A 57,671-nucleotide genomic window follows, 5' to 3' on the forward strand; every position below is an offset into this window, starting at 1 on the left:
AATATTATCTTCTTGTGCAAAACAACCAGAAGCATCAATTACTATACATCCAGACTGTGCAACTAAACGAGCATATTGTTGAGAAACAGACTGATTAACGGCAAAAAATGCAATATGATATTGTGACCAGTCAACTGTGTTAATATTTTCAATCGTGAGATTTTTACCTGATACACGAACGGTTTCACCTTCACTATTATCACTGCCAATTAATCCAATATTATCAATCGATAAGTTGCTAAATTGTAACAAATCAACTAAGGCTTTTCCTACCTGACCACTCGCACCAACTACGGCAATATTCCATGATGACATAATTTACTAACCTATTAATAATTTAATCAATTTCGGCTGATTATACTGACTATTGTAACTAAGATACAGTGGTAATCCATTATTAAATAATGATACATAAAATTCCTAACGGTTATAGGATTACTTAAAAAGTCTTATACAACAATTTGAATCTAATTCATTAAAGAAAATAACTAAAAATATCATTAAGATCATACTATTTACAGTTGATTATCGGTTTTATTTAAAATATGGAATTACCCTCATATTCAATGAATTACGCTATTAAATTTATCCAACTTAATAGCGTTAATTTAATTTGAATTATCAGTATATTACAGCGAAATTTTACCATTGTTTCTATCAAGTATCGATTGACCAATTCCTGATACTTCTTTAAGTTGTTCTATTGTAACAAAGGGGCCGAACTTATCCCGATATTCAATAATTTTTTTTGCTTTATTTAAACCAATGCCATTTAGTCCTTTTACTAATTCTTCTGCTGAAGCAGTATTAATATTTACCGTTGCCATTTGCGCAATTTGATTAGGGGGATTATTTTCTGATGTTTGTTGTTCAGCCATAGCTGTAGGAGATAAGTTAATAGTTAATAATAATAAAATAATAACATTAAAATACACTTTAAATTTTTTCATAGTTTTTTCCTGAATTAGTAATAATTGGTAAAAAGACTATGCCATGAATAAATATTTAATAAGACAATCAGTGATAGTATTTCCTAATAGTTTGAAAACCATTTTGTTATTTTTCTTATCATTCTTAATATTTGTGATTTAACTAGCAATATAATATGTGGTTTTCCATCTTGTATATCTGCTATACCTAATGATAAGTTTAGATATTTAATCAAAAATGACATTACAAAAAAACCAGCTTTTATGCTGGTTTTTTAAATAGGTTTTTGATTAATTTAATCTTCCTAAGTTGGAAAGATCATTCTTTGATTTTTTAGTTGTCCGTTTAATTGACGTTTTAGCAACCTTCACTGGTTCACTTCCGAATGGATTATTAAGCAGTGCGATAGTCAATACCTCATCAATCCATTTCACAGGATGAATATCCAATGCAGCTTTAACGTTATCCGGGATATCTTCTAAATCTTTAACATTGTCTATTGGAATAATTGCCGTTTTTATTCCTCCACGATGAGCAGCTAAAAGTTTTTCTTTTAAGCCTCCGATTGGTAAAACTTGTCCTCTTAGTGTAATTTCTCCAGTCATGGCAACATTGGCTTTAACTGGATTACCCGTTAAAGTAGAAATCAGAGAAGTACACATCGCAATACCAGCACTTGGACCATCTTTTGGCGTTGCGCCATCAGGTACGTGAACATGAATATCACGTTTTTCATAAAAATCGGTATTAATACCTAACTTTTCTGCGCGAGATCGTACAACTGTTAATGCTGTCTGAATCGATTCTTGCATTACCTCACCTAACGATCCTGTATAAGTCAATTTACCTTTACCTGGCACACTTACCGATTCGATTGTTAATAAATCACCACCTACTTCAGTCCATGCTAAACCATTCACTTGCCCTATACGGTTTTCACTATCAATTTTGCCATAGTCAAAACGCTGTACTCCCAAAAATGCTTTTAAATTGTTTTGATTTACAACTACTTTCTTCTGTTTTTTATCTAACGATAATTGCTTAACCACTTTGCGGCAAATTTTCGCGATTTCACGTTCTAAACTTCGAACGCCTGCTTCACGGGTATAGTATCGAATAATACCGATAATTGCTGAATCTTCGATAATAATCTCACTAGGTTTAAGACCATTATTCTCAATTTGTTTATAAATAAGATGCTGCTTAGCAATGTTTAGTTTTTCATCCTCGGTATAACCTGATAAACGAATCACTTCCATTCGATCTAACAATGGTCCTGGAATATTCATTGAGTTTGCGGTTGCCACAAACATCACATCCGATAAATCATAATCAACTTCTAAATAGTGGTCACTAAAAGCATTATTTTGCTCAGGATCAAGAACCTCAAGCAACGCTGAAGCAGGATCGCCACGCATATCGGAAGCCATTTTATCGATTTCATCCAACAAGAAAAGCGGATTTTTAACACCAACTTTTGCCATTCTCTGCAACAATTTACCAGGCATTGAGCCAATATAAGTTCTTCGGTGCCCACGAATTTCAGCTTCATCACGCACACCACCTAATGCCATACGGACATATTCACGTCCTGTGGCTTTGGCAATAGATTGCCCCAATGAAGTTTTACCAACCCCCGGTGGTCCAACTAAACATAAAATTGGACCTTTCACTTTATTTACCCGGCTTTGTACAGCTAAATATTCTAATATTCGGTCTTTTACACGTTCTAAGCCATAATGATCACGATCAAGAACTTTTAAAGCCTCTTTTATACTTTTCTTAACTTTGCTTTTTTTATGCCACGGTAACTGTAACATCCAATCGATGTAACCTCTAACAACAGTGGCTTCTGCAGACATAGTTGGCATCATTTTTAATTTGTTAAGCTCAGCCATAACCTTTTCAGTGGCTTCTTTTGGCATTTTAGCTTTTTCAATTTTCTTTTTTAGCTCTTCATATTCATCAGGTTTATTTTCAAGATCACCCAATTCTTTATGAATCGCTTTAATTTGCTCATTAAGATAGTATTCTTTTTGCGCTTTTTCCATTTGCTCTTTAACGCGCTGGCGAATATTTTTTTCAACTTCTAATAAATCAATTTCAGATTCCATTAACGAAGCCAAAAGTTCAAAACGTTTCTCTAAATCCAGCGTTGCTAAAATTTCTTGTTTTTGATCAACTTTAATAAATAACGTTGCGGCAATAGAATCGGCTAATTGATCAGGTTCCTGAATATGATGAATAGAATCTACAACTTCGTGAGTGATTTTTTTATTTAATTTGGAATATTCTTCAAAATTCGATAATACTACACGTATCAATGCTTCATTTTCAATACTTTTAGTGGCTATTTCAGGTTCGATACGTCCAATAAAAAATTCTTCTTTATCTTGATCAACGATTTCAATAAGTTTAGCTCTTTGTGTCCCTTCAACTAAAACTTTAATCGTACCATCAGGTAACTTTAAGAGTTGTAAAATTTCAGCGATTGTCCCTACTGTATAAAGATCACTTTCTTGTGGATCTTCTTGCGTTGCATCTTTTTGAGTTACTAAAAAGACTTTTTTATCCATTTCCATTGCTTTTTCTAAACAACGAATTGATTTTTCTCTTCCCACAAACAGAGGCATAACCATATGTGGAAAAACGACCACATCTCTTAATGGCAATATTGGTATCATCTGTTTTGATTGTTTTGTTCTCATATAACTCTCTCTAGTAGCGTTACTTAATATTAAGCTTATATTGGGGTCAATAATGAATATTCAAGTCTATTTATTGAATCTCATATTATTCTTGTTAAAATTCAACATATAGAATTAATATTGCTCATTGAAGGAGGCAAAATCTGTTATAAGTTATTATTAAATGTATATAATAACGTTTCATTTTAACACTAATAACTAAGAATAAAAGAAAAATGGTAAGATGCAGATCTCTGATAAATAAAGAATAATCAACACACCTGAAATTTCAAGTGTGTTGGGATAGGATTAAATATGATATATAATTTCTGGTGTGGTCGAATTTTTGATTGTTTCTTGATTTATAACCACTTTTTTCACATTTTTCAACGATGGTAAGTCATACATTGTTTCAAGTAACACTCCTTCAACAATCGATCTTAAACCTCTTGCACCTGTTTTACGTTGCATCGATTTTTCAGCGATCGCATCAAGTGCTTCATCCGTAAATTCTAATTCAACATTTTCTAAATCAAATAATACTTTATACTGTTTAGTTAGTGCATTCTTCGGTTCAGTTAAAATTTTAATCAATGCGATTTTATCTAACTCAGCAAGAGCGGCAATAACAGGCAATCGGCCAATGAACTCAGGAATAAGACCAAATTTAATTAAATCTTCAGGCTCAATTTTAGCAAATAACTGAGATTCGGATTCTTTTTGTTTTTGGCTCTTAACTTCAGCACCAAATCCAATACCTCTGTTTACCGAGACTCTTCTTTCAATTACTTTATCAAGTCCGGCAAACGCACCACCACAAATAAATAAAATTTTTGAAGTATCAACTTGCAAAAATTCTTGTTGCGGATGCTTGCGACCACCTTTAGGTGGTACCGAGGAAACCGTACCTTCAATAATCTTTAATAATGCTTGTTGTACACCTTCACCTGATACATCACGCGTAATAGATGGATTATCAGATTTTCGGGAAATTTTATCTATTTCGTCAACGTAAATTATTCCTCGTTGCGCTTTTTCAACATCATAATCACAATTTTGTAATAATTTTTGAATAATATTTTCAACATCTTCTCCAACATACCCCGCTTCCGTTAGCGTTGTCGCATCAGCTATAGCAAATGGAACATCCAAAAAGCGCGCTAAAGTTTCTGCAAGTAAGGTTTTACCACTTCCCGTTGGTCCGATAAGAAGAATATTACTTTTCCCTAATTCAACGCCACTTTCATTTTTCGGCGCTCTGATTCGTTTATAATGGTTATAAACAGCAACAGATAATACTTTTTTTGCCTGATCCTGACCAATGACATATTCATCTAAGTGAGCGCGGATTTCATGTGGAGTTGGTAAAGCCTTTTCGGTTGAAGTATCGTCAACAAAAAGGGTGTTTGTCTCTTCTTGTAAGATATCATTACATAATGCAATACATTCATTACAAATATAAATTGATGATGGCCCTGCAATTAGCTTTTTTACTTCATGTTGGCTTTTCCCACAAAAGGTACAATAAAGTAATTTACCGGAATTCTCTTTATTCACTACATCCACCTATCGATTACAAATAAATTGATTTACTCATTTTGAATCATCATATCTAACTCTTAATTTAAGAGTTAACCACTTAAATAACGTTTCTTTATGTTATTTATTCCTATTTCTAAAAGAATAAACATAAATTAACGAGTTAAAAATTCAATTAACCAAAATGAACTAATGGTTAATGATATCATAAACTAGCTAATGTGATCTTAAATAGTCATATTTAGACCAAAAGTTCACTTTGTATGCCAGTTTATCCTTACAAAAAGTTCTGATTGAAAAACATTAATTATATTTCTCAAAAACCAAGCTATTGAGCACGTTTATTAAAAATAGCATCAACTAACCCATACTCTACGGCTTGCTCTGCTGACATAAAATTATCGCGGTCAGTGTCTTTTTCTATTACTTCAATTTTCTGTCCAGTATGGTAAGCCATCAATTCATTCATTCTATTTTTAATTTTCAAAACTTCTTGTGCATGAATTTGAATATCCGAAGCTTGCCCTTGAAAACCCCCTAACGGTTGATGAATCATCACTCGTGCATTGGGTAAACAATAACGTTTACCTTTAGTTCCCGCTGTTAATAAAAATGCGCCCATGGAACAAGCTTGACCTAAACAGATTGTACTTACATCCGGCTTAATAAATTGCATCGTATCATAGATAGACATGCCGGCAGTAATGACACCTCCTGGTGAATTGATATAAAGATAGATATCTTTTTCTGGATCTTCTGCCTCTAAAAATAACATTTGCGCAACAATTAAATTAGCCATATTATCTTCAACTTGACCAGTTAAAAATATAATACGTTCTTTTAAAAGACGAGAATAAATGTCATAAGCTCTTTCACCACGTGAATTTTGCTCGACAACCATTGGGATCACTGCCATTCTTTCTTCAATAGAAGTGTTGTTAAAAGACATTTTTTCTCCTTAACTAACAAAACAGCCCAAAAAAGAGTATTCTCATTTTGGGCTATAATTTTAAAAAAATCAAAAACTAACTTTATTAAGCCGGTTTTTGGTTCATTAACTCAGAAAATGAATATGTTTTTTCAGTTACTTTTGCTTTTTCAAGTAATAAGTCAATTACTTGATCTTCTAAAGCAACTGCTTTTAAATTTTCTGATGCTTTCTTATCTTCATTATAATAAGCTATGACTTCTTGAGGATCTTCATAAGCGGTAGCAATTTCCTCAATCAATGTTTTCACGCGCTCTTCGTTTGCTTCCAGTTTATTAGTTTCAATAATTTCGTTGAATAATAAACCAACCACTACACGATGTTTCGCTTCATCGGCAAATAACTCACGTGGTAAATCAACCGGTTGTTTTGTATTAGCGCCAAAACGTGCCATTGCTTGTTTTCTTAATACATCAACTTCACGATCTATTAATGCGGTTGGAACGTCAATATTATTATGTTTTACTAACTCTTTAATCACTGCAGCTTTTGTTTTGTTACGGATAGTTGCCGTCAATTCGCGTTGCATATTTTTTTGTACTTCTGCTTTCAAAGCTTCTAGCGTACCATCAGCAATACCGAAACGTTTAATGACTTCCTCAGTTAAATCGGGTAATTCCAACTCTTCAACTTTTTTCAATGTAGAAGCAAATTTAGCCGCTTTACCTTTTAAGTTTTCCGCATGATAATCTTCTGGGAAAGTTACATTGATATCAAACTGTTCACCTGCTTTATGGCCTAGGATTGCATCTTCAAAACCAGGAATCATACGACCTTGCCCTAATACTAAAGTAAAGTCTGTCGCTTTACCACCTTCAAACTCTTCACCATCAACAGTGCCTAAGAAATCTAAAACAACACGTGATTGTTCTTTCGCTTCGGTTGCCACTTCTTTCCAGGTACCTTGTTGTTTACGCAATGTCTCAATCATTGTTTCAACATCAGCATCACCAATATTAGCTACTGGTTTTTCAACTTCCATTTTATCAAGATCTTTAATTTCAACTTGCGGATAAACTTCAAATTCAACTGTAAAGTGATAATCTTCACCATCTTTATATTCTGTAGGATTATAAGTAGGCGAACCAGCTGGATTAATCTTTTCTTGAATAATCGCTTCAATAAAATTACGTTGCATTAATTCACTTAAAGCATCCTGAAGAATAGAAGCGCCAAAACGTTGCTCAACAATTTTTAAAGGTACTTTACCTTTTCGGAAACCATCAATACGGACTTTCTTTGCCGTATTTACAACTTCTTTTTGTACCGCTTTTTTTATCTCTTCTGATGGAATAGTAATCGCCAAACGTCTACCTAATCCCTGTGTTGTTTCCACCGAAACTTGCATCTTTTTATACCTCAGAATCTTAATTTAATATGTTTATTACATAACTAACAACAATAAATGCAACAAACACCAAGAGTTTACAAAATAGGCATGCATTATACAGCCCGATATCTATTACGTCGAGAATATTTATACTGCCAATTGTAACAGTTTTTTCTCGAGTGATTTTAACCGTTTATTCATCTCATCAATATGTAGCACTAGTGAAGCTGTTTTACGCCAGATTTTATTATCTTGCAAAGGAATACCAGAAGAATAAACACCAGGTTTAGAAATCGGACGCATAACCATCCCCATTCCTGTAATAGTCACTTTGTCGCAAATTTCCATATGCCCATTGATAACACTTGCACCACCGATTAAGCAATATTTGCCTATTTTTAAACTACCCGCCATGATAACACCGCCAGCCACAGCTGTATGTTCACCAATTTGGTCATTATGTGCAATTTGGCATTGATTATCAATAATGACACCATTATGAATAATGGTGTCATCTAAAGCCCCTCGATCGATTGTAGTTGAAGCACCAATTTCAACATTATTACCAATAATAACTCGCCCAAGTTGCGGTATTTTAATCCACTGGCCACGGTCATTAGCATAACCAAAACCGTCTGAACCAATAACTGTTCCCGACTGTATCAAACAGTTTTCACCAATTTGGACATTATGATATACGGAAACATTAGCCCACAATTTGGTATTCTTACCAATGATTGTGTCTTTCCCTATAAAGCATCCCGCACCAATTATGACATTATCACCTAAACAGACACCACTTTCGATGACCGCATTAGCACCGATTGCAACATCTTTTCCTAACTTAGCCTGTGATGAAATTACAGCTGAAGGTGCAATATCATTAGCTGGTAATGGTGTAGTATCCAATAATTGAGCTAACTTAGCATAAGTTAAGTATGGGTTTGCAACAATTAATGCTGCTCCATTCCAATGCTCAAGACTTTCTTCCGTTAACACGACAATACTTGCTTGGCAATTTTGCAATTGTGTTTGATACTTTTTATCAGCCAAAAAAGTTATTTGTCCTGGCTTAGCATTAGCCATTGATGCTATAGCATCAATGGTTATATTTTCATCACCACGAAAGGTAGCATTTAATTCATCAGCTAACGCTTTTAGGGTATATGAAGTCATTATTTAACAACCTTTGCTAAAACTTTATCGGTGACATCAACTTTGTCATTTAAATATAGGACTGTTTCTGTATTTAAGATCAAGTCATATTTATCGGCTTCAGCTACAGCTCGTACTGCTTTTTCAATTTGAACAAATAATTTTGCAAACTCTTCTTTTTTACGTTGCTCATAATTGTAATTGAATTCTCCAAGATTTTTTCGGAACTCAACAAAAACATTCTCTAATTTATTTCTTTCAGAGGCAGATAATGTTATACGATCTTTTTCCAATTTGCGCGCAGCTTCTTTGGCTTTCACCTCTTCTGCTTGTAGTGCTTTTTGGCGTGCTTCAAATTCTTTATTTAACTGTTCAATAATCTTCTTCGATTCCGGCATCTTATCCAAAACAGTAAGAACGTCGACAATCGCAACTTTCATTTCTGCTTGTACTAACCCCGTAAATAACAATGCTACACTTAACGTTATAATTGATAACAATTTTTTCATAATATTTACCTTTTTTTAATTTATTCGTTTTACCATGTTGAACCAATATTAAACTGGAATTGTTGCGATGAATCACCATCATATTTTTTAATTGGTTGGGCATATGAAAATACCAAAGGTCCTAACGGGGACATCCATTGCACAGCCAAACCTGCAGACAGGCGAATATCGGTTGCTGAACCGTAATCAGGAATATCACGACTCTTGAGATCCCATTCAGTATCCCATACTGTACCAGCATCCACGAAAAAGGATGTTCGAATACTATTTGCATATTTTTCACTGGTAAAAGGGGTTGGAACTATCAGCTCCAGACTAGCAAAAGCAAGTGCATTTCCTCCCACAGCATCCGAAGAAGCTCGACATCCAGAAGTATTACTCAAATCACATGTTGACGATCCAGAGAAATTATATTTTACTGCTTTTGGACCAACCGTATTTGATTTAAAGCCACGTAATACCGTTGAACCACCTGCGTAAAAGTTTTCATAGAATGGTAACTCTTTACCGCCAAAACCTTTGCCTATACCAAATCGACCACGAGCTAAAGCAACCCAGGTATGATCATAATCAATTGGATAATAATAAGACCCATCAACGACAAATTTAACAAAACGGTTATCAAATACTGGTGCCGTCACTTTAGCATTCGCCGTTAATCTTAAACCATCAGTTGGAAAAAAACCTCTATCTAATGAGTTATAACCCCAATAAGCATTCAATAATAGATCATTCGTACTAAATGAAATATTTGATCGGTTAATATCTTTACCCATCGACTTAAAATAACGCCACATGCCATACTGAGCATTCATATCATCAAGTTTGTGATTAGCAAATTCAGTACCAAAACGGACAAAATTCTTCTCACTAATTGGGAAACCTAAATTAGCGGTGCCTCCCCATGTTTTACTAGAATATTCAGATACATCACCGCTCTCTTTATCGGCTTCATAAGTATTGTAATAAATACTTCCCCCTAAACTAACACCATCAATAGTAAAATATGGATTAGTTACCGAAATAGAAGCTGTTTTATCAGAATCAGTTGTATTGACATCAAAAGCGACACTATTACCTGTTCCTAACCAGTTTTCTTGAGAAATACCTGCATTGAAACTTAATCCACTATCGGTCCCAATACCGATACCAAACTTAATACTCCCTGTATTACGTTCAGTCACCTTATAAGTAATATCGACCTGATCATTAGTACCAGAGACTTTTTCAGTTTCAGTTTCAACATTATCAAAGAACCCTAGTCGATTAAGTCGTGTTTTCCCTAATTCAACTAAATCATTACTCAACCAAGCCCCTTCCATTTGCCGTAGCTCACGACGAATGACTTTTTCACTTGTAACATTATTACCAACAATATTAATATTTCGGACATAATAACGTGGACCAACATCAACAAAGATAATTAATTTAGCAGTGTGTTCAGTATCATTTAATTCAGGATGGGTAAGAACTCGTGGATAAGCATAACCATAGTTAGCTAACATCTTCTTAATTTTATCTTCGATTTGGGTAATTTTTTTGCCATTATAAAGCTGACCCGGTTTAAGTTCGGACGATGCAATCTCTTGCACTTTTTCTTTATAGTTAGCAAAATCCCCTTTTAATTCAATGTTAGATAAATTATATTGTTCACCTTCGTGCAAATTAATTGTGACATAGATGCCTTTTTTATCTGGTGTCAAACTAACTTGGGTAGAATTAATACTGAAACGAGCATAACCATGATCAAGATAAAAACTTTGCAACTCATCTAAATCTGCTGCTAATTTTTGTTTTTGGTATTTACGATCGCCTAACATGTTCCACCACGGAACTTCATCACGAAGAGAAAAACGAGAGATTAATTCTTCAGACGAATAAGCTTTAGCGCCAACAATATTTATTTGCTCAATCAGCGCTGAAACACCTTCGGCAATCTCTAACTTCAAATCGACACGATTACGAGCCAACGGCGTCACCACCGCTTTAACTTTGGCATTATATTTACCAATACTATAATAAAAATCTTCTAAACCTTTTTCAATGGCTGATAACGTGGTACGATCCAATGCTTCACCAACTCGTACACCAGAACCATCAAGATTGGTCTTTAACATATCATCTTTCACAGACTTATTGCCTGAAAAGGTGATATTAGCAATAGTTGGGCGCTCTTTAACTTTGATAACTAGATTATCGCCATTGCGAACAATATTGATATCTTCAAAATTACCACTTGCGTACAGAGACCTAACAATATCACCTAACTCCGACTCGTTTACATAATCACCAACTTGTACTGGCATTTTCAATAACGCGGCGCCAACGGTTACCCGCTGTAACCCTTCAAATTGAATATCTTTAACTACAAAATCTTTAGCACCTAATGCTATTGGTACATAAGTAGCAGAACTTAACAATAAGGATGCTATGAGCAATTTATTAAATTTCATTTGCGCGGCTCACCTATAATTATATAACCCCATTTCATCACTACAATAACCTTATAAAATCATTAAAAAAAGCAATACCCATTGTTGTTATTACTAATATAAAACCAATCCGATAAAATATTACTTGTTTAGCCTCAGATAAAGGGGTACCTTTTAATTTTTCAATCGTTAAAAATAAAATATGACCACCATCTAACATCGGTAACGGTATTAAATTCATAACACCTAGACTAATGCTAATACATGCTAAAAAGAATAAATATGGCACAACTCCATTCGATGCTGATTGTCCAGCACTTTGAGCTATTCCCACTGGACCAGATAAATTTTTTAAACTCAATTCACCTGTTAATAATTGGTAAAAAGATTGTACAACTAATTTTACCATTGAGGTCGTTTGCTCAAATCCTTTTACAAACGCGCCTACTATACCATACTGTTTAACAATTGTGTTATTACTTGGAAAAATTCCTGCAATTCCAACAAGTTGTCCTTTTGCATTTAATTCACGTTTCGGCTCAAGATTTACCGATATAAACTGATCTCCACGCTTTACGCCTAAAGTAATTGATTGTGCTGTTCTTACAAGCGCTGAAAAGTTTTCCCAATTATCAAATTTGCTAGCGTTATAAGACACAATTTCATCACCTTCTTTTAGACCAGCTGCTTCAGCTGCTGAATTAGGTTTGATTTGTCTTATTATGGGATAAACTATAACTTTAGCGGGCACTAAACCAAATGCTTTTACGGCTGACTCTTTTTCAATATCAAAACGCCAATTTTTAATATTTACTGTTTGGTCATAAATATCTTTCTTATCGGTTTGATATCTGATATCGACAAAATCTTTCCCTATTTGACTTATTAATATCATGTTAACATCTTGCCAAGTCTCAATTTGTTTACCATTAATCGCTTTTATTTCCGATTGTAGGGGAATATTGACACTAGCAGCAGGTGTATTCGGCAAAATTTGCTCAATCACTATTGGATAACGAATTACTCCAATTTGGAAAATAATCCAAAATAGAACAAAAGCTAAAATAAAATTAGCAAGCGGTCCAGCTAAAATAATCGCAAAACGCTTTAATATCGATTTATGGTCAAAGGCAAATGAGATATCTTGTTGAGATATGTCACTATTATTGTGTCCATTCAACATTTTGACATAACCGCCCAATGGAATCATCGAAATAGCGTATTCTGTGCCAGATTTCGATACATGTGACCATAATTTTTTACCAAAACCGATAGAGAAACACTCTACTCGTACGCCACACAATCGGGCAACAATAAAATGCCCAAACTCATGGAAAGTAACAAGAATACTAATCGTGATTAAAAAAGAAATTGTCGAGTTAATCACACAAAAGATCCTAAACAATATACAAAAACAATGCGGCAAAAACTGGCATTGCTGCAGTCAAGCTATCAATTCGATCAAGAATCCCACCATGACCAGGTATTAGATGACCACTATCCTTTATGTGTGCTTCACGTTTAAACATGCTTTCGGTTAAATCACCTAAAACCGAAACCATGATAGCGAAGAATGAACTTACCATTAAACGATAAAAAGAAATCGTAAAGAAATGACAATAATAAACTAAAATAGTAATAGTTAATGATAATGCAACACCACCGATAAGTCCTTCTATGGTTTTTCCTGGTGATACCGCCGGTGCTAACTTATGTTTTCCCCATATTCGCCCAGCAAAATAAGCACCTGAATCCGTTGCCCACACCAGAACTAAAACATATAGCAACCATAAAGCTCCCTCAAAGTTGTCATAAAAGTAACTATTTTGCCTCAATTGAATCATGGCAATGAAAAAAGGAACTAAGGTAAAAAAGGCAAACATTAATTTGATGATTAATGAATTCTTCCACCACTGTGCTGATTTAGGATAAAAGAATACCAATATTAAAGCGAATAACCACCATACTAACGATAGAAGTAATATTACTTCATACAAATAGGTCGATACTGTTGTATATAAAGGCAAATAATAAATAATCGCCGTCATAACTGTAAAGATTATAGTAAAGACCAACTTGCTTAGTTTAGTATTGAAATGTAAGAACTGCGTCCATTCCCAAGCTGATAAAGCAAAAACAACTAACATGGCTATAACAAAACCAGTCGTAGATAAAAAGAATAAACCGATTATGACAAGTGGAATCAATACCAATGCCGCAAGTAAACGTGGAATTAACATTATTTTTCCCTAATATTATTTTTCAAGCGCCGGATATTTGACCAAAGCGTCGCTCTCTTTTAATAAATTCTGATATGGCGTCATCCAAAGTTTCTTTATTAAAATCAGGCCATAATACATCTGTAAAATACAATTCAGAATAGGCAATTTGCCATAAAAGAAAATTACTTATTCTGTACTCTCCCCCCGTTCTAATAACTAGATCTACAGCAGGTAAGCCATATAATGCAATCTCTTTATTAATCGCTTCTTCGTCAATCATATCTAGTGTGATACTTTGTCGTTCATATTGATTGATGAGTTTTTTAACGCTGTTAACGATATCCCAACGGCCACCATAATTTGCAGCAATATTTAAAATTAAACCAGTATTGTTCTTCGTTTTTGCCTGTGCTAGTTTAATCATTTTTTGTATTTGTGCTGGAAAGCGCGTAATATCACCAATAATATTTAATTGTATATTATTGCGATGAAGAATCTTCACTTCCTTGTTCAAGGCGTAAATAAATAAAGCCATTAATGCCGATACTTCTTGCTCTGGTCTATTCCAATTTTCGCTGCTAAAGGCATAGAGTGTCAAAACTTTGACACCAAGTTCATTAGCTCGTTCTACAGTTCGGCGAACAGCTCTCAAGCCAGCTCTATGGCCGACAATTCTCAATAGATTGCGATTTTTTGCCCATCGCCCATTTCCATCCATAATAATGCCAATATGTTTTGGAATGAGTGTTTGTTGTATCATGCCAATCCTAAGTTATAAAATTTATTGTTTGCCATGTTAACATAAGCGCATCTAACCAAAAAATTAATTTTTTTTATATCATTAGTTTATTGAATTTTATTCGCTAAATAATCGTTATTCATTCAAACTTATCTATAACGAATTTATTTATCTTACTAACGCGTACCATATACGACAATTGTTTTGCCGTGTGCAGAAATAAGATGTTGTTCTTCCAACATTTTTAATATCCTACCTACCGTCTCACGAGAGCAACCAACAATTTGACCAATTTCTTGACGAGTAATTTTAATTTGCATGCCATCTGGATGTGTCATTGCATCAGGTTGTTTTGCTAAATTAAGTAAAGTTTGAGCAATTCTTCCTGCAACATCAAGAAACGCCAAATTACTGACTTTTTCGGAGGTCACTTGCAAACGATTTGCCATTTGTGCAGCAAGTTTCATTAATATATCTGGATTCACCTGTATTAATTGTTTAAATTTCTTGTAGGAAATTTCAGCTATCTCACAATTTTTTCTGGCTTTAACCCAAGCACTGCGTTCAACACCTTCTTCAAACAAACCAAGTTCGCCAATAAACTCTCCTTGACTCAAGTAGGATAAAATCATTTCTTTACCTTCGTCATCTTTAATCAAAACTGCGACTGCGCCTTTTACAATATAATATAGTGTTTCAGCTTTTTCGCCCTGATGGATTAAGGTACTTTTAGCAGAATATTTATGAATATGGCAATGCGACAAAAACCAATCTAATGTTGTATCGGACTGTTGTTTACTAATAATCATTAGGCTCTTCTCCGTTTATACAATACCTAGAAGGTGTCTAGTTATTTTTGTGTAGCACACTATACCAAAGTTGAATAGTGAATAGTATAGCTTTACTAACATTTTCATTGATCTTAAAATGTTTGTCGCAAAATTATTTTAAATCAGCGACATATTTTAGGTTAATTGTTTCGTGTATTTCAGACCAAACAATCACAACTAATCCCTGCTGTAATTGTGTTTTAATATCGGCAACTTTTTCGGCTAATGCCTTTTCTACCAAGCCATAATCAGTTCCTTCACGTAACACAAATGACTCAATAATATTATTTAGCGTTTCATCTTCAAGTTCTTGCCAAGGAATAATCATTTCATTTACTACTCAACTAAAGTTAATCAATTATTGCATGCAAACTATCAGTGCTAACCAAAATAATGGTTAGCGTCTAAAAATGAGCAATGAATTTAAAATAAAAAAACCACTTTCAAAAAAGTGGTTTTTTATTTCAGATAAGAAGCAATTAAACGTCGTCAGTTGAATTTAATAATTCAGCTAAATTTGCTGTTGCTTCCTCAGCGGTGATTGTGGTGACTTCTTGTTCATTTCCATCAATCGCTACAGCACGTTTACGTAAACGCTCTTTATGATAAGCGTAACCTGTTCCTGCTGGAATAAGTCGACCGACAATAACATTTTCTTTAAGCCCACGTAATTCATCATTTTTACCAGCTACTGCCGCTTCCGTTAACACTCGTGTTGTTTCCTGGAATGATGCCGCAGAGATAAATGATTCAGTAGTCAATGATGCTTTAGTGATACCTAATAAATCATGTAAATAAGTCGCAGGTTCTTTACCTTGTGCTTCAAGTTCGCGATTAATAATCTTAATACGTGACACTTCAAGTTGTTCACCTTCTAATAAGCGTGAATCACCTGGATTGATAATTGTTGCTTTACGTAGCATCTGGCGAACAATCACTTCAATATGTTTATCATTGATCTTAACACCTTGCAAACGATAAACTTCTTGAACTTCATTCACAATGTAACGCGTGACCGCATTCACACCACGTAAACGTAAAATATCATGCGGTGATTCAGGACCATCAGAAATCACATCACCACGTTGCACGTGCTCACCTTCAAATACGTTAAGCTGACGCCACTTAGGAATCATCTCTTCGTATGGCTCGCTACCATCTGCAGGACTAATTACAAGACGACGTTTACCTTTCGTTTCTTTACCAAATGAAACTATACCATCAACCTCAGCCAAAATTGCTGGCTCTTTTGGTTTACGTGCTTCAAATAGATCAGCAACACGAGGTAAACCACCGGTAATATCTTTGGTTCCTACCGAAGCTTGCGGAATACGCGCTAATACATCACCGATATTAATTTCAGCACCATCTTCTAATTGAACTAACGCCTTACCTGGTAAAAAGTATTGTGCTGGCATTTCTGAGCCGGTTACAAATACATCATTACCTTGTTTATCGATAATTTTAATCGCTGGACGTAAATCTTTACCAAGTGATGTTCTTTCAGCAACATCAAGTACAACGATTGAAGATAGCCCAGTTAATTCATCGGTTTGACGGGTAATGGATTGCCCATCAATCATGTCAACAAATTTTACAAAGCCTTGTACTTCAGAAACAACTGGCATGGTATGCGGATCCCAATTTGCGACAGTTTCACCAGCTTTAACTGCGCTACCATTACCTTTGGTCAAAATCGCACCGTAAGGCACTTTATACGTTTCTTTCATACGACCTAAATCGTCGACAACAGTTAGTTCTACATTTCGAGACGTAATAACCAGTTTCTTATCTGGGTTAATAACAAATTTCGCATTAGCTAATTTAACGTTACCGTTATTTTTAACTTGTACGCTTGATTCTGCTGCTGCTCGCGATGCCGCACCACCGATATGGAACGTACGCATGGTTAACTGTGTACCAGGTTCACCGATTGATTGCGCAGCAATAACACCGATTGCTTCACCTTTGTTAACAATATGACCACGCGCCAAGTCACGACCATAACATTTCGCACACACACCAAAATCAGTATTACACGATACAACTGAACGTACTTTAACACTGTCGATTGATTCTGCTTCTAATAAGTCGCAAAAACTTTCATCAAGTAATGTATTACGTGGGATCAGAATATCAGCTGAACCTGGTTTTAATACATCTTCAGCGGTCACTCGACCAAGAACACGCTCACGAAGTGGTTCTTTAACATCACCACCTTCGATAACGGGTGTCATTACCACACCTTCATGAGTGCCACAATCATCTTCAATAACGACTAAATCTTGTGCCACGTCAACTAAACGACGGGTTAAGTAACCTGAGTTCGCGGTTTTTAATGCAGTATCGGCAAGACCTTTACGTGCACCATGAGTCGAGATAAAGTACTGTAATACGTTCAAGCCTTCACGGAAGTTTGCCGTAATAGGTGTTTCGATGATCGAACCATCTGGTTTTGCCATCAAGCCACGCATACCAGCTAGCTGACGAATCTGTGCAGCAGAGCCACGCGCACCAGAATCGGCCATCATATAAATACTATTGAATGAAGATTGTGCTTCTTCTTTACCTTCTCGGTTTATTACTTTTTCAGTGGACAAGTTATCCATCATCGCTTTCGCAACGCGTTCATTGGCTGCCGCCCAAATATCGATAACTTTATTGTAACGTTCACCGGCCGTAACTAAACCTGATTGGAATTGTTCCTGAATTTCAGCTACTTCAACTTCTGCTTCACGAATAATCTCTGCTTTTTTAGCAGGGATTTCCATATCATCAATACCAACTGATACACCTGAACGAGCAGCATAAGCAAAACCAGTATACATTACTTGGTCAGCTAAAATGACCGTCTCTTTCATGCCCAATTGGCGATAGCAAACATTCAATATTTTCGAAATCGCTTTTTTACCTAATGGTTGATTGACTACTGAGAACGGTAAACCTTTTGGCATAATTAACCATAGTATCGCCCGACCAATTGTCGTATCAACTAATGATGTCGATGCTTCCCATTCACCTGCACTATTACGATGATGTTCGACAATACGCACTTTAACACGTGCATGCAGCTCTGCTTCACCTAAACGATAAAGTTTTTCTGCTTCTTTCGGTCCAGTTAATACCATACCTTCACCTTTGGCATTAACTTTATCACGTGTCATATAGTAAAGACCTAATACAACGTCTTGTGATGGTACAATAATTGGTTCACCACTTGCTGGTGATAAGATGTTATTGGTTGACATCATTAACGCACGCGCTTCGATCTGAGCTTCAAGCGTTAACGGTACATGCACCGCCATTTGGTCACCATCGAAGTCAGCATTGAATGCTGCACAAACTAATGGATGCAACTGAATCGCTTTACCTTCAATCAAAATCGGTTCAAATGCTTGAATACCTAAACGGTGGAGCGTTGGTGCACGGTTTAATAATACCGGATGTTCACGGATTACTTCATCTAAGATATCCCAAACAATCGCATCTTCACGTTCTACCATTTTTTTCGCCGCTTTAATGGTTGTTGCATAACCACGACGTTCTAACTTACCGTAAATAAATGGCTTAAATAGTTCAAGTGCCATTTTCTTCGGTAAACCACATTGATGTAGACGTAAGTAAGGACCAACAGTAATAACTGAACGGCCTGAATAGTCAACACGTTTACCCAGTAAGTTTTGACGAAAACGACCTTGCTTACCTTTGATCATATCGGCGAGCGATTTTAATGGACGTTTGTTAGAACCAGTAATTGCCCGACCACGACGACCATTATCTAATAATGCGTCAACAGATTCTTGTAACATCCGTTTTTCGTTACGCACAATAATATCTGGCGCAGCTAAATCAAGTAAACGTTTTAAACGGTTATTACGGTTGATCACACGACGATATAAATCATTTAAATCAGACGTTGCAAAACGACCACCATCCAATGGTACTAATGGACGCAAATCGGGTGGTAATACGGGTAACACGTTTAAAATCATCCATTCTGGTTTATTTTCAGATTGGATAAATGCTTCTAAAATTTTGATACGCTTTGTTAACTTTTTACGTTTAGTTTCTGAATTTGTAGTGAGTAGTTCATCGCGTAATGCTTCACACTCTGCATCCAGATCCAAATTACGTAATAGCTCTTGAATCGCTTCGGCACCCATACGTGCATCAAACTCATCACCAAACTCTTCAAGGGCATCTAAATACTGCTCTTCAGTAAGGATTTGACCACGATCAAGGTTAGTCATTCCACCATCAAGCACCATAAATGATTCAAAATAAAGCACACGCTCTATATCACGTAATGGCATATCTAATAACAAACCGATACGAGATGGTAAAGATTTTAAAAACCAAATATGGGCAGTTGGTGATGCTAATTCGATGTGTCCCATACGTTCACGACGTACTTTAGCTTGAGTAACCTCAACGCCACATTTTTCACAAATTACACCACGGTGTTTTAAACGTTTATATTTACCACATAAACATTCATAGTCTTTTACCGGACCAAAAATTCTGGCACAGAATAAACCATCACGTTCCGGTTTAAAAGTACGGTAATTAATGGTTTCTGGTTTTTTAACTTCACCAAATGACCACGAGCGGATCATATCTGGTGAGGCTAGTCCAATTTTAATAGCATCAAACTCTTCAGTTTTTGTCTGCGCTTTTAGAAACTTTAATAAGTCTTTCACGAATTGGCTCCTATGGAGTTAAACCAACTGGGGGATGGCATAATTACCATCTCCCATATAAATAGCAATCTTATAACTGGATGTGATTATTCTTCATCTAATTCGATATTGATACCAAGCGATCGGATTTCTTTTAACAATACGTTAAATGATTCTGGAATCGCTGGTTCCATACGATGATCACCATCTACAATATTTTTATACATCTTAGTACGTCCGTTCACGTCATCCGATTTCACTGTCAGCATTTCTTGTAATGTGTAAGCTGCGCCGTAAGCTTCAAGCGCCCATACTTCCATCTCACCGAAACGTTGACCACCAAATTGAGCTTTACCGCCCAATGGTTGTTGGGTAACCAGACTATAAGAACCGGTTGAACGAGCATGCATCTTGTCATCAACAAGGTGATTGAGTTTTAACATATACATGTAACCCACGGTTACTGGACGTTCAAATTTCTCACCTGTACGACCATCATATAAGGTAATTTGACCTGAAGTTGGTAAATCACCTAATTCTAACAATGATTTAATTTCTGCTTCTTTAGCTCCATCAAATACTGGCGTCGCCAATGGCATACCATTACGCAGATTTTGTGCCAACGTCATGACTTCTTCATCGGTAAACTCAGCAACATTAACTTTCTGAGCTGCACCTAATCCTAAATCATAAGCTTTTTGGATAAACTCTCTTAATTTAGCTAACTCTTGCTGTTCTTTCAGCATTGCATCGATCTTCTGACCAATACCTTTTGCCGCCATACCTAAGTGAGTTTCTAAAATCTGACCGATATTCATACGCGATGGTACCCCTAATGGGTTCAACACGATGTCCACTGGTCGACCTTTGTCATCATATGGCATATCTTCAATTGGGTTAATTTTAGAAATAACCCCTTTATTCCCATGACGTCCTGCCATTTTATCACCCGGTTGGATTTGACGTTTAACCGCTAGATATACTTTAACAATCTTCAGTACACCAGGTTGTAAATCATCACCTTGGGTAATTTTCATACGTTTAGCTTCCAGTTTCTTATCGAAATCAGCTCTGATTTCATCATACTGAGCCGCTAATTGTTCAAGTTGTCCCTGTTTGCTTTCATCTGCTAAACCGATTGTTAACCATTTATCATGTGATAACATTTCAAGTTTACTAGCTTCAATACCACCAGAAATTAAAACATCTTTGATATGTGCAAAAAGTGCAGCTTCGAGGATTTTGAACTCTTCTGTCAAATCCTTACGTGCTTGTTTCAATTGCATATCTTCGATTTGCAAAGCACGTTTATCTTTCGCAACACCATCACGCGTAAATACTTGTACGTCAATTACCGTACCTGAAACCCCATTTGGTACACGTAATGAGGTATCTTTAACATCTGATGCTTTTTCACCAAAAATGGCACGTAATAATTTTTCTTCTGGGGTTAATTGTGTTTCACCTTTTGGTGTTACCTTACCAACCAGAATATCACCACCTTTTACTTCCGCACCGATATAAACGATACCAGATTCGTCAAGTTTAGATAACGCTGCTTCACCCACATTTGGAATATCAGCAGTAATTTCTTCAGCACCTAATTTAGTATCGCGTGACACACAAGATAATTCTTGAATATGAATCGAAGTAAAACGGTCATCTTGTACCACTTTTTCAGAAACTAAGATCGAATCCTCAAAGTTATAACCATTCCACGGCATAAATGCCACACGCATATTTTGACCAAGTGCTAATTCACCTAAGTCAGTTGATGGACCATCGGCTAATACATCACCACGTTCAACTTTTTCCCCTAATTCAACGCAAGGAATTTGGTTAATACAAGTATTTTGGTTTGAGCGAGTGTATTTAGTTAAATTATAAATATCAATGCCTGCTTCACCAGCATACATTTCATCACGGTTAACGTTCACTACAATACGTGATGCATCAACATATTGAACACTGCCGCCCCGTTTGGCAACCACAGCGACGCCGGAGTCAACAGCTACAGCACGTTCCATCCCCGTACCAACAAATGGTTTTTCCGCTTTCAGCGTTGGTACTGCCTGACGTTGCATGTTTGCACCCATCAATGCTCGGTTCGCATCATCGTGTTCAAGGAATGGAATTAACGATGCCCCCACAGAAACGATCTGTTGAGTCGAAACGTCCATATAGTTAATTTGTTCAGGACTATATAAGCCTGATTCACCATTTAAACGACATGTCACTAAATCTTCTTTAAAGCGACCATTATCATCTAAATTTGAGTTCGCCTGCGCGATGACATAGCTACTTTCATCGATTGCTGATAAGTAATCAATTTCATCGGTTACCACACCGTCAACCACTTTACGGTATGGTGTTTCTAGAAAACCGTATTCATTAGTACGTGAATAAACTGCAAGAGAGTTAATTAAACCGATATTTGGACCTTCAGGGGTTTCAATCGGACATACTCGACCATAGTGAGTAGGATGTACGTCACGAACTTCAAATCCTGCACGTTCACGCGTTAAACCACCTGGACCCAGTGCCGAAATACGACGCTTGTGGGTAATTTCAGATAATGGATTATTTTGATCCATAAATTGCGATAATTGGCTCGAACCAAAGAATTCGCGAATCGCGGCTGAAATCGGTTTAGCATTAATCATATCTTGTGGCATTAACGCATCGAGATCGCCAAGAGATAAACGCTCTTTTACCGCTCTTTCAACACGTACTAAACCAATACGGAATTGGTTTTCTGCCATTTCACCAACACTTCGGATACGACGATTACCTAGGTGATCGATATCATCTACGTCACCATGACCATTACGGATGGCGATAAGTTTTTTCATCACTTCAATAATGTCTTCTTTGGTTAAAACACTACTACCTTCAATATCATCGCGGTTTAGTGAACGATTAAACTTCATTCGCCCTACAGCTGACAGATCATATCGTTCTTCAGTAAAGAATAAGTTTTCAAATAACGATTCTGCTGCTTCTTTCGTTGGTGGCTCACCTGGACGCATCATACGATAAATTTCAACTAATGCACCTAACTGATCTTGAGTTGGGTCGACATTTAACGTCTCAGATATAAATGCTCCATGATCTAAATCATTGGTAAATAATGTCTCAATTTTTTTGTAACCAGCACTGGTTAATTCTGCTAATAATTCCAGTGAAATTGGTGTATTTGCTAACGCAATAACCGAACCAGTTGTTTCATTTAGATAATCTTTTGCCAGAACTTTACCGATAATATATTCGACAGGCACATCAATTTTCGTTACGCTATCTTTTTCTAGCTGACGAATATGTCTAGCGGTAATACGACGACCTTTCTCAACATAAACTTGACCTTTTGATTCAATATCAAAAAGTGCTGTATCACCACGTAGTCGTTCTGGAATAAGTTCCATTTTTAATTTTGATTTTGCAACTTCAAATACTGTTTTATCAAAGAAAATGTCTAAAATTTCTTGAGTAGTAAAACCTAACGCTCTTAAAATAATCGTTGCAGGAAGTTTACGACGACGGTCAATACGGGCAAATAAATTATCTTTAGGATCAAATTCAAAGTCTAACCATGAACCGCGATAAGGAATAATTCTTGCATTATACAACACCTTTCCAGATGAATGAGTTTTACCTTTATCGCTATCAAAGAACACACCAGGACTACGATGTAACTGAGAAACAATTACCCGTTCAGTACCATTAATAACGAATGTTCCATTATCAGTCATTAAAGGAATTTCGCCCATATAAACATCTTGTTCTTTGATATCTTTTACTGTGCCTTCTGGCGCATCTTTATCAAAGATAACTAAACGTAATTTCACGCGTAATGGTGCAGAATAAGTAATCCCTCTAATTTGGCACTCTTTTACATCAAAAACAGGTTCACCCATTTTGAAAGAGACATATTGAAGTTCTGCATTACCACTATAACTTTTTATAGGAAAGATTGAACGAAAAGCGGCTTCTAAACCATATTGACCTTCTGGATCTTGGTCAATAAACTTCTGGAACGAATCAAGTTGAATAGAAAGAAGATAGGGTATATCCAACACTTGTGGACGTTTACCAAAATTCTTACGAATTCGTTTTTTCTCGGTATAGGAGTAAACCATTAGTTCCTCAACTTGCTGATCGGCCGTTAATAATAATTTACTATCAAAACGGCTTTATTAAATATTCATCAGACCCTAATTATCGACTAATTAAATCTGACACCTGCTCGAAATATTTATAAATATCAATTGATTAGGTTCTTAACTATACATTCATTAAATCTATAGCTATATACAATTTCTTTTTTCACGCCTTTACAGCGCAAAAAGGCTGGAGGTAAAAACCACCAGCCATCAGCCTTATTAGGCTGCATATTTTGTATCAAACTTATTTAAGTTCGACAACTGCACCTGCTTCTTCAAGCGCTTTTTTAAGTGCTTCAGCATCATCTTTGCTTGCAGCTTCTTTAACAGTAGCGGGCGCTGATTCAACAAGATCTTTAGCTTCTTTCAAGCCTAAACCAGTTGCACCACGTACCGCTTTGATTACAGCTACTTTATTACCACCAACGTCTTTTAAGATAACGTCGAATTCAGTTTTTTCTTCAGCTGCTTCTGCTGGACCTGCTGCTGCGACTGCAACTGCTGCAGCTGCAGAAACACCAAATTTTTCTTCCATCATTGATACTAGTTCAACAACGTCCATTACAGACATTTCAGCAACTGCATCTAAAATTTGTTCTTTAGTGATAGACATAATATAGTTTCCTAAATTTAGAATTTTTAAATTGTTAACTGTTCCCAATTAAAACTAACTGCAATTTTATCAATAAAATTATGCAGCTTCTTGTTTTTGATCGCGAACTGCTGCCAGAGTACGAGCCAATTTGCCAGCTGCGGCTTCTTTCATGGTCGACATCAAGCGAGCTAATGCTTCTTCGTAAGTTGGTAAAGTTGCTAAGCGGTCGATATTTGCCGCAGTAATTAACTCACCTTCAAAGGCTGCTGCTTTAATCTCAAATTTTTCATTTTCTTTAGCAAACGCTTTGAAAAGACGTGCTGCTGCACCTGGGTGCTCATTTGAAAATGCAATAAGAGTAGGACCAACAAACGTATCTTTTAAGCACTCATAAGGAGTACCTTCAACTACGCGACGTAATAAGGTGTTACGAACCACACGCATATAAACGCCAGCTTCACGAGCTGATTTACGTAATGCAGTCATTTTTTCTACAGTCACGCCACGAGAATCCGCAACGACTGCAGAAAGCGCACCTTTGGCAATTTCGTTAACTTCAGCAACAATTGCTTGCTTATCTTGAAGATTTAATGCCATTAGTTTTGCTCCTGAATTAAACTAGGTTTACACCTAGACTCACTGTACTAACTACTAAAATCACATCAGATCATTTAATAATTAGCGTTGTTACGGTGAGCAGAGTCCTGTTAATTCAACTATATATATCTAATCAAAATAACGTTTAGGTTCTGTCACCGTCTACGTAGGATATTAAGTCATTAATTTAATCACACCTACGGTCTTGGACGGGGTCTGGATTAGGCCAGACACCAACCGATTCTTATGTAATTAAGAAAAATTAAACTGATGCACTTAAGCTAGTTTGATCGATAGCCACACCTGCACCCATAGTGGTAGAAAGGCTAACTTTCTTAATAAATACACCTTTAGAAGATGCTGGTTTAGCTCTTTTTAATGCCACAAGTAGCGCTTCTAAATTGCCTTTTAACTGTTCAGCATTAAAATCAACTTTACCGATAGTGGTATGAATAATACCATTTTTGTCATTACGGTAACGTACTTGACCAGCTTTAGCATTTTTTACAGCTTCAGCAACGTTAGGAGTTACGGTACCCACTTTCGGGTTTGGCATTAAGCCGCGTGGCCCTAAGATTTGACCTAATTGACCAACGATACGCATTGCATCAGGTGAAGCGATAACAACATCGAAGTTCATTTCACCTTTTTTGATTTGTTCAGCAAGATCTTCCATACCCACTAATTCGGCACCAGCTTCTTTAGCTGCTTCAGCATTAGCTCCTTGGGTAAATACCGCAACCCGAACGCTACGACCAGTACCATTTGGTAATACAATAGCACCGCGTACATTTTGATCAGATTTACGCGCATCAATACCTAAATTAACCGATACGTCAACACTTTCAGTGAATTTTGCTGTTGCTAGCTCTTTTAATAAAGCGATAGCGTCATTAATTTCATATTGTTTAGTTGCATCAACTTTTTCGCGGATAAGTTTAGCCTTTTTAGATAATTTAGCCATTAATTAACCCTCCACTTCCAGACCCATTGAGCGAGCAGTTCCTTCTATAGAACGCATCATTGTCTCAATAGTTGCACCATTCATGTCCGCAGCTTTCGTTTCAGCAATTTCACGAATCTGCGCGCTTGTTACTTTACCAACTTTTTTCTTGTTTGGTTCACCAGAACCAGACTTGATATTAGCAGCCTTTTTCAATAATACTGCTGCTGGAGGTGTTTTAGTAATAAAAGTGAATGAACGATCAGAATAAACGGTAATTACAACAGGTGTTGGTAAACCTTTTTCTAAACCTTCTGTTTTTGCATTAAATGCTTTACAAAATTCCATGATGTTAACACCATGTTGACCAAGTGCTGGACCAACTGGTGGACTAGGATTTGCAGCACCAGCTGCCACTTGCAGCTTGATGTAAGCTTGGACTTTCTTTGCCATTTTTTGTTCCTTTTCTCGGGTACAATCGCCCTGTTAAACCGATAACAGAAAGCTCCCCTAAGTTAAATAAGGGCGACATTTTGCTATAAATAGAGTAAAATTGCAACAATTATTTTCAATGTATAGCAAATAAAATGACAAAAAATTAAGTTAGACTGTAATTAATATTTCACACAAATAGCATAGGCATAATCAGGGTCAATAATAACATTTCCTTCAACCGAACCAACACTGTAATATCTTGTATTTCTTGGGCCTTTTTCACTGGTAAAATAGTATTCATATAGGAAAAAGGGTTGTAAGTCATTGATACCATTCATCATATCACGACCGATTTTATCCAACGGTGCATAATAATACAGTTTACCCCATTCTCCTGTTAAACTATCGCCAATTGCTCTTTTATAACCATTATTTTTTGCATAATAACCTACATTATCTAGATCGGTAAAATCACCATATGCATAAACCGAGTTAGACAGTTCTGATCTTGTTGGTAGGCGATCACCATTGCTTGTACAAAAATCCTGAGCTTTATTCCATGGCATCCACATACTATCTCCCTTATAAGGGTAGAACCAATGCTCTAAAGAAAAAGTATAAGTGAAGGTGGCTTTCGTATCGTTGTTAGTAACAGCAATCACAAAATTCTCACCTACTGCCGGCACATTATCAGTAAATTTAAATTCGCTCTGTGTATTTGGAGCGAAATTACGACTGGTACTTATCAAAGCAGAATTAGGATTATTAACAATGGTATAAGAATAACTTGGAATGGTATTTAAAGGCACCAATCTAAATCGCGCCTCAGGAAATGCAGTTGTCGGGAAACTTTTTCCGTTATTACTTTTTGCCGACACGATAAATCCTTTATGGGGAATAAATTGACTGGCATCATAGGCATCAGTTCTATTTACCATATTACTTCCCGCATCAAGATAATTATTACCTTCCGGCCAACCATTTGGAATATTTAATGCCAATACACCGGGCTGAATATAACATAATCCATCATCGGGTTTGATTTTAAAAGTTTTTGACACTTCTCGTATATCAGACACTTTCGGGTCGCCATATTCAGTCACGGCATGAAAATTAACCGTAACTTTAACCGATGCATCGCCTTTATAACCATCATTATTACATAAATTGCTACCTAACGCTTTTTGTGAATTCGCATCTAAACTTTTACTATTACTATCCGTCCATTCCGCAGTGATACTGTCAATAACAAATCCTTTCGTCGAAGCTAGAGTATCTCCATCATTATCATAAATATCCCCAACTGCCAAATCAGACAAATCCACATCAAAAGTATAGTCATTAGGCGAAACATTAAAAGCAACATGTATCTCTTCTAATGAACCAGGAGTAAAGGTCAGATTTTGCCCATCTGCTACTTTTAATTTAAATTGAATTCCATCTAAAATTTTATCATCTGCTGTTGGTAAAATTTGTGGCGCTTCCCCACGAATAGTATTGGCAGAAGAAATGGATAGGCTAGCTAGTGCTATATGGGATAAAGAACTTATCACTAAGAAAATAGAAGTCATAGCAATAGATAAATCCGATTGATATCTAACCAATGCTTTTTTTGATATTTTAATAAAATTAACACTATTGTAATTATTATTCATTGTTACTCCTCTTTTCATAGACCACCCCATAACTAATTAGTTTATCGGTTTAAAATTGAGTGAATTAACAAACATTAATAATAAATTGATATAGAATAAGATTTTATTAAAATAATAAATGATCAATAAATATTACTAACATAAGGAACTTACATAGATTATAGAGATTAAAACAAAAATTTCAATTAAAATAATAGGTTATGATTTTTTTTACTAAGATTTAATACAAAAAATTTATAAAAAAGGATTGCTAGTTAACCAATCCTTTTTAAAAATGGTGAGAGGAAATTACTTAAAAAATGAAAAAGATTAAATCCCTAATTCATCCCAAATATTATCAATATGCGCAACAATCTTGGCATCTTTTGTAATAATTTTACCCCATTCGCGCGTTGTTTCACCTTGCCATTTATTTGTCGCATCTAAACCAATTTTAGAACCAAGACCAGAAACTGGCGATGCAAAATCAAGATAATCAATCGGTGTATTTTCAATAAAGGTGATGTCACGCTTGGGATCCATGCGGGTTGAAATTGCCCACATAACATCTTTCCAATCACGAGCATTAATATCATCGTCACAGATAATTACAAATTTGGTATACATAAATTGCCGTAAATAGGACCATATGCCCATCATGATACGTTTGGCATGTCCTGCGTATTGTTTTTTTATCGTCACAACTGCAATACGGTATGAGCATCCTTCAGGTGGTAAATAAAAATCAACGATTTCCGGAAATTGTTTTTGTAAAATAGGAATAAACACTTCATTTAAGGCCAATCCCATTACTGCTGGTTCATCTGGTGGGCGTCCAGTGTATGTTGAATGATAAATCGCATCATTACGACGAGTAATATGAGTTATAGTAAAAACGGGAAAACGTTCTACTTCATTATAGTAGCCAGTATGATCACCATAAGGACCTTCTAAAGCCGTTTCATCTGGAGCAATATAACCTTCTAATACAATTTCTGCACTAGCCGGAACATCTAAATCACAGGACAAGGCCCTAACTACGTCACTACGGTGTCCACGTAATAATCCAGCAAAAGCGTATTCCGACAATGTATCAGGTACCGGTGTAACAGCAGCTAGAATAGTAGCCGGATCAGCACCTAATGCCACCACTACCGGAAAATTTTCACCTGGATGAGCTTTTTGCCATTCTTGAAAATCTAATGCCCCCCCACGATGCGCTAACCAACGCATAATCAATTTATTTTTTGCTAATCGCTGTAGACGATACACACCCAAATTATGACGTTCTTTATTGGGACCTTTCGTAATTGTTAATCCCCAAGTAATCAAGGGCGCCACATCTTCTGGCCAACACTGCATAATTGGAATTTTAGTTAAATCAACATCTTGATCTTTTACCACGTGCTCTTGACAAGCAGCCGATGAGCGTCGTTTTACTGGCATATTCAAAACTTGTTTGTATTTTGGCAGTTCAGTCAAAAAACTTCTGACCCCTTTTGGTGGCTCGGGCTCCCGTAAAAATGCTAATAAATGTCCAACTTCGCGTAATGCCGATATTTCTTCCTGCCCCATCGCCATTGCAACCCGTTTAGGGGTGCCAAATAGGTTACAAAGTACCGGAATATCATAGCCAATCGGATTTTCAAATAGCAATGCCGGCCCACCTTGACGTAACACTCTATCAGCAATCTCGGTCATCTCTAGATGAGGATTAACCGGATAACTTATCCGCTTTAGTTCACCCTGTGCTTCTAATTGAGTAATAAAATCTCTAAGATCTGTAAATTTCATAATTGATCCACATAATAATATCTATCCATAATTATAACGTGATTAGTACTAATCGGCACGTACTGTATTTAATTTGCCTGACCATCATAATAATTGTGTTTTACCTATCATTAACATAATGAGCAAAATTCAATAAATCTGAAGATAAAAAATAAAGATATATAAAATAGATTAATTAACTTTAACGTTAGTACGTTACATTATGGGGCTATACTTTTTCCTAATATACGATAATCAGGCATAACCTAATTTGCAGAACATGGTGTAGGTACTGCCAAGGTTAACTATTTTAATGTGGCAATTCCTTATGAAAATCGTCAGTTAATACGCGCAATCAAACAGCAATGCGATCCTAGTAAAAGGTAAAATAATCAAGTATATATTTCACATATAAAGAAACTTTAATCTATTGTCTTTAATGCATGATGACCAACAGATAATTACATATCCGTTGGATCTTCAACTTGATTATGCCAGCGACATGATATAACTTCACCACCAACGATAAAAATGATGAGTTGGTCCAATCCCTTTGCCAACATGGAGTCTATCTGCATTAGCTATTGCACCACTTAAATAATCCTTTGCTTGTTTAATTGCTTCGCCTAAAGTTAGTACTGGTAATAATGCGGCAATCGCTGCGGATAAAGTACAACCAGTACCATGAGTATTATTAGTATTAACTCTTCTTGTCGCATAACGTATTATCTCTTTCGATGTGATTAGAAAATCGGGGCATTCATCACCCGGTAAATGTCCGCCTTTCATCAAGACAGCCTTACAACCTAACTGTAATAATGCTTGCCCTTGCTGTTGCATTTGCGACTCATTAGTTGCTTCTGGACAATTAAGCAGAGCTGCGGCTTCCGGTAAATTTGGTGTAATTATCGTTGCCAGAGGTAAAAGTTTCTGACGAATAACATCTATGGCAGTTTGTTTTAATAATGCATGTCCACCTTTTGCTACCATTACCGTATCTAATACCACATATGGTAGCGGATTTTGACTTAATAGTTCAGCGACAGCGTTAACAATCGCTTCATTCATTAACATGCCGATTTTTAAACAATCAATGTTACTATCGTTAATTAACACATCAAACTGCTGTTTAACAAAATCAGCGGGGACAGGAAAAACATCTGATACGCCTTGGGTACTTTGCGCAGTAAGTGCTGTAATAACTGCCATTCCATAAGCACCTAACGCGGAAAACGTTTTTAAATCAGCTTGAATCCCAGCACCACCACTGGGATCTGAACCTGCTATTGTTAATGCTATTGTCATTTTTTTATTCCTTGTTTAGCTTGTTCAATAACATGGTAAAGTTGCCTTGTGGCATACGGTATATTTGGCTGCCCACAAATAGCTGAAATCACGGCGATTCCGTCACTCCCACTTTGCATAACTTCGGCGGCGTTTTGTAAATTAATTCCCCCTATTGCTACCGCAGGACATTGTTTACATTGATTAAGTTCTGCTAAAGTTGTTATACCTAATGGTGGTGCAGCATCTTGTTTCGTCATGGTTGGGAAAACGGGTCCAATACCTAAATAATCTACCTTTTGCCAATTAACTTGATTGATTTGTTGTAAATTTGATATTGATAATCCCAATAATTTATCGGCACCAATTAATTTGCGTACAACATCAACTGGAAGATCTTTCTGACCAACATGCACACCATCAGCTTCAACAGCTAAGGCAATATCAACTTGATCATTAATGAGTAATGGCACCGTGGTATCCTTTAATACCTGTTTTAATGCTAATGCAGCGAGATACCAATCACGACGGGTAAATTCATGTTCAGCTCTTAGTTGTACGGCGGTAACACCATTTGCGACAGCAATTCGAGTAGTATTAACCATACCGTCAATTCCACCACATAAATCAGGATCTAAAACGAGGTAAAGGGATAAATCGAGCTTTTTTTGACGCATATTATCTCTGCTACTCATGATATTGTTTCCATCAGCGAAAGCTGATCCCATAATGATATGGCAAATGTGCCAAGTCCTTGTTGATGAATGGCCATGTCAGCAGCTCTTTTCATCATAAAGCAAGCTGAAGCGGTAGCGGTTAACCGATCATCCGGTGTAGCAGCAACAAATGCGGCAACCATAGCCGATAATGAACATCCGGTACCGGTAACACGTGTAAGGGCGATATCGCCACCTGAAATGGCATAAACTTGTTGACCATTCGTCACATAATCCACTTTACCGGTCACTGCTACAATGGTTTGCACCTGACTGGCCAATTCTTTTGCCGCTTCTAACGCTATTTCGGTAGAATCTTGACTATCAACGCCTTTAGCTTGGGACTTTTGCCCAACCAGCGTCAATATCTCCGCCGCATTTCCACGAATCACGGTTGGATAACAAGATAATAACGCCTTTGCAATATTGGTTCGAAATGTGAGTACTTCTCCTACCGCAACAGGATCGAGTACCCATGGTGTTTTAGTCATCATTGCTGTATGTGCAGCAAGTTGCATACTCCTTGCCGATGATTGTTCGATGGTACCAATATTAATTAATAAACTATTGGCAATTTTTACAAATGATTCCACTTCTTCTTCCGCTACCACCATTGCCGGTGAAGCACCAATTGCCAATAGAATATTAGCAGTAAAATTTTGTACTACATCATTCGTAATACAGTGGACTAATGGATTTTGCAGACGGACTTGTTTTATAAAAGGAATAGCTTGATCGGCTTGAAATGAAATAATAGTGGTCATCCTCTCTCCTCATTAATATCGTAGAGAAGGTGACTATCGCAAGATAGCATTCCGACTTCCCTACGCTGGCATGATCCCAGATCAGGTTCAACGGGTAAGCTCTCAGCCATAAAACAATTCATCATTGTTATGACACCCCGAGTCAAATAAATAAGTAGTTATTATGCATGCTATTTTATAAACAATCAAATATCAAAATGATAATAAAATGAGCAAAAAATTTTTATTATTTTAATTTATTGTTACGGTTTTATTTAACAAATGTATGACGTCAATTAAACGTTTATTTACTTTTGAATGATTGTTGGTACACTAATTAAAATTTTAGATTAAGTACGATCAATTATATGAATTCACCATTACGCACAAAATTATTAGAATACGGACGTGAAGTAATAGAGTTAGAACTTAGTGAAGCGAAAAAATTACCTGCTCGTCTTGATCATAACTTTATTCAAGCCTGTGAATTAATGTTAACGACAAAAGGAAAAGTGATAGTTTCAGGTATTGGCAAATCGGGACATATTGGCAAAAAAATTGCTGCATCCTTAGCCAGTACTGGTACACCTTCATTCTTTATGCATTTAACGGAAGCATTACATGGTGATTTAGGTATGGTTAGCGAAACAGATATTATCATACTGATCTCATATTCTGGTCAGGCAAATGAATTTAATTACATATTGCCAATACTGAAAGATAAAGGTATACCAATTATTGCAATCACTGGCAAAAAAACATCGCCATTAGCCAGAGCAGCAAAAGCCGTCTTAGATGTCAGTATTGAAAGAGAAGCCTGTCCTATGGGATTAGCCCCAACGTCTAGTTCAACTAATACGCTACTAATGGGCGATGCATTGGCTATAACAGTAATGAGAGCGAAAAACTTTAATGAAGAAGATTTCGCCCGTTCTCATCCTGCTGGAAGTTTAGGGGCAAAATTACTTAATCGTGTAAAAGATATTATGCGTACTGGTGAACTTATTCCTAAAATACCTGAAAATGCTACTGTATTTGATGCAATGTTAGAATTAAGTCGTACGGGATTAGGATTAGTCATTATTTGTAATACCGATCGACACATTAAAGGTGTATTCACCGATGGGGATTTACGTCGTTTATTATTGAAAGACGGTACATTAAATGATCCAATTATACAAGTTATGACAACACCAGGGTATCGTCTTCCTGAGAATTGGAAGGCCATTGAAGCACTTAAATCATTTAACGATTATAATATCACTGCAGCCCCAGTGGTTGATCAAAATGATTGTTTGGTAGGAGCAATCAATATCCATGATTTGCATCAGGCTGGTATTTCATAAGGCTGAAAACTCTATGCAATTAAAGAAAGTTAATATTATTTATGCTTGGAAATAAATAATCAGCATTTTTTTATTGCAAAATAGCTCTATCTCCTGCGATAATTATCGCCCTAAATTTTGTCTTTAGAACGGAGACTAAAAGTATTGCAGTTTGTTTTTTTATCTGATAAAGATATTTAAAACAAATTGTCAGCATGTTTAACTAAATATAGATGATGAATTTATAATGGCAGAGAAGCGAAATATCTTTTTAATTGGCCCAATGGGGGCAGGTAAAAGTACTATTGGTAGGCAGATCGCACAACAACTAGGCATGGATTTTTTTGATTCAGATCAAGAGATTGAAAAACGAACTGGCGCGGATATCGCTTGGATCTTTGATTTAGAAGGAGAAGAAGGTTTCCGTACTAGAGAAGAGAAAGTGATTAACGAGCTTACTGAAAAACAAGGCGTTGTATTAGCCACTGGTGGTGGTTCTATTTTATCTAAAGATACACGTAATCGCCTATCTGCAAGAGGAATTGTGGTATATTTACAAACAACAATTGAAAAACAGATGGCACGTACGCAAAAAGATAAACGACGACCATTATTGCAAGGTAATAATAATCTTCGTGAACGTTATGAAGAGCTTGAAGAAGAGCGTGTACCGTTATATGAAGAAATAGCCGATATTACAATTAAAACAGACGAACAGAGTGCTAAAGGTGTAGCTAGTTATATTATTGAGCAAATAGAACAGATATAATTACACTGCTGAGTAATTATAATGTTTTCAAAATTTATGCATTGTGAGTCATAGGAGGCGTTGTGAATAAACCAATTCGTACAAATAAAGAAGATCGCTATTTCTCTGAGCAACCACAGAGCACATCAATTCTAACTCAATCTTTTTTTATGAATAAAAAGTTGATAATAATCATTATGGCTATAATTATTGTTGCTTTATTATTGATAATTTTTTTAATGGCTACAGGTCGTTCGCCGCAAGATGAGATTAGAAATAATTCTTTAAATGCTGGCGGTGGGCAAGTTAGTAATAACCGCGGTTATCAAACGCTAAATCCGCCGAGTCATATATCGTCTAACTCAACTTTTACAGATGTCGATCTCAGTTATGGCACAGAACGAATTCAGATACCTGATGACATAACTGAACATATGTCGCAATACTATAATGCAAATGGTTCGTTGATAGAATTCAATGGCGAAAACACCGATGTTGATTTCGAACATAACGAATTACCATTAGGTAAAACGATTCAAAATAATCATTATACCATTCAACTTATTGCAACATCTTCACTTGAAAGTATGATGGCTTTTGTCAAATCAAATAAATTGGCTAATTACCAAATCTACGAGACACGCAGAGAAAATAAACCTTGGTTTGTGCTTATTAAAGGTGAATTTGCTAACATTAAAGATGCAAAAACAGTTATACAATATTTATCAGCAGACTTACAACGCAATTCTCCTTGGGTTAAATCCGGTACAGTTGTAAATAAAGAAAAGCAAGTTTTGCAATGATCGATCAGTATTCTCAGAGAGTTAACGGGAGTCGCGTTTGAAAAAGCAACGTGCTTTTCTTAAGTGGGCAGGTGGAAAATATTCGCTTGTTGATAAAATAGTAAAACACTTACCAGATGGTGATTTATTGATTGAACCGTTCGTAGGAGCTGGTTCAGTTTTTTTGAATACAAATTATAAGCGGTATATCTTAGCTGATATTAATAAGGATCTCATTTCATTATTCAATTTCATCAAAAATAAACCGCAAAAATTTATTGAAGATGCCAAGCTATTATTTACCGAACAAAATAATCAAGCCGAAGCTTTTTATGAATTACGTGATCACTTTAATCATAGTAAAAATCCTTATCAAAGAGCATTACTATTTTTATATCTAAATCGACATTGCTATAATGGATTATGTCGCTATAACAGTAGCGGTGAATTCAATGTTCCATTTGGACAATATCATAATGTTTATTTCCCAGAAAAAGAATTATTTGCTTTTTCGGAAAAAGCACAGCGTGCTGAGTTTATTTGTGCCCCATATCATCAAGTCATGAATAAAGCACAAAAAGGATCCGTTGTTTATTGTGACCCACCTTATATGCCTTTATCGCAAAGTGCTAATTTCACGACTTATTATTCGATCAACTTTACAATACATGATCAGAAACATTTAGCACATATTGCACTAAAATTATCAAAGCAAGAAATTCCAGTGCTAATTTCCAATCATGATACTATTCATACTCGAAAATGGTATAAAGATGCTCAGCTACATTTAGTTGAAACTCGCCGTTCTATTAGTTGTGATGGACAAGGGCGAAAAAAGATTGATGAATTATTAGCACTTTACTCATATTAACTTTTTCAATATATTAATATATTTCAGTTAGAATACCCATAGCAATGTTGAACAGCTTGCAATTAAATTTTAAATAGGTCTTTTCTAATACATTAATAATATTAAAAATCCAGTGCAACTTTAAGACTTAACCCAAGTAAAATGACCGCTAATAATTTATCAATAATAAACTGTATTTTAAAATACCCTCGTCGCACTATTTCAGATTGAAAAACAATAGTAACTAAAGGCCACCATAGCACAGCTTCAATCCAGATAATCAATGCTACACATAATTTTTCTAATAAAGAAGAATCCAATGCCAAAACTTGTGTGAATATCGCTAAAAAAAATAGCGTAGCTTTAGGATTAAGTAAATTACATAAATATCCTTGCATAAAAGCTTTAAAGTAATTGATTTTACAGATATTGTAAGAACGATCTACATAACTCACACCATTTGTTTTAGCCAATAGCGCCTTTATACCAATCCACCCCAGGTAAGCAGCACCAACATAACGCAAAGTATTAAACAGCCATGGTGTTGTTTGAATCAATACGGCAATGCCAGCAACACAGTAGCTCATATGGGTAAAAATTCCCATAATAACACCCCAGCAAGTCATTAACGCATATTTATGCGGATAATTAAGACTGTTTCTCACAACCAAGAAAAAATCTGGCCCTGGTGAAATCATACCTAGCAAGCTAATAGTCGCAACAATGATAAATGACTCATATTCCATATTTTTTATACTCTAAAAGTTAATTGCCAACTATATTTGCCATTTATCGATAATCAACCGATATATTAATGACTGACGATTATTACTCATAATTCATGCTAGTCATAAATACAGCAATGTTAAGGTATGGCGGCTGAACAGTTCAATGTTGCTATATCGGTTAATACACGTTCAACATATTCTGCCCGATGTGTCACTTTTTGATCATTAAGATAATCGGTCCAGAATCGAGCATTAGATTTAATTTTTGCACCATCGAGAATAATTCGTGGCATATCTAATTGATAAATATTATCTGGTAAAGAGGCATATGGCCCGAGATCTTCCTTATTAGCATTAGTGATAACATAAAGAGAACGTGGCTTAGTCGATAATTTAGCAATGGTAGGTGTACCCGCTCCCATCATTAAATGGTCTGGAAAAATATAAAAAACAGTGTTTTCCAATATACCTTGCTGTTCAAGATAAGCAATAAATTGCCCAATATTATAATCAAGTGAAGCTGCGGCAAACGCCATATTATCATCTTGCTTATCAATCACTTTTTCCATTCGTTGATCATAAAAACCACTTGGAGCATGAGTTGATATAGTCGAGATAAATAATGCAAATGGTTGATTTTCTTTAGATAACTCTGTCACTTGACGTTTAGCAATATCAAACGTATCTTTATCATACAAACCAAAGGGCGCCTGTGGATATTGACCAGGATAATTTGATTCACTGACAATATCGATTCCTAGCATGGAAATGATATGGCCAATACCTGAAAAGGTTGGATCGCCAATCACATATCGCGTCTGATAATTTGCTTTATGCAGCACATCAGCTAAACTAACTAATTGGGTTTGTGAATAATTAGCAAATGGTTTAGTGTTTATCCCTCCTACTAAAAAAGGCATTCCCGTCATATAAGTATACATGGAAGCCGTGGTCCATGAACTGCCTTTCCCCATTGGGATATCGCCATAAAAACTATATTTTTGGCGTAATTGATTCAGATTAGGAGTTAATTGATCAAAATCTAAAAACCCTTTTTCAAATGACTCTAAAGATATAACGATAATATTTTTACCTTGTGTGGCATAAACCTGATTTTTTAGTGGATAATCACGCATATTAAGCTGAGTTAGAGCCTCTTGAAAATCTATCTTAGATGCACCAGTTATACGAGACAATTCAAGTAGTTTATCAAACGGGCCATGGCTATAATTAAGCGATAATGTCATTATTACGAATACCATTAGGCGCATTTGGACATTAATTTTTCTACGACAAATAGCGGCAAGTTTGGTTAATAAAAAAATAAAAACCAAAAATAGTAATACCGTTAATAAAGCTTGTAATTTAAAAATTAACAATCCTTCCCAAATATCATTAATATTTAAGTTAACAAAAAACTGATAATCAATAAATCCGCCACTAAAATAGATGGATATCACTTCCATTACAATAAAAATAGTTAGCATTAATACGATAATATATTTATATTTTTTAGCAGTAACAAACGAAGCTAACATCGTGGTAATAATTACTAAAGGAAAAACTATCCAAGCATTAACAGGAAAAAACAACATAATTCGATACAACTCATCGTTAAAAATACTGGTTAGTATATACTTAAACCTGTTTTTTTGCAGTTTTGATCAGTTTTTTATTTGCAGAAAACATAATGATCTTATGCAGTCGATCATGGTTTATAATAAAATAGCAAAAATAAGATTTATACGATTACAACAATAAATAATCTTTATTATTTTTTATCAATTAGATTGATATCAAATTGCTTAGATTCTGCTATGATACGTTAACAGCAATCACAATTGGCAAATATGATAAGGAAAATATAATGAAGATCCTTTTTGGTGTTCAGGGTACCGGCAATGGACACATTAGTCGTTGCCGCACTTTAGCTAAAGCTTTAAAAGCTGCTGGAGCTAATGTTGATTATATTTTTAGTGGTCGCAACGTTCAAGACTATTTCGATATGAATGATTTTGGTGATTATAAAACTTATGAAGGTATGAGCTTTGTTACCCAAAATGGTAAAATTAATATTCGTAAAACAATTAGTCGCATTCGTGCATTTCGTTTAATAAAGGATGTTCGAGAATTAAATCTTGACCAATATGATACCATTATCAGTGACTTTGAACCGGTTAGTGCTTGGGCGGCTTATCATCAAGAACGAAAATGCTTAGGGATCAGTAATCAGGTTATTTGCCAATATTTAAAACCGAAAGAATATGGTTTAATTGCTAATGCCATTATGAAATATTATGCGCCAGTAACTGATCCAGTGGGTTTACATTGGTTCCATTTCGGTCATACTTTAATCCCACCAATAATTGACCCAATGGTAAGTCAACCGGAGAATGAAAAAATAATTGTCTATTTACCATTCGAATCATTGAATAATATTTTTAATTTGATAGCACCTTTTAGCCAACAATATCAATTTGAATGTTTTCACCCCAATATAGAACATGCTTCAGTCGAGCATAATATTAGCCTACACCCATTATGTCGCGATAGCTTCACTCAAGCGATAGCTTCATGTTCCGGTATTATTAGTAATACTGGCTTTGGGTTGATCTCTGAAGCATTAGTGCTTGGAAAAAAAATTCTCACTAAACCCGTTTCCGGTCAATTTGAACAAATATACAATGGGCATTGTTTGCAGCAATTAGATTTAGCGACAGTGATGAATTCACTTGATCAAACTGTTCTTGAATATTGGTTGACACAATCATCACCAGATCCTGTTATTTATCCTGATGTTGCCCCACAATTAGCTAATTGGATTGTCTCTGGTCAGGCTGAACCGCTTTCCAATTTAAGTGAGCGTTTGTGGCAACAGACTCACTATCCTGAACATGTCCAGCAAAAAATTGCTGAATTAGGTTATATCTTATAGTTTAAACTAGGAAAAATATTTTAAAGAGCTAATTATGATCTTAAGTATTATTGTCGCGATGGCCAACAATCAAGTAATTGGGTTAAATAATCAAATGCCATGGCATTTGCCTGCTGATTTAGCATGGTTTAAAAAAAATACCTTACATAAACCGGTTATTATGGGACGAAAAACCTTTGAATCGATAGGAAGACCACTACCGAATCGACATAATATTATTATTAGCCGAACGCCTCAAACCAGCAATAATCCAAATATTACATGGACAACATCATTACCAGCAGCATTGGCTATTGTTAAAACGAGTCCAGAAGTATTCATTATTGGTGGAGGTAATATCTATCAACAAGTATTACCACAAGTGAATCGGCTTTATCTTACCCACATTAATACCGACGTTGCCGGCGATACTCACTTTCCTAATTATCATTGTGAACAATGGCAATCAATATTTAAAGAGTATCATCTAGCTGACGAAAAAAATCCCTATGATTATTGGTTTGAGATTTTGGAAAAAAAATAAACTTATTGCAATAATGATAGCAACAAATATTTCAAATTCATTTAATTACTGTTGATATTAACGATTAGATTTAAAAAATTTAAAAGCTCACTTTGTAATTTCTCACTTTACTATCATACTTAGCCTGATTTGAAATTCAGGCTATTTTGACAGGTGCAATCATTTTGATGCAATCTTTTAACTGGTTTCTATTTACTTTAGGAGCAAATGCTTCATTTGATCCTCACAGAAACACCTTACACAACATAAACTAAATTATGTTCATTAGCCATAAAATGATATTTACTTTTTAAAATATATATCTTGATGAAGGGCACATCGGGGATTAAATTCAGCCAAGCAAAATGGACATTTATAGTGTTGATATTGTTCATATGTTAGACATGCCTTACACTTCCCGCACATTACAGGTTTGGTATGATGAATTTGTATCGCGACAAACGGATGATCGCAAATTTCGTCATGACATTGATAACACGCAAAATATTGCTTACATTGACCACATTGAAGCGCCACAATATCATTTTCATTATGGTAATGTATACAGCGTCCGCTGTCGTCAGTTTGAATTCCTCGAATCATAGCCTACACCCAACTAAAGACAAAACAGTTAATGATTTCTCAAAAACGTAATATACCACCACTCAAACGCATCTCAGTTTATTATTATTTAACTGAATAGACATTTTCAATATTGAGTATCAATTATCAAACATATTCACTTAGAATATAATATATATCTTATAATTCTTGAATTAAATGCATGATGGTTAAAAAGTATAACTACTTTTTTTATTTACCACACAAAAAAAATCGTACTTAAAAAAATTTGCTGTTTTCTGCCAAGAATAACAACATTAAAAAGATGATTAATAAACCGCAATTAAGGCGATTATCGGTTGTACGAAACGGGTCAATACCTATTTCTTTTTAAGCAAAAAATAAAAAAATATGACTTGATAGGATATTTTCTTTATTAAAACTATCATACGCTAAATCCGTAAAATCATAGATTAACGATTAATCAACCATTTTGGTCTAATAGAGTCAAACACAAAAGTACCCAATTGTTTCTGAAAATAATCCCCACTTTCTGTAATTAACAAAACATACCAATTTTGATAACAAATCGCAGCTTATTAAAATTTCCCAATACCTAAACCTTTATTACACTTATTATTAATTGCAATTTTAGAATAGATAACTTTGTATTTAACAAATGATAGAACAGTTTATAGATGATTACAGATTAACTTTCACCAAACCAGAATAAAAACAATATAATTATTACTGAATATCTTTTGCCTTATTATATTATTCCTTATCAAAAAAACCTTGATAAATTTACTAATATTTAATAAAAATCGAAATATATTGTTTAATAAAGCTTTTGCTAAAGATCTCTTAAAAGTTGTTGAAATGTCTTCATATTTCACAAGAAACTGTGCAACTAGCAAAGATATAACTATTAAACAATAAAATATCACAGTATATTGTGGAAAAACTAGGCAGTTTATCGTAATGAAAATGATTTAACAGACTAAATCAACTTGCATTTTGCTATGACATCGAAATAAAAAAAATATAATAATATTAGCAATTATTTAATCACTAACTGAAATTTGAAAACCAACTTAAGCATAATGTTTGCTTTTCCATTAGCCTAAGTCGATTTGAAAGGTGACATGCAAATCTATCAGCAAATTGGCTAAAAACTTACAAGAATAAACGATACCTTTTTCAATAATGAATCACACTAATAATGCCATTATTTAGCTATAAATTTTTTTATCAATTCATCTGGCATTTTAGGCATTGGACCACTTTGTGTGCAAACATACGCTGCAACATGGTTTGCCTTAATATTAATCTCTTTTAATGAGCTCCCCTTTAAATACAAGGTACTTGCAGTTGCCATAAATGAATCGCCAGCACCAACCGTATCAATTGGGGTAATCTTTTCCGCTGGGCAGTAATCTTGCTCAGTTTGATTAATTAGGTAACTCCCTTCACTCCCACAGGTATAAATTAATAACTCTAATTGATAATGTTGATTAAGATAATCAAACAATACCTTAGGATCATTTTTAATATTGAGTAATTGGGCTATAACCGGAAGCTCTTCATCATTCAGTTTTAAAATGTGGCTTTGCTCAATTGAAAAACGCAAAATATCATTGGTATAATGGTTCTGGCGAAGATTAATATCAACAATAATTTTTACCTTTTCCGGCAATTCAGCCACAATTCTTTTTAATAATTGATGATTATTACTATTGCGTTGAATAAGACTACCAAAATAAATAGCCACGATATCATCTTGAAGTAAATGTTCTAACGATGTTGTTAGTTGGATATCATCCCAGGCGACGGGATTAAGAATGTTGTAGGTCGGCTTGCCGTCTGCATCGAGTTCCACCATCACTTTACCCGTTGCATAATTGGCTGAAATTTGTACGCTATGCGGAATAGCTAACATAGCCAACTGATTCAATAATTCTTTGCCATTATCATCATCGCCAACGGCTGATACCAATATAGCTTGAGCGCCGGCTGATTTAGCATGATAACAAAAGTTAGCGGCAGCGCCGCCAATTTTTTTGCCGTTAGGTAAATAGTCCCATAGAAACTCACCTACTGCGATCATCTTTAGGTTAGTCATATTCGATTATTCCTTGTTTGATATCGATATTTTTTTCCATACTGTCGGCTTGTTGTTGCCAATCTTCAAATTGTCCGTAAGCAGTATAAATTGTTGAACCAGTAGGCAGTTCTGGGTATTCATTTTCACCATTCGTTCCCCAATTTACCCAACCGGAATCTTTACGTTGCACAATTTGATAGCGACCAACAATATTACTGGTGTACCAGACCATAGCATACCCCGATTGTGGATTGATTTCAGCTGTTTTATTGGCAGCTAACGGAAAAATAGTTTGTTCTGGTACACTATTTACATCAACTTCCTTAGCAAACAAAACATCTCGATGACGCGGGCTTTTATGTACCACGTGATGCGCTTCACGTAAAATATCTTTTACATGGTCTCTAATTTCTTCATCTGTCAATATGCCTTCTTTAACACAAAATAATCGCCAAAAGAAATCCCAAGATACCGCATTAATATTATCACCAATAGAATCACGATATTGTCTGGCATTCTCAGAAAGTGTCTGCGTGGGTTGTGATAAAATACGATTTACTTCGGCTGCTAAAATTTTGGCATATAAATCACCTTCACGATAATAGGTTCCGCCATAACTAGCAAAACGCGAGAATACAACATCGTTCTGACCACTTTCATATTCATCACCAACGGTTATTTTGTTGATAACAGGCATACCATCGACAAAGGTAGTAAAATCATCAACGTCATAACGACGTCTAAACCAAGGTGATTGATAAAAGAATTCCCAAACAATGGAAAATTTTTTATTGTGTAACGCAGGATCAAGGCCATTAGGAACCTCACCATTAAAACGATAACGACAATAAATCGGTCCCTCAACCTCAGTGATACAATCAACAATACAATGTTCGGGTGGATTGATTAATCCGTTTGCTGGCGTAAAGAATGGACCGTAAAACCCACCAATAGCATTAGAACAATCTTTAATTAAATTACGTCCCTCCGCTTTTGCGGCAAAATATCTTATACCCCACTTACCGTATGAAGTTCCATCACCAGTACCACGACAGAGTTCTAAAATATAATGACCGGTATCCAGCCGTTTTACCCCGTCTGATAAAGTAGGTTTTAATTGCTCAATGCCCTTGATGTTTGCTACTGGGTTATTAGGTTGACATACCAAGGTATAGTTTTCGACTAATTTCGTCATATTGTTAACGATAAAAGCGATAGAACAAGCTGAAATACGCTGCTCATTACAATAAATGAGATCAAATAATTGATGGGGAACCGTTTCACCTTGTTCATTAACTAATCTCAAATCAGCAGGATTTATCCCTTCATCAGGAAAACATAATCGGGTCAACACCGGCTCATTGTTTCTGGTTAGTCCATCAGGATTATTGAGCATTAAGGTACATTTTTTCATTATAATTTGTCCTATATTTAATTGTAAAATCTGTTTTGTTGCTTGATAGCTTTCTTTTTAGGCAGATTTACTTCGTTTTCTTTTCAAGATATCAACATAAACCGCTAAGAAAATGATTACCCCTTTCGCAACCAGTTGCCAGAATGAATTTACGCCAAGTAAATTTAGACCATTATTAATAATACCGATAACAAAAACGCCTAAAATAGTACCACTTATACGACCAATGCCTCCCGACATGGAAATGCCACCTAACACACATGCCGCAATAGCATCCATTTCATAACCCTGCGCAACAGAAGGCTGCCCTGAATACATTCGTGCAGCAAGGACAATGCCGGCAAAAGCAGCCAGAAAACCAGCAATGGTATAAACAATAATTTCCACGCGTTTAATCGGAATGCCCGATAATCTTGCCGCTTCACGATTACCACCTAAAGCGTAAATATATGTTCCTAAACGCGTTCTATTGACAATAATTAACATAACGACGATAAATACAAACATATAGATAACAGGGTAAGGAATTACGCCTAAGTAACCGGTGCCAATTGTGGTAAAGTTATCATCAAAAATACGAATTGATTGACCACCACTGTAAATAAAGCCAATACCACGCGCAATCATCATCATCGCTAAAGTAACAATAAATGGTGGTATCCCAGTGTAGGCTATTGCAGCACCATTTGCCGCACCACATAACGTACCAATAAGCAGTCCCAATAAAATAGCGGGTACGATGCCCATTTCACCAATAGAGATGAATCCAACGGTCAGCGTTCCCGCCATAGCCACAATTGAGCCTACAGACAAATCGATACCACCCAACATAATAATTAATGTCATACCTAGCGCTAAACACATATTAGTAGAGACTTGTCTTAATACCGACAACATATTATCTTGGGTAAGAAATACCGGTGTTGAAAATGCCAGAATAATACAAATTAAAATTAATGCGATTAAAATACCAATGTTGTTAATAAAGAAATCAAGAAAGTTTTTTATAATTAAATTATGTGTATTTGCATACTGGCTAGTATGATTGCTATTTAAACTGTTATTAGGTTTACTGAACATTTTAAGCTCTCCCTGTCGCTAATTTCATAATTTTTTCTTGTGAGAGTTCAGTCTGAGATAGTTCACCTTGTATTTCGCCATTAGCGACAACACAAACTCTGTCACACATGTTAATAATTTCGGGTAATTCCGATGAAATCATAATGATGGCAATACCATTAGCACATAATTCATCAATAATTTTGTATATTTCAGCTTTGGCACCGATATCAATGCCCCTTGTTGGTTCGTCTAAAATAATCAGTTTCGGCGATGTTGCTAACCATTTAGCAATAACAACTTTCTGTTGATTACCGCCACTCAGTTCACCAACGATTTTATTCGCGCTCGGTGTTTTTATATTGAGTTTTGTAATATAATTTTGAATAATTTTTTCACGTTGCTTGTGATTAACAAAACATCCATGAATAAATTGCTTGAGAACAGTTAATGACAGATTAAAACCAATACTATTATTAAGTACTAATCCCTCTTTTTTACGGTCTTCTGGCACCAAAGCAATACCTAAATCGATAGCATCTTGTGGGCAGCGTATCAAGATAGGTTTATTTTCAAAATAAATTGTACCGCTGTCATATTTGTCGACGCCAAAAATCGCCCGCATAATTTCGCTTCTTCCTGCGCCCATCAAACCGGAAAAACCGAGAATTTCACCTTTTTTTAATTGAAAATTTATGTTACTAAATACACCATTTCGAGTCAGGTTTTCTACGCTTAAAATCACATCATTGGATTGTTGATAATTACGTTGATAATAATTATTTAAACTTCGCCCCACCATCATCTTGACTAGCTCATCAATATGGGTTTGAGAAGTTTTAACCGTATCAACATATTCACCATCGCGAATAACACTAATTTGATCGGTAATAGCAAAAAGTTCATCCATACGGTGAGATATATAAATAATACTAACGTTATGTTCTTTTAATTTTTTAATCATGACAAACAATTGTTCAACTTCTTTTTCCGTTAAAGAGGATGTTGGTTCATCCATAATTAAAATTCTGACATTAAAAGAAATAGCTTTAACAATTTCGACTAGCTGTTGTTGTGCAATTGTTAGCTTATAAACGGGTGTAAGAACATCGATTGATAGGTCCATACTTGCCATCATAATCTGTGCTTTACTAATCATTTTTTTATGATCTTTCAAACCCCATTTGTTAATAGGTTCTCGGCCTAAAAATATGTTTTCGTAAATGCTGATATGTGGTACTAATACGATTTCTTGGTGGATAACATTAATCCCATAAGCTTGTGCTTCTTTGATGTTATTAATGGTGACATTTTTACCATTAATTCTTATTTCACCATGATCGGGTTTATATATACCACCAATAATTTTTATCAAGGTTGATTTACCCGCGCCATTTTCACCTAATAACCCATGAACTTCGCCTTGCTGCAATGTAAAATGCATATTTTTTAGAGCATGGACGCCAGCAAATTTTTTTTCAATCTGATTGAGTTGTAATGCAATTGGTTCCATAGTATTACCTTCTGGATTTTAATCGATTAACTAATACACGCTATTGTTATCTTTATTTTGTATATTAGTTAACCGAACTAGTCGTTATTGCCAGGCTTTAACACCATATTTTTGAATCAATTCTTCAGTAATTGGAAAGGTTGGCACAAGGATTTCTTTATCAACCTTTTCACCAGCAAGAATCTTTTCGCCAACTTTATAGCTTTCTTTCGCTAATTGAATGGGAGCTTGCGCAACAGTTAGTGTTATTTGCCCGTCTTTAAACGCTTTTTTACCATCAGGTGAACCATCAACAGTATAAATTTTAATATTTTTTAATTTATTTGATGCCTTTAATGCCACCACGACCCCTAAAGCTGATGGGTCATTAACAGCAAAAAAAGCTTGGACATTAGGATTAGCTTGAATAATATCTTCAGCAATTGGCATGGTGACTTCCAAAGCACATTTACCATTTTGTTGAGAAACGACATTAAATTTGCTACGGCTCTCGCCTAAACCAGCAAAAAATCCGTCTGCTCTTAGTACGCTAGCCCGATTAAATGGACAATCAATCACTGCGATTTTAGCTCCATCAGGAAAATCTTTAACCATCCGTTCCCCATTAATTTTGCCAGCTAAAAAGTTATCAGAAGCAATCGTACTTACAACCAGATCGTCATCACTAATTGGATTATCAATTACAACAACAGGAATATTTTTCTTTTGTGCAGCGAGCAATCCTTGGCGAATTCCTTCTGAATCAACAGCAATTAAATAAATGATATCGACTTTTTGATTAATCACGTCTTCCATCATTGAAATTTGTTTGGCTTGATCATATTGTGGATCGATCAGAATATATTGATCACCATTTTTTTTAGCAATATCAGCAAACGTATCAGAAATAGCGGTAAAAAAAGAGTTGTTTAAGGTTGATGTTATAAAAGCAAATTTTATCGGTTTATGGTCATTTTCCTTGGCGTATATTGAGTCAGTTGTAAAAAAAATCATTATTATTGTCATGAATAACGTTATCAGTTTTTTCATTTATTTTACCTCACCTACTTGCAGAATGAATAAGACATAAATCTTATGATTACTAGATCTAAATTATATTGAATAATATTATACCTAGTACATGCTAGTCTAAGAGACTCATTTTATATTACAATAACAATCCATTTTTTTTACTAGTTATGATAATGATGTCACTATTTAAGATTAACTTGTAAAAATTAAATTTAACAAGTTTATCGGTATGGCATAATGCATAATAATAAATTGTTAAGCCATAATTTTGAGGATGAAATATCAGCATGGCAAAAAAAAGTGAGCAAATATATCAGGAAATTTTAACCCACATTCAAAACGGTGTATTCGGGCTTGATGGCCCTTTACCATCAACTTCCGAATTGAGTACCATGTTTAATGTCTCCAGACCAACAATAGCTAAAGTGTATTCACGCTTAAAACAAGAAGGCTATATTGATGGTAGTCAAGGAGCAAAATATTATGTAAAACAGTTTGATAAAATTAGCAGTAAATATATATTTGGTATTTTAGCACCGAGACTTGATCAGGATGAAAGTCGGATTATTTTAGATAGTTTATATTCAGAAATAGCCAGTTTATCGAACCAATACCAATTTTCATTATTATGGGCAGGGATGTTAACGGGTAGTTATGATGTTCAGACCATTTTAAGCAATATTGAAAATGTCATCATTAATTATAAAAAGAATAATCTTAATGGTATATTTTTTTCACCTTTAGAGTTTCATCCATATGCTAAACGTATCAATGAAGGCATTATTACATGTTTAACAAAATACCAAGTACCGTGTATTTTACTTGAACGAGATTATTGTGTCTTTCCTGCGCGCGGACAAGCAGATTTAGTCAGTATAGATAATATTGCGGCAGGTTATATTGTTACACGGCATTTTATTAAGCAAGGCCATAAACGAATCGCTTTTATCTTAAAAAGTGACTCTGCTCATACCATTGCATTAAGAATCATCGGGTATAAACAAGCGTTAATGGATGCTAATATTGAATATGATAATAATTGGATTATCCAAGCATCACAAATTGACGAAAACATCATTAAGACACTCGTTAAGTTAGACGTGAAGCATGTAGTATGTGGTAACGATTTTACCGCCATGCAGCTGCTTTCATTAAATCAACGTCATTATCCTCAGCGGCGAATATTTACCATCAGTTTCGATGATGCCGAATATGCCAGTCATTTGGCACTGCCACTTTCTACTTATAAACAACCGTTGGTTAGCATTGCGCGTACTGCCGTTGAAACATTAATACAACGGGTGAATGATACCACATTACCTATTCGAACAATTTATGTAGAAGGCGAATTGGTAATTCGTAACTCTAGTGAGGTATTATTATAATTAAACAACAAATGAATAAATTAAATTTTATTGATCGTAATATGTTGTTTATTTGCTCAAATAATTAGCAGTAACGGGTAAAATTACCACATTGTTGTGGAATTTCGAGTTAAGGCAAATCTGATTATTATGTTATATACACACTGCATAAGCATAATAGCCAATTCGGAACAAAAGTTATATAACTTCACATATTTATCGGTTTGACTTCCATCTTAACAAAAAGCTCAAAATACCGGGCTTTTTTATTTAGATATTACCCTTAAATTATTGAGGCAACTAAGTAAACTAACTGAAAAAAAAATAACGTAGCCATCTTATTAAGGGTTCTATTCAATAAAACAAAAGCTAACATTCTTCAATTCTGGTATTGATTAATTTTTTCTCGGTTGGTGAAAGTAGATCCCACAACAATGGTGAAAAATAGATTGCCGTATTAACAATCGTATTTTGTATGCTGTTTATTTTTTGTTAGGTTAATTAGCATATACTTTAACGATTTTTTTAATGCAGTTAATCTAAAGAAATTATGTTTTTTTTATGCTATAGTTACCGGCTCTCACCACGTGGCATCAATATTTTGAAGATTATCGAGTAGCCCAATTCTTTATCATCAATTATTGCAAGTGCCACTTATTTTGCTTTAGGAAAACTATGCTATTAACAATACTAAAAGGTTTTACAGTCAGCTTGTCATTAATATGTGCTATCGGTGCGCAAAATGCATTTGTATTAAAACAAGGATTATTAAAAAACAATATCTTTTGGATTTGTAGTGTCTGTTTTTTGTGTGACTTTTTATTAATGACAATGGGTGTATTTGGCGTCGGTGAGATGATTAGTTCAAATCAAATCTTACTCATTATTCTTACGTTAGCAGGCTCACTCTTTTTATTTTGGTATGGTTTTTTATCGTTTCGTTCTGCGTTGAGAGGCAACTCAAGTTTTAATATTGAAAATAATAACACAAAAAAAATTAGTGTGTTATCAAGTATCTCTGCAACATTAGCCATCACCTTGCTAAACCCTCATGTTTATTTAGATACGGTAGTCATCATTGGTGGTATATCTATGACACTGATAACAACCATGGAAAAGATAGCTTTTATTATGGGTACAGTACTTGCTTCCGCCACTTGGTTTTATTCATTAGGTTACGGCGCACAAAAATTATCCGTTTATTTTACCAAACCAAAAGTATGGCGCGTAATCGAAATCGTTATTGCAATAATAATGTGGCTTATCGCTTTAAGTTTACTGTTATATTTATTTCACAATGATCTTCTACATTAAAGATATGTGGTGTTTGTTTGATAAAACAAATGCTACTTTTGATTACAACCAAAATAAACTAAAAAATAAATGTGGCAATTCGGGCGATGCTGTCTTGACTGATTTCTGGATTACCAAACATCAATTTTAGTCAATTCCGCTAGAGATTGCCTGTAAATTGGCATATGATATAAGTTATTCTAAAAGCAATAATGTATTAAGGTTTAACCATGTCTGTCAGTTTTGTCAATGAAACCGAACCCTTTGGCACTTTACTTGGCTTTGCTCCTGGTGGAGTAGCAATTTATTCTTCTGATTATACGACGATTAATAAAAATGACTATCCTGATGATATTTCCTATCGTAGTTACATTGGTCATGAATATATGGGATATAAGTGGCAATGTGTCGAGTTTGCTCGCCGTTTTTTATATATCAATTACGGCATGGTATTTACTGATGTTGGTATGGCCTATGAGATATTTTCATTAAGAATTTTACGTCGAGTTGTTGATGAAGCATTACTGCCATTACAAGCATTTGCCAATGGTAGTCAAAAAGCCCCTGTTGCAGGAGCATTACTCATTTGGCAAGAAAGTGGAATTTTTAAACACACAGGTCATGTAGCCATTATTACTGAAGTTTTTGCAGATAAAATACGAATTGTCGAACAAAATGTTATTCATCATCGATTACCAGTCGGTCAACAATGGACAAGAGAACTCCGTCTACATATAAATGACGGGCATTATGTTTTACATGATGATTTTCAAGACACTATTATTCTTGGTTGGATGATTCAAACCGATGATACCACATATAGTTTGCCCCAGCCGAGCACTCCTCTCCCCTATCGTTCAATTCATTGCGAACATTTAGACAACCATGGTCAGTTTAATGGCAAATGGTTAAATGAAAATGATGCTATTGAGCAAGCTTATGTTTTAGCCAATGGTCACAAAATTAACCATGATGATCCTTACCAATATTTTACAATGTCTGCCTGTGCCGAACAGGAGTTGATTCGTGCAACCAATGAATTACATTTAATGTATCTACATGCGACCGATAAGGTATTAAAAGATGATAATTTGTTAAAAAATTTCGATATTCCTGAAATTTTATGGCCCCGCTTACGATTATCATGGCAAAAACGGCGTTATCAAATGATTAGTGGGCGTATTGATTTTTGTATGGATGAACGTGGCTTAAAAAGTTATGAATATAATGCTGATTCAGCCTCTTGCCATACAGAATGTGGATTAATAACCCAAAAATGGGTCGAGCAAAGTGGTTTATCCATTGGTTCTAATCCTGGATCTGCCTTATTAGATAGCTTAGCTGATTGTTGGAAACATAGTGATGCTAAACAGTTTGTTCATATCATGCAAGACAATGATAGTGAGGAAAATTATCATGCCCTATTTATGCAAAAAGCATTAACTCAAGCTGGTTTTGAAAGCAAAATTCTACATGGATTAGATGATTTACATTGGGATAGTCGTGGCAGAGTGGTTGATAATGAAAATCGCAAAGTAAAATGTGTTTGGAAAACTTGGGCGTGGGAAACCGTTCTGGAACAATTACGACAAGAAAGTGAATCACAAGTAGCAGCTCCGCCGATACGCACAGGTCAAGCAGACGATAAAGTGCGCTTAATTGATGTACTATTGCGACCTGAAATTTTAGTATTTGAACCACTCTGGACCATCATTCCAAGTAATAAAGCAATATCACCGGTACTATGGGCATTATTCCCTGATCATCGTTATTTATTAGAATCAGAATTTGAACTAAACGACCAATTAATCAAAAAAGGTTATGCCGTAAAACCCATTGCTGGACGCTGCGGTAGTAATATAGAATTGGTCAATAGTAAAGAACAAGTATTAGATAAAACGCTCGGACGTTTTGCTCGCCAAGAAAATATTTATCAACAACTTTGGTGCTTACCTAAAGTAGCCAACAAATATTTACAGATCTGTACATTCACAGTGGGCGGACATTATGGTGGTGCATGCTTACGTTCTGATTCTTCGTTAGTCATTAAAGGAGAAAGCGATATGGAAGTTTTACGAGTTATTAATGATCAAGATTTTGTGCAAAATAAAACTTGATACTAAAACCTGTCCGATCCGGATAAAATATCGGGCAGGTTATCATATGGCTAATAATTACGCTTTAATTTTTGCTGAAGCTTTTACCGCTTCAATGACAGCATTACGCAAACCGTATTTTTCTAACTGAGCTATTCCTCGAATCGTCGTTCCACCTGGTGAACATACACCATCTTTTAGTTCAGCAGGTAACATTGATTGCGCCAGCAATACACTTGCAGAACCAAGTACCGCTTGCTTGCTCATCAAATAGGCTTCTTCGCGAGTTAATCCAGCCAATACTCCCGCATCAGCCAATGCCTCAATAAATAATGCCACATATGCTGGTGAACAGCCGGCTATGGTACTACTGATATCTAATTTACTTTCATCAACAATAGCAATTTTACCGATCGCCATAAATAATTGCTTAACTATTTCTAACTGTTTATTGGTAACCTGTTTGGCAGGGCTTATAGCGGTCATGCCTTGGCAAACTCTACTTGGAATATTCGGAATTGCGCGAATAATAGCCTGATGTGAGGTGAGAATTTCTTGAATTTGTGCCATAGTAAAAGATGCAGCGGTAGAAATAATCATTTGATTCCCACTAAGATAAGGTTTTATTTCTTCAAGAACACTCGGTAATATTCGAGGAATCACTGCCAAAATAATGATATCAGTTTGCTCTACGACAGCTCGATTCGTCAAGCAAAATTGACAATCTAAGTCTTTAGCTATCTGTTGCGTTTTACCACTTGTTCCACCACTTATAAACACATCTTGTGGCGTAACATATTGACTGAATATTAGGCCTTGTAATATGGCTGAGCCTAAATGACCCACGCCAATAATTCCAATTTGTTTCATTTTTATTCCTTAAATATAATTTATTCAAATTACCATCATAACGAACAATGACTATCAGCTTAGCCAAATAAAAACGCTGATATGATCTCGTAATAATATGACCATAAAATTAATGATATCATTAACTACGAATTATTATTTAATCAATAATAAAAGATAGCGGTGATAATATGAACGTTCACATTGTAAAATGCATTAATCATTTTGAAAATATTCATGAGCATAATACCTTATACCCTTTATTTAAAATTTTTCAAATTGCTATGATTAGATGATAACTAAGTGAAGTTGTAAATTTTTTTAAACATAACTTGAGATAAGTTATTTGCTACATTTAAAATGTCCAGTTTTACTACAGTTGCAATGTAAACAAAATAATTTAGAAAACGATGATAGGATAAAAACTGATAAGATACAAAATATGGCACCTTAAATAAGTTTAATTCGACCATATTTTGCAGTCTTTTCACTACTACATTAGATAAAAATCTAAATGACGCTATGTTATTTAATAAAAGAGAAATTCCAAATAAAATTTCTTTTAGCGATGATTTAAATCAATAAAATATTTAACATAAATAATTATTGTTTTAACGCTATCGAAATAGCTTCATCAGGATTATTTGCATTTATATTTGCGACAAATGCATAGCCCCTTTTAGTTAAATTGGCTTCTCTTAAACTATTTCCTTTTACACCAAGAAATATCGCGATGCCCAATTGTAACAAATTACCGAATAAACCGAAAGCGGCTGCAGATGTAGATTGCTCATAATAGTCGTAAGAGCTTGGCATCATCATGACAGAAATAATATTTATCAGTACCGCTATACCAATTAAAATAGCCGCAACCGACCACAATTTCTTAACTAGCGCCCAAATTGCGCCAAATAGGAACCCAGGCCAAGACCAACCTTGTTTTACTGCTTCAACTTTTCCATCCGCATGTTTGTATACATTATAATTTTTCATAATAACTTTGTTAATTTATTTAAAAAGGAATTGGATTGTAACCTAAAATTTAAAGAAAATAAAACTGAATTATAAGCTTTTTAATTTTAATGACTAAACATTTATATTATTTATAATTTCAATATTTCTAATTTGGCCAAATAGACATTAACTTTGTTGGGCTTTATTAGGGAGAAAAAAATAGTAAGCCTGTTGTGCCAAACAATATCATTTTAACCGTAATAATTGATAAATAGCCGATTATAATAAATACCTATGCAAACACCACATAACAGAATATTATTACGGCGAAATAATTTAAGTTAATGAAGGCGCTATATTTAAATCCTTTATTTTCTTTTAAAAATTTTATGTTAATTTTTGTCTAAGATTCGGTGATACAATAACCACAAATAAAAAAATAGTTAATATTAGTCAATATCTTGAATACTTTCCAATCTATTAAATAGAGATACCTTGAATTACGTTTTTTTTATTAATCTTATTGCTTCAATGGAGCTTTGTGCTTAAACATTCATGAAAAAATAACCTCTTTCATTAATCAACCTCTTCTAATGAATTTCTTTTTATACCTAAATAAATAATTGGTTGATAGCAAATATGAAAGGTACAAAACATTGCAGAATAAATTCTCTATAATATTTGTCATCAAACCTGCCATAATAATGCTCTAGTTCCAGTAAACCTACAATAATCTATTGAAGGATAAAAATCGCGCATTAAATGCTAGTCACTCTATTTATGAAACAGTTAATGTCCTAATCCCATTAAACAAGGTTAGCCATAACCAATCTTGTTTAAGCGCTTCGAGTTAGCCATTGATACTTTTATAACCATAATAATTTTCATCGATGTATTTATCTATTATTAAGCAATAGTAATGTTAAATTTTTAATATAAACATTTAAATATGATTAATTTATTTCAATTTAAATCCATACTCTTGAATCAGTATTTTTAATTCTTCAATATAACGCTGTGCTGATTGGCTTAATTGTACTTTTTGTGAAGTGATCCACCCCACCAATATTCGTTCATCGGTAACTAAAGGAATAGAAGCAATATCAGAACCATTGAGATCAGTACTCAGTACACCGGTACTGATAGTGTAACCATTTAAGCCATGCAGTAAATTGAATAGGGTTGCGCGATCGCTAACATGGATACTTTTTTTGTGATAAACCGTACTAAGGATTTCTTCAGCAAAGTAAAATGAATTATATTCACCTTGTTCGAATGAAAGGTAAGGAAAGTTATCAAGTTCTTCCAGTGTGATCATTTTTTGCTGTGATAATGGATGTTGTGTACTGATAAAAACGTGTGGACTCGCTTCAAACAATGGGAAAAAAGTGAGTTGATGTTCTTTTAATAAGCGCTTTATGACTTTACGGTTAAAATCATTCAAATATAAAATACCAACTTCACTACGTAAGGTTGCCACATCCGTAATAATATCGTGAGTCCGAGTTTCTCTTAAAGTAAATTCATATTCATCAGTATGATTTTTTTTTATTAAATTAACAAAAGCATTCACCGCAAAGGCATAGTGTTGCGTTGAAATACTGCAAAGTTGTTTAGATGGGATTTTACTATTATAATGTTGTTCTAATAATTCAGTTTGATCGAGAATTTGTTTCGCGTAACCTAAAAATTCAACCCCTTCCGTAGTTAAAGAAACCCCTTTGGCTGTACGTAAAAAAATTTTTATTTTAAATTCATCTTCTAACTCTTTGATCGCGGTTGATAAACTGGGTTGAGTAATAAACAGTTTTTTAGCTGCTTCATTAATTGAACAACAACGAGCAACTTCAATAATATAACGTAATTGATTTAATTTCACCGTAACGTCTCTTATAATGATAATGTAGATAATTTAAACAATGATTATCAATTTTTCATCTTAGTCTAATCATTGCTTGTTAAGCAATCAATAGTACATTCAAGATATAATTCGCATAGAAGAGAGCTTAAAAAATGTAGCCCAGTTAAAAATGGGCTACTAATTGAAGATAAATCAACTGCTTTATGGAAAATTTTAATAAAGATCTTTAATAATTTGAACAACATTACCAACAATATGATAGGAATTAAAATCGTGACGATGAACCACAATTGCTTCACATTGAGGATTATTTGCTAATAAAACCCAGCCTTCGAGTGTTATCTGAATACGTCTAACCATAGTGATATCTAAATATTCAATTAGATAAATATTACCATCTACAATATCTTTTGGTGTTGTATCTATGATTAGCCCATTATTATTCTTGATATCAGGTGCCATCATATTACCTTTAGCCCAATAAATAATTAATTTTTCTGCATTTAATCCTCGGTAACCTAACCAACCGGCTAATACAGGATAATTCATTACTGGCGGTGTCCCTCTAACATATTTTTGTGTACTTGCTTCTTCAGGTGTTGGACATTGTTTACTATAAACAGGAATCCGATAAATCGGATCATTATAATTCTGGCTATCTTCAAGTAAATCTATATCTTGAGGATTATATCCCGTCGCCAACCATGTATACGTTACATCACATTTTTCAGCTATAATGGCTAAACGATTTAAAGAAGGGTAAGTTTTACCTGATAAATAATCACGTATCACGGTTTCAGAC

46 protein-coding genes, 1 pseudogene and 1 riboswitch (2 of these 48 cut by a window edge) are annotated in these 57,671 nt (G+C 35.0%); of the genes and pseudogenes, 10 read left to right on the forward strand and 37 right to left on the reverse strand.

The genetic code is table 11. The features are described 5' to 3' along the window. From FcAc13_RS09820 to ubiD, 22 genes are all read right to left on the reverse strand, one after another. Positions 1-315: the beginning of an aspartate-semialdehyde dehydrogenase gene (locus FcAc13_RS09820; protein WP_187756043.1), read on the reverse strand. Its footprint begins 690 nt before the window's first position; 315 of the gene's 1,005 nt are visible here — the first part of the coding sequence; it begins with the start codon at positions 313-315; the stop codon falls past the left edge of the window. 314 nt (positions 316-629) lie between these two features. Then, the gene (locus FcAc13_RS09825) at positions 630-950 is read right to left on the reverse strand and encodes a ComEA family DNA-binding protein (protein ID WP_187756044.1); all 321 of its coding nucleotides are present in this window, start codon (positions 948-950) and stop codon (positions 630-632) included. 270 nt (positions 951-1,220) lie between these two features. Then, positions 1,221-3,638, reverse strand: a complete 2,418-nt coding sequence (lon, locus tag FcAc13_RS09830) for an endopeptidase La (protein WP_187756045.1) — start codon at positions 3,636-3,638, stop codon at positions 1,221-1,223. Between the two features lie 288 nt (positions 3,639-3,926). Next, the gene (clpX, locus tag FcAc13_RS09835) at positions 3,927-5,183 is read right to left on the reverse strand and encodes an ATP-dependent protease ATP-binding subunit ClpX (RefSeq protein WP_187756046.1); all 1,257 of its coding nucleotides are present in this window, start codon (positions 5,181-5,183) and stop codon (positions 3,927-3,929) included. A 301-nt stretch (positions 5,184-5,484) separates the two neighbouring features. Beyond that, positions 5,485-6,105: an ATP-dependent Clp endopeptidase proteolytic subunit ClpP gene (clpP, locus tag FcAc13_RS09840; RefSeq protein WP_255562893.1), complete on the reverse strand. Its 621-nt coding sequence runs from the start codon at positions 6,103-6,105 to the stop codon at positions 5,485-5,487. An 85-nt stretch (positions 6,106-6,190) separates the two neighbouring features. Continuing rightward, the gene (tig, locus tag FcAc13_RS09845) at positions 6,191-7,492 is read right to left on the reverse strand and encodes a trigger factor (RefSeq protein ID WP_187756047.1); all 1,302 of its coding nucleotides are present in this window, start codon (positions 7,490-7,492) and stop codon (positions 6,191-6,193) included. A gap of 129 nt (positions 7,493-7,621) precedes the next feature. Next, entirely contained in the window at positions 7,622-8,650 is a 1,029-nt protein-coding gene (gene lpxD, locus FcAc13_RS09850; protein ID WP_187756048.1) for a UDP-3-O-(3-hydroxymyristoyl)glucosamine N-acyltransferase, read from the reverse strand. Further along, positions 8,650-9,138, reverse strand: coding sequence for an OmpH/Skp family outer membrane protein (locus FcAc13_RS09855; protein ID WP_187756049.1), 489 nt, complete (start codon positions 9,136-9,138; stop codon positions 8,650-8,652). Before FcAc13_RS09855 ends, lpxD begins: the two co-directional genes overlap by 1 nt. 29 nt (positions 9,139-9,167) lie before the next feature. Then, positions 9,168-11,591 (reverse strand): outer membrane protein assembly factor BamA, encoded by a 2,424-nt coding sequence (gene bamA / locus FcAc13_RS09860; protein WP_187756050.1) that lies wholly within the window; start codon positions 11,589-11,591, stop codon positions 9,168-9,170. A 40-nt stretch (positions 11,592-11,631) separates the two neighbouring features. Then, complete coding sequence (gene rseP, locus FcAc13_RS09865; RefSeq protein ID WP_187756051.1) at positions 11,632-12,957, reverse strand: RIP metalloprotease RseP; 1,326 nt, start codon at positions 12,955-12,957, stop codon at positions 11,632-11,634. Positions 12,958-12,967: 10 nt separating this feature from the next. Further along, entirely contained in the window at positions 12,968-13,810 is an 843-nt protein-coding gene (locus FcAc13_RS09870; RefSeq protein WP_187756052.1) for a phosphatidate cytidylyltransferase, read from the reverse strand. Between the two features lie 22 nt (positions 13,811-13,832). Next, on the reverse strand, positions 13,833-14,552 hold the full coding sequence (uppS, locus tag FcAc13_RS09875) for an undecaprenyl pyrophosphate synthase (protein WP_187756053.1): 720 nt from the start codon (positions 14,550-14,552) through the stop codon (positions 13,833-13,835). 155 nt (positions 14,553-14,707) lie between these two features. Continuing rightward, positions 14,708-15,340: a cAMP-activated global transcriptional regulator CRP gene (gene crp / locus FcAc13_RS09880; protein WP_187756054.1), complete on the reverse strand. Its 633-nt coding sequence runs from the start codon at positions 15,338-15,340 to the stop codon at positions 14,708-14,710. A gap of 133 nt (positions 15,341-15,473) precedes the next feature. Beyond that, positions 15,474-15,689, reverse strand: coding sequence for a YheU family protein (locus FcAc13_RS09885; protein ID WP_187756055.1), 216 nt, complete (start codon positions 15,687-15,689; stop codon positions 15,474-15,476). Between the two features lie 151 nt (positions 15,690-15,840). Further along, positions 15,841-20,061 (reverse strand): DNA-directed RNA polymerase subunit beta', encoded by a 4,221-nt coding sequence (gene rpoC / locus FcAc13_RS09890; protein ID WP_187756056.1) that lies wholly within the window; start codon positions 20,059-20,061, stop codon positions 15,841-15,843. 86 nt (positions 20,062-20,147) lie between these two features. Continuing rightward, positions 20,148-24,176, reverse strand: a complete 4,029-nt coding sequence (gene rpoB / locus FcAc13_RS09895) for a DNA-directed RNA polymerase subunit beta (RefSeq protein WP_187756057.1) — start codon at positions 24,174-24,176, stop codon at positions 20,148-20,150. A gap of 268 nt (positions 24,177-24,444) precedes the next feature. Next, positions 24,445-24,813 carry a 50S ribosomal protein L7/L12 gene (gene rplL / locus FcAc13_RS09900; protein WP_187756058.1) on the reverse strand — a complete coding sequence of 123 codons (369 nt, stop codon included), beginning with the start codon at positions 24,811-24,813 and terminating at the stop codon, positions 24,445-24,447. A gap of 78 nt (positions 24,814-24,891) precedes the next feature. Beyond that, entirely contained in the window at positions 24,892-25,392 is a 501-nt protein-coding gene (gene rplJ, locus FcAc13_RS09905; RefSeq protein WP_187756059.1) for a 50S ribosomal protein L10, read from the reverse strand. Positions 25,393-25,654: 262 nt separating this feature from the next. Next, positions 25,655-26,356 carry a 50S ribosomal protein L1 gene (rplA, locus tag FcAc13_RS09910; protein ID WP_187756060.1) on the reverse strand — a complete coding sequence of 234 codons (702 nt, stop codon included), beginning with the start codon at positions 26,354-26,356 and terminating at the stop codon, positions 25,655-25,657. A gap of 3 nt (positions 26,357-26,359) precedes the next feature. Further along, positions 26,360-26,788 (reverse strand): 50S ribosomal protein L11, encoded by a 429-nt coding sequence (rplK, locus tag FcAc13_RS09915; protein ID WP_187756061.1) that lies wholly within the window; start codon positions 26,786-26,788, stop codon positions 26,360-26,362. Between the two features lie 161 nt (positions 26,789-26,949). Then, positions 26,950-28,425 carry a hypothetical protein gene (locus FcAc13_RS09920; RefSeq protein WP_187756062.1) on the reverse strand — a complete coding sequence of 492 codons (1,476 nt, stop codon included), beginning with the start codon at positions 28,423-28,425 and terminating at the stop codon, positions 26,950-26,952. 309 nt (positions 28,426-28,734) lie between these two features. Next, complete coding sequence (gene ubiD, locus FcAc13_RS09925) at positions 28,735-30,198, reverse strand: 4-hydroxy-3-polyprenylbenzoate decarboxylase (protein ID WP_187756063.1); 1,464 nt, start codon at positions 30,196-30,198, stop codon at positions 28,735-28,737. Between the two features lie 264 nt (positions 30,199-30,462). Here ubiD and FcAc13_RS12535 point away from each other — a divergent pair. After that, a pseudogene (locus FcAc13_RS12535) lies at positions 30,463-30,564 on the forward strand (hypothetical protein); the annotation flags it as partial. A gap of 126 nt (positions 30,565-30,690) precedes the next feature. Here FcAc13_RS12535 and thiD read toward each other — a convergent pair. The 3 genes from thiD to thiM are packed head-to-tail and all read right to left on the reverse strand — an operon-like array spanning position 30,691 to position 32,941. After that, positions 30,691-31,482 carry a bifunctional hydroxymethylpyrimidine kinase/phosphomethylpyrimidine kinase gene (thiD, locus tag FcAc13_RS09930; protein WP_187756064.1) on the reverse strand — a complete coding sequence of 264 codons (792 nt, stop codon included), beginning with the start codon at positions 31,480-31,482 and terminating at the stop codon, positions 30,691-30,693. Then, positions 31,479-32,156: a thiamine phosphate synthase gene (thiE, locus tag FcAc13_RS09935; RefSeq protein WP_223064585.1), complete on the reverse strand. Its 678-nt coding sequence runs from the start codon at positions 32,154-32,156 to the stop codon at positions 31,479-31,481. Before thiE ends, thiD begins: the two co-directional genes overlap by 4 nt. Then, a complete protein-coding gene (gene thiM / locus FcAc13_RS09940; protein WP_187756065.1) occupies positions 32,153-32,941 on the reverse strand; it encodes a hydroxyethylthiazole kinase in 789 nt (262 codons plus the stop codon). The genes thiE and thiM overlap by 4 nt, the downstream gene beginning before the upstream one ends. 40 nt (positions 32,942-32,981) lie before the next feature. Then, a riboswitch (TPP riboswitch) is annotated at positions 32,982-33,091 on the reverse strand. Positions 33,092-33,288: 197 nt separating this feature from the next. On the opposite strand from thiM, the gene gutQ reads away from it, so the two are divergent. The 4 genes from gutQ to dam all read left to right on the forward strand — a co-directional run bounded on the left by gutQ (position 33,289) and on the right by dam (position 36,646). Beyond that, positions 33,289-34,266 carry an arabinose-5-phosphate isomerase GutQ gene (gutQ, locus tag FcAc13_RS09945; RefSeq protein WP_187756066.1) on the forward strand — a complete coding sequence of 326 codons (978 nt, stop codon included), beginning with the start codon at positions 33,289-33,291 and terminating at the stop codon, positions 34,264-34,266. A 226-nt stretch (positions 34,267-34,492) separates the two neighbouring features. Next, a complete protein-coding gene (gene aroK / locus FcAc13_RS09950) occupies positions 34,493-35,014 on the forward strand; it encodes a shikimate kinase AroK (protein ID WP_187756067.1) in 522 nt (173 codons plus the stop codon). Between the two features lie 62 nt (positions 35,015-35,076). Beyond that, complete coding sequence (locus tag FcAc13_RS12445; protein ID WP_187756068.1) at positions 35,077-35,796, forward strand: SPOR domain-containing protein; 720 nt, start codon at positions 35,077-35,079, stop codon at positions 35,794-35,796. 37 nt (positions 35,797-35,833) lie between these two features. Beyond that, positions 35,834-36,646: an adenine-specific DNA-methyltransferase gene (gene dam, locus FcAc13_RS09960; protein WP_187756069.1), complete on the forward strand. Its 813-nt coding sequence runs from the start codon at positions 35,834-35,836 to the stop codon at positions 36,644-36,646. Positions 36,647-36,747: 101 nt separating this feature from the next. Here the strand turns inward: dam and FcAc13_RS09965 are convergent, their stop codons facing one another. Beyond that, positions 36,748-37,371, reverse strand: coding sequence for a LysE family translocator (locus FcAc13_RS09965; protein ID WP_187756070.1), 624 nt, complete (start codon positions 37,369-37,371; stop codon positions 36,748-36,750). Positions 37,372-37,490: 119 nt separating this feature from the next. Further along, positions 37,491-38,948 carry an LTA synthase family protein gene (locus tag FcAc13_RS09970; RefSeq protein WP_187756071.1) on the reverse strand — a complete coding sequence of 486 codons (1,458 nt, stop codon included), beginning with the start codon at positions 38,946-38,948 and terminating at the stop codon, positions 37,491-37,493. 272 nt (positions 38,949-39,220) lie between these two features. Here FcAc13_RS09970 and FcAc13_RS09975 point away from each other — a divergent pair, with 272 nt between their 5' ends. Next, positions 39,221-40,288: an MJ1255/VC2487 family glycosyltransferase gene (locus FcAc13_RS09975; protein WP_187756072.1), complete on the forward strand. Its 1,068-nt coding sequence runs from the start codon at positions 39,221-39,223 to the stop codon at positions 40,286-40,288. Positions 40,289-40,322: 34 nt separating this feature from the next. Further along, positions 40,323-40,811 carry a type 3 dihydrofolate reductase gene (gene folA, locus FcAc13_RS09980; protein ID WP_187756073.1) on the forward strand — a complete coding sequence of 163 codons (489 nt, stop codon included), beginning with the start codon at positions 40,323-40,325 and terminating at the stop codon, positions 40,809-40,811. 282 nt (positions 40,812-41,093) lie between these two features. Here folA and FcAc13_RS12450 read toward each other — a convergent pair whose 3' ends face one another. From FcAc13_RS12450 to FcAc13_RS10010, 6 genes are all read right to left on the reverse strand, one after another. Continuing rightward, positions 41,094-41,393, reverse strand: a complete 300-nt coding sequence (locus tag FcAc13_RS12450; protein ID WP_220680049.1) for a CHY zinc finger protein — start codon at positions 41,391-41,393, stop codon at positions 41,094-41,096. 1,186 nt (positions 41,394-42,579) lie between these two features. Beyond that, complete coding sequence (locus FcAc13_RS09990; RefSeq protein ID WP_187756074.1) at positions 42,580-43,473, reverse strand: PfkB family carbohydrate kinase; 894 nt, start codon at positions 43,471-43,473, stop codon at positions 42,580-42,582. After that, positions 43,466-44,869, reverse strand: coding sequence for a hypothetical protein (locus FcAc13_RS09995; protein WP_187756075.1), 1,404 nt, complete (start codon positions 44,867-44,869; stop codon positions 43,466-43,468). Before FcAc13_RS09995 ends, FcAc13_RS09990 begins: the two co-directional genes overlap by 8 nt. A gap of 57 nt (positions 44,870-44,926) precedes the next feature. After that, complete coding sequence (locus FcAc13_RS10000) at positions 44,927-45,877, reverse strand: ABC transporter permease (protein WP_425499470.1); 951 nt, start codon at positions 45,875-45,877, stop codon at positions 44,927-44,929. A 73-nt stretch (positions 45,878-45,950) separates the two neighbouring features. Beyond that, positions 45,951-47,441: a sugar ABC transporter ATP-binding protein gene (locus FcAc13_RS10005; RefSeq protein ID WP_187756077.1), complete on the reverse strand. Its 1,491-nt coding sequence runs from the start codon at positions 47,439-47,441 to the stop codon at positions 45,951-45,953. An 84-nt stretch (positions 47,442-47,525) separates the two neighbouring features. Continuing rightward, the gene (locus tag FcAc13_RS10010; RefSeq protein ID WP_187756078.1) at positions 47,526-48,470 is read right to left on the reverse strand and encodes a sugar ABC transporter substrate-binding protein; all 945 of its coding nucleotides are present in this window, start codon (positions 48,468-48,470) and stop codon (positions 47,526-47,528) included. 269 nt (positions 48,471-48,739) lie between these two features. On the opposite strand from FcAc13_RS10010, the gene FcAc13_RS10015 reads away from it, so the two are divergent. From FcAc13_RS10015 to gss, 3 genes are all read left to right on the forward strand, one after another. After that, on the forward strand, positions 48,740-49,837 hold the full coding sequence (locus tag FcAc13_RS10015) for a GntR family transcriptional regulator (RefSeq protein WP_187756079.1): 1,098 nt from the start codon (positions 48,740-48,742) through the stop codon (positions 49,835-49,837). A gap of 654 nt (positions 49,838-50,491) precedes the next feature. Further along, the gene (locus FcAc13_RS10020) at positions 50,492-51,130 is read left to right on the forward strand and encodes a LysE/ArgO family amino acid transporter (RefSeq protein WP_187756080.1); all 639 of its coding nucleotides are present in this window, start codon (positions 50,492-50,494) and stop codon (positions 51,128-51,130) included. A gap of 209 nt (positions 51,131-51,339) precedes the next feature. Next, complete coding sequence (gene gss, locus FcAc13_RS10025; protein ID WP_187756081.1) at positions 51,340-53,226, forward strand: bifunctional glutathionylspermidine amidase/synthase; 1,887 nt, start codon at positions 51,340-51,342, stop codon at positions 53,224-53,226. Positions 53,227-53,283: 57 nt separating this feature from the next. Here the strand turns inward: gss and proC are convergent, their stop codons facing one another. The 4 genes from proC to FcAc13_RS10045 form a co-directional block, all read right to left on the reverse strand. Beyond that, the gene (gene proC, locus FcAc13_RS10030) at positions 53,284-54,075 is read right to left on the reverse strand and encodes a pyrroline-5-carboxylate reductase (RefSeq protein ID WP_187756082.1); all 792 of its coding nucleotides are present in this window, start codon (positions 54,073-54,075) and stop codon (positions 53,284-53,286) included. Between the two features lie 582 nt (positions 54,076-54,657). Continuing rightward, entirely contained in the window at positions 54,658-55,047 is a 390-nt protein-coding gene (locus FcAc13_RS10035; RefSeq protein WP_187756083.1) for a DUF2628 domain-containing protein, read from the reverse strand. Between the two features lie 919 nt (positions 55,048-55,966). Then, a complete protein-coding gene (locus FcAc13_RS10040; RefSeq protein WP_187756084.1) occupies positions 55,967-56,887 on the reverse strand; it encodes a LysR family transcriptional regulator in 921 nt (306 codons plus the stop codon). 195 nt (positions 56,888-57,082) lie between these two features. Continuing rightward, positions 57,083-57,671: the 3' portion of a LexA family transcriptional regulator gene (locus FcAc13_RS10045; RefSeq protein ID WP_187756085.1), read on the reverse strand. Its footprint extends 95 nt past the window's final position; the window shows 589 of its 684 coding nt (coding positions 96-684); the start codon falls outside the window, past its right edge; it ends in the stop codon at positions 57,083-57,085.

Source organism: Frischella japonica, assembly GCF_014489845.1.
In the GTDB taxonomy this organism is placed as follows: domain Bacteria; phylum Pseudomonadota; class Gammaproteobacteria; order Enterobacterales; family Orbaceae; genus Frischella; species Frischella japonica.

Excerpts from the sequence above, each read along its gene's own strand:
- rplL (WP_187756058.1), bottom strand. The coding sequence starts at position 24,813 with ATGTCTATCACTAAAGAACAAATTTTAGATGCAGTTGCTGAAATGTCT.
- bamA (WP_187756050.1), bottom strand. The coding sequence starts at position 11,591 with ATGAAATTTAATAAATTGCTCATAGCATCCTTATTGTTAAGTTCTGCT.
- folA (WP_187756073.1), top strand. The coding sequence starts at position 40,323 with ATGATCTTAAGTATTATTGTCGCGATGGCCAACAATCAAGTAATTGGG.
- lpxD (WP_187756048.1), bottom strand. The coding sequence starts at position 8,650 with ATGACTTCATATACCCTAAAAGCGTTAGCTGATGAATTAAATGCTACC.
- FcAc13_RS10035 (WP_187756083.1), bottom strand. The coding sequence starts at position 55,047 with ATGAAAAATTATAATGTATACAAACATGCGGATGGAAAAGTTGAAGCA.
- FcAc13_RS10005 (WP_187756077.1), bottom strand. The coding sequence starts at position 47,441 with ATGGAACCAATTGCATTACAACTCAATCAGATTGAAAAAAAATTTGCT.
- aroK (WP_187756067.1), top strand. The coding sequence starts at position 34,493 with ATGGCAGAGAAGCGAAATATCTTTTTAATTGGCCCAATGGGGGCAGGT.
- FcAc13_RS09995 (WP_187756075.1), bottom strand. The coding sequence starts at position 44,869 with ATGAAAAAATGTACCTTAATGCTCAATAATCCTGATGGACTAACCAGA.
- FcAc13_RS10015 (WP_187756079.1), top strand. The coding sequence starts at position 48,740 with ATGGCAAAAAAAAGTGAGCAAATATATCAGGAAATTTTAACCCACATT.
- FcAc13_RS09920 (WP_187756062.1), bottom strand. The coding sequence starts at position 28,425 with ATGAATAATAATTACAATAGTGTTAATTTTATTAAAATATCAAAAAAA.
- ubiD (WP_187756063.1), bottom strand. The coding sequence starts at position 30,198 with ATGAAATTTACAGATCTTAGAGATTTTATTACTCAATTAGAAGCACAG.
- FcAc13_RS09975 (WP_187756072.1), top strand. The coding sequence starts at position 39,221 with ATGAAGATCCTTTTTGGTGTTCAGGGTACCGGCAATGGACACATTAGT.
- FcAc13_RS09965 (WP_187756070.1), bottom strand. The coding sequence starts at position 37,371 with ATGGAATATGAGTCATTTATCATTGTTGCGACTATTAGCTTGCTAGGT.
- FcAc13_RS12450 (WP_220680049.1), bottom strand. The coding sequence starts at position 41,393 with ATGATTCGAGGAATTCAAACTGACGACAGCGGACGCTGTATACATTAC.
- FcAc13_RS09870 (WP_187756052.1), bottom strand. The coding sequence starts at position 13,810 with ATGTTAATTCCACGTTTACTTGCGGCATTGGTATTGATTCCACTTGTC.
- FcAc13_RS09855 (WP_187756049.1), bottom strand. The coding sequence starts at position 9,138 with ATGAAAAAATTGTTATCAATTATAACGTTAAGTGTAGCATTGTTATTT.
- FcAc13_RS10010 (WP_187756078.1), bottom strand. The coding sequence starts at position 48,470 with ATGAAAAAACTGATAACGTTATTCATGACAATAATAATGATTTTTTTT.
- gutQ (WP_187756066.1), top strand. The coding sequence starts at position 33,289 with ATGAATTCACCATTACGCACAAAATTATTAGAATACGGACGTGAAGTA.
- thiE (WP_223064585.1), bottom strand. The coding sequence starts at position 32,156 with ATGAGTAGCAGAGATAATATGCGTCAAAAAAAGCTCGATTTATCCCTT.
- thiD (WP_187756064.1), bottom strand. The coding sequence starts at position 31,482 with ATGACAATAGCATTAACAATAGCAGGTTCAGATCCCAGTGGTGGTGCT.
- thiM (WP_187756065.1), bottom strand. The coding sequence starts at position 32,941 with ATGACCACTATTATTTCATTTCAAGCCGATCAAGCTATTCCTTTTATA.
- lon (WP_187756045.1), bottom strand. The coding sequence starts at position 3,638 with ATGAGAACAAAACAATCAAAACAGATGATACCAATATTGCCATTAAGA.
- FcAc13_RS09970 (WP_187756071.1), bottom strand. The coding sequence starts at position 38,948 with ATGTTGTTTTTTCCTGTTAATGCTTGGATAGTTTTTCCTTTAGTAATT.
- FcAc13_RS10020 (WP_187756080.1), top strand. The coding sequence starts at position 50,492 with ATGCTATTAACAATACTAAAAGGTTTTACAGTCAGCTTGTCATTAATA.
- uppS (WP_187756053.1), bottom strand. The coding sequence starts at position 14,552 with ATGATACAACAAACACTCATTCCAAAACATATTGGCATTATTATGGAT.
- FcAc13_RS09885 (WP_187756055.1), bottom strand. The coding sequence starts at position 15,689 with ATGATTATTCCTTGGCAAGAACTTGAAGATGAAACGCTAAATAATATT.
- clpP (WP_255562893.1), bottom strand. The coding sequence starts at position 6,105 with ATGTCTTTTAACAACACTTCTATTGAAGAAAGAATGGCAGTGATCCCA.
- rplJ (WP_187756059.1), bottom strand. The coding sequence starts at position 25,392 with ATGGCATTAAATCTTCAAGATAAGCAAGCAATTGTTGCTGAAGTTAAC.
- crp (WP_187756054.1), bottom strand. The coding sequence starts at position 15,340 with ATGATTATTAGTAAACAACAGTCCGATACAACATTAGATTGGTTTTTG.
- gss (WP_187756081.1), top strand. The coding sequence starts at position 51,340 with ATGTCTGTCAGTTTTGTCAATGAAACCGAACCCTTTGGCACTTTACTT.
- rpoB (WP_187756057.1), bottom strand. The coding sequence starts at position 24,176 with ATGGTTTACTCCTATACCGAGAAAAAACGAATTCGTAAGAATTTTGGT.
- rplA (WP_187756060.1), bottom strand. The coding sequence starts at position 26,356 with ATGGCTAAATTATCTAAAAAGGCTAAACTTATCCGCGAAAAAGTTGAT.
- FcAc13_RS09990 (WP_187756074.1), bottom strand. The coding sequence starts at position 43,473 with ATGACTAACCTAAAGATGATCGCAGTAGGTGAGTTTCTATGGGACTAT.
- rplK (WP_187756061.1), bottom strand. The coding sequence starts at position 26,788 with ATGGCAAAGAAAGTCCAAGCTTACATCAAGCTGCAAGTGGCAGCTGGT.
- tig (WP_187756047.1), bottom strand. The coding sequence starts at position 7,492 with ATGCAAGTTTCGGTGGAAACAACACAGGGATTAGGTAGACGTTTGGCG.
- FcAc13_RS09825 (WP_187756044.1), bottom strand. The coding sequence starts at position 950 with ATGAAAAAATTTAAAGTGTATTTTAATGTTATTATTTTATTATTATTA.
- proC (WP_187756082.1), bottom strand. The coding sequence starts at position 54,075 with ATGAAACAAATTGGAATTATTGGCGTGGGTCATTTAGGCTCAGCCATA.